The 49587-nt window shown below is 71.1% G+C and carries 45 protein-coding genes and 4 pseudogenes (1 of these 49 cut by a window edge); 27 read left to right on the top strand and 22 right to left on the bottom strand.

Features of this window, described 5'->3' with window-relative positions:
• Nucleotides 1-197: pseudogene (locus tag BMW85_RS46795) on the bottom strand (short-chain dehydrogenase); the annotation flags it as partial.
• Between the two features lie 59 nt (nt 198-256).
• Between BMW85_RS46795 and BMW85_RS46790 the strand changes: the two are divergent.
• Nucleotides 257-679: a MerR family transcriptional regulator gene (locus BMW85_RS46790; protein ID WP_091094230.1), complete on the top strand. Its 423-nt coding sequence runs from the start codon at nt 257-259 to the stop codon at nt 677-679.
• Between the two features lie 377 nt (nt 680-1056).
• Here BMW85_RS46790 and BMW85_RS46780 read toward each other — a convergent pair whose 3' ends face one another.
• Entirely contained in the window at nt 1057-1539 is a 483-nt protein-coding gene (locus BMW85_RS46780) for a winged helix-turn-helix transcriptional regulator (protein ID WP_091094221.1), read from the bottom strand.
• A 95-nt stretch (nt 1540-1634) separates the two neighbouring features.
• Here BMW85_RS46780 and BMW85_RS46775 point away from each other — a divergent pair.
• The 8 genes and pseudogenes from BMW85_RS46775 to BMW85_RS46740 all read left to right on the top strand — a co-directional run bounded on the left by BMW85_RS46775 (nt 1635) and on the right by BMW85_RS46740 (nt 6814).
• A pseudogene (locus BMW85_RS46775) lies at nt 1635-2287 on the top strand (DUF899 domain-containing protein).
• Nucleotides 2288-2325: 38 nt separating this feature from the next.
• Nucleotides 2326-2844, top strand: coding sequence for a pyridoxamine 5'-phosphate oxidase family protein (locus BMW85_RS46770; RefSeq protein WP_091094220.1), 519 nt, complete (start codon nt 2326-2328; stop codon nt 2842-2844).
• Between the two features lie 144 nt (nt 2845-2988).
• A complete protein-coding gene (locus BMW85_RS46765; RefSeq protein ID WP_245775479.1) occupies nt 2989-4008 on the top strand; it encodes an RNA polymerase subunit sigma-70 in 1020 nt (339 codons plus the stop codon).
• A gap of 45 nt (nt 4009-4053) precedes the next feature.
• Entirely contained in the window at nt 4054-4575 is a 522-nt protein-coding gene (locus tag BMW85_RS46760) for a pyridoxamine 5'-phosphate oxidase family protein (protein ID WP_091094219.1), read from the top strand.
• A 28-nt stretch (nt 4576-4603) separates the two neighbouring features.
• Nucleotides 4604-5281, top strand: coding sequence for an alpha/beta fold hydrolase (locus BMW85_RS46755; RefSeq protein ID WP_091094218.1), 678 nt, complete (start codon nt 4604-4606; stop codon nt 5279-5281).
• Between the two features lie 146 nt (nt 5282-5427).
• Nucleotides 5428-5664 (top strand): hypothetical protein, encoded by a 237-nt coding sequence (locus BMW85_RS46750; RefSeq protein WP_218156239.1) that lies wholly within the window; start codon nt 5428-5430, stop codon nt 5662-5664.
• A 146-nt stretch (nt 5665-5810) separates the two neighbouring features.
• Nucleotides 5811-6308 carry an SRPBCC family protein gene (locus tag BMW85_RS46745; protein ID WP_177241249.1) on the top strand — a complete coding sequence of 166 codons (498 nt, stop codon included), beginning with the start codon at nt 5811-5813 and terminating at the stop codon, nt 6306-6308.
• The gene (locus tag BMW85_RS46740; protein ID WP_177241248.1) at nt 6305-6814 is read left to right on the top strand and encodes a DinB family protein; all 510 of its coding nucleotides are present in this window, start codon (nt 6305-6307) and stop codon (nt 6812-6814) included. Before BMW85_RS46745 ends, BMW85_RS46740 begins: the two co-directional genes overlap by 4 nt.
• A 217-nt stretch (nt 6815-7031) precedes the next feature.
• Here BMW85_RS46740 and BMW85_RS46735 read toward each other — a convergent pair whose 3' ends face one another.
• The 6 genes from BMW85_RS46735 to BMW85_RS46710 form a co-directional block, all read right to left on the bottom strand.
• A complete protein-coding gene (locus BMW85_RS46735; RefSeq protein WP_091094215.1) occupies nt 7032-7415 on the bottom strand; it encodes a RidA family protein in 384 nt (127 codons plus the stop codon).
• Between the two features lie 8 nt (nt 7416-7423).
• Nucleotides 7424-8914, bottom strand: a complete 1491-nt coding sequence (locus tag BMW85_RS46730; protein ID WP_091094214.1) for a carboxylesterase/lipase family protein — start codon at nt 8912-8914, stop codon at nt 7424-7426.
• 21 nt (nt 8915-8935) lie between these two features.
• On the bottom strand, nt 8936-9895 hold the full coding sequence (locus BMW85_RS46725; RefSeq protein ID WP_218156238.1) for an MBL fold metallo-hydrolase: 960 nt from the start codon (nt 9893-9895) through the stop codon (nt 8936-8938).
• A 102-nt stretch (nt 9896-9997) separates the two neighbouring features.
• Complete coding sequence (locus tag BMW85_RS46720; RefSeq protein ID WP_091094213.1) at nt 9998-10525, bottom strand: hypothetical protein; 528 nt, start codon at nt 10523-10525, stop codon at nt 9998-10000.
• Nucleotides 10477-11091, bottom strand: a complete 615-nt coding sequence (locus BMW85_RS46715; protein ID WP_091094212.1) for a hypothetical protein — start codon at nt 11089-11091, stop codon at nt 10477-10479. Before BMW85_RS46715 ends, BMW85_RS46720 begins: the two co-directional genes overlap by 49 nt.
• Nucleotides 11092-11144: 53 nt before the next feature.
• Nucleotides 11145-12197, bottom strand: a complete 1053-nt coding sequence (locus tag BMW85_RS46710) for an MBL fold metallo-hydrolase (RefSeq protein ID WP_091094211.1) — start codon at nt 12195-12197, stop codon at nt 11145-11147.
• A 308-nt stretch (nt 12198-12505) separates the two neighbouring features.
• Here BMW85_RS46710 and BMW85_RS46705 point away from each other — a divergent pair, with 308 nt between their 5' ends.
• Both BMW85_RS46705 and BMW85_RS52745 read left to right on the top strand, forming a co-directional pair.
• A complete protein-coding gene (locus tag BMW85_RS46705) occupies nt 12506-15241 on the top strand; it encodes a helix-turn-helix transcriptional regulator (RefSeq protein ID WP_091094210.1) in 2736 nt (911 codons plus the stop codon).
• 151 nt (nt 15242-15392) lie between these two features.
• Nucleotides 15393-15500, top strand: a pseudogene (locus BMW85_RS52745) (IS5/IS1182 family transposase); the annotation flags it as partial.
• Here BMW85_RS52745 and BMW85_RS46700 read toward each other — a convergent pair.
• Complete coding sequence (locus BMW85_RS46700; RefSeq protein WP_091094209.1) at nt 15471-16565, bottom strand: GlxA family transcriptional regulator; 1095 nt, start codon at nt 16563-16565, stop codon at nt 15471-15473. The pseudogene BMW85_RS52745 and the gene BMW85_RS46700 sit on opposite strands and share 30 nt — an antisense overlap.
• Nucleotides 16566-16704: 139 nt before the next feature.
• On the opposite strand from BMW85_RS46700, the gene BMW85_RS46695 reads away from it, so the two are divergent.
• From BMW85_RS46695 to BMW85_RS46685, 3 genes are all read left to right on the top strand, one after another.
• The gene (locus BMW85_RS46695) at nt 16705-17634 is read left to right on the top strand and encodes an NADP-dependent oxidoreductase (RefSeq protein ID WP_218156244.1); all 930 of its coding nucleotides are present in this window, start codon (nt 16705-16707) and stop codon (nt 17632-17634) included.
• Between the two features lie 159 nt (nt 17635-17793).
• Nucleotides 17794-18465 (top strand): TetR/AcrR family transcriptional regulator, encoded by a 672-nt coding sequence (locus BMW85_RS46690; protein WP_091094207.1) that lies wholly within the window; start codon nt 17794-17796, stop codon nt 18463-18465.
• A gap of 72 nt (nt 18466-18537) precedes the next feature.
• Nucleotides 18538-19485, top strand: coding sequence for an MBL fold metallo-hydrolase (locus BMW85_RS46685; RefSeq protein WP_091094206.1), 948 nt, complete (start codon nt 18538-18540; stop codon nt 19483-19485).
• Nucleotides 19486-19520: 35 nt separating this feature from the next.
• On the opposite strand, the gene BMW85_RS46680 is transcribed toward BMW85_RS46685, so the two are convergent.
• On the bottom strand, nt 19521-19820 hold the full coding sequence (locus BMW85_RS46680; RefSeq protein ID WP_091094205.1) for a Rossmann-fold NAD(P)-binding domain-containing protein: 300 nt from the start codon (nt 19818-19820) through the stop codon (nt 19521-19523).
• 156 nt (nt 19821-19976) lie between these two features.
• Here BMW85_RS46680 and BMW85_RS46675 point away from each other — a divergent pair, with 156 nt between their 5' ends.
• Together BMW85_RS46675 and BMW85_RS46670 are read left to right on the top strand one after the other, a co-directional pair.
• Complete coding sequence (locus tag BMW85_RS46675; protein ID WP_143082655.1) at nt 19977-20195, top strand: hypothetical protein; 219 nt, start codon at nt 19977-19979, stop codon at nt 20193-20195.
• A 146-nt stretch (nt 20196-20341) separates the two neighbouring features.
• Nucleotides 20342-21169 (top strand): SDR family oxidoreductase, encoded by an 828-nt coding sequence (locus tag BMW85_RS46670; RefSeq protein WP_091094227.1) that lies wholly within the window; start codon nt 20342-20344, stop codon nt 21167-21169.
• Here the strand turns inward: BMW85_RS46670 and BMW85_RS46665 are convergent.
• On the bottom strand, nt 21157-22617 hold the full coding sequence (locus BMW85_RS46665; RefSeq protein ID WP_091094203.1) for an aldehyde dehydrogenase family protein: 1461 nt from the start codon (nt 22615-22617) through the stop codon (nt 21157-21159). The genes BMW85_RS46670 and BMW85_RS46665 overlap by 13 nt on opposite strands.
• A gap of 149 nt (nt 22618-22766) precedes the next feature.
• On the opposite strand from BMW85_RS46665, the pseudogene BMW85_RS46660 reads away from it, so the two are divergent.
• Nucleotides 22767-23974 (top strand): annotated as a pseudogene (locus tag BMW85_RS46660) (RNA-guided endonuclease InsQ/TnpB family protein); the annotation flags it as partial.
• 5 nt (nt 23975-23979) lie between these two features.
• On the opposite strand, the gene BMW85_RS46655 reads toward BMW85_RS46660, so the two are convergent.
• From BMW85_RS46655 to BMW85_RS46620, 8 genes are all read right to left on the bottom strand, one after another.
• A complete protein-coding gene (locus tag BMW85_RS46655) occupies nt 23980-25104 on the bottom strand; it encodes an NAD(P)-dependent alcohol dehydrogenase (RefSeq protein WP_091094201.1) in 1125 nt (374 codons plus the stop codon).
• Nucleotides 25101-26450 (bottom strand): amidase, encoded by a 1350-nt coding sequence (locus BMW85_RS46650; protein WP_091094200.1) that lies wholly within the window; start codon nt 26448-26450, stop codon nt 25101-25103. The genes BMW85_RS46655 and BMW85_RS46650 overlap by 4 nt, the downstream gene beginning before the upstream one ends.
• Nucleotides 26440-27471, bottom strand: coding sequence for a branched-chain amino acid ABC transporter permease (locus BMW85_RS46645; protein ID WP_091094199.1), 1032 nt, complete (start codon nt 27469-27471; stop codon nt 26440-26442). Before BMW85_RS46645 ends, BMW85_RS46650 begins: the two co-directional genes overlap by 11 nt.
• On the bottom strand, nt 27468-28334 hold the full coding sequence (locus BMW85_RS46640; RefSeq protein WP_091094198.1) for a branched-chain amino acid ABC transporter permease: 867 nt from the start codon (nt 28332-28334) through the stop codon (nt 27468-27470). The genes BMW85_RS46645 and BMW85_RS46640 overlap by 4 nt, the downstream gene beginning before the upstream one ends.
• 1 nt (nt 28335) lies before the next feature.
• Nucleotides 28336-29061: an ABC transporter ATP-binding protein gene (locus tag BMW85_RS46635; protein ID WP_091094197.1), complete on the bottom strand. Its 726-nt coding sequence runs from the start codon at nt 29059-29061 to the stop codon at nt 28336-28338.
• Complete coding sequence (locus tag BMW85_RS46630; RefSeq protein WP_245775477.1) at nt 29058-29819, bottom strand: ABC transporter ATP-binding protein; 762 nt, start codon at nt 29817-29819, stop codon at nt 29058-29060. Before BMW85_RS46630 ends, BMW85_RS46635 begins: the two co-directional genes overlap by 4 nt.
• Complete coding sequence (locus BMW85_RS46625; RefSeq protein ID WP_177241246.1) at nt 29816-31123, bottom strand: ABC transporter substrate-binding protein; 1308 nt, start codon at nt 31121-31123, stop codon at nt 29816-29818. Before BMW85_RS46625 ends, BMW85_RS46630 begins: the two co-directional genes overlap by 4 nt.
• A gap of 241 nt (nt 31124-31364) precedes the next feature.
• On the bottom strand, nt 31365-32183 hold the full coding sequence (locus BMW85_RS46620) for an IclR family transcriptional regulator (RefSeq protein ID WP_245775476.1): 819 nt from the start codon (nt 32181-32183) through the stop codon (nt 31365-31367).
• Between the two features lie 80 nt (nt 32184-32263).
• Here BMW85_RS46620 and BMW85_RS46615 point away from each other — a divergent pair, with 80 nt between their 5' ends.
• The gene (locus tag BMW85_RS46615; protein WP_091094193.1) at nt 32264-33745 is read left to right on the top strand and encodes an aldehyde dehydrogenase family protein; all 1482 of its coding nucleotides are present in this window, start codon (nt 32264-32266) and stop codon (nt 33743-33745) included.
• 8 nt (nt 33746-33753) lie between these two features.
• On the opposite strand, the gene BMW85_RS46610 is transcribed toward BMW85_RS46615, so the two are convergent.
• Nucleotides 33754-34245: a MarR family winged helix-turn-helix transcriptional regulator gene (locus BMW85_RS46610; protein ID WP_091094192.1), complete on the bottom strand. Its 492-nt coding sequence runs from the start codon at nt 34243-34245 to the stop codon at nt 33754-33756.
• A 121-nt stretch (nt 34246-34366) separates the two neighbouring features.
• On the opposite strand from BMW85_RS46610, the gene BMW85_RS46605 reads away from it, so the two are divergent.
• From BMW85_RS46605 to BMW85_RS50230, 9 genes are all read left to right on the top strand, one after another.
• Nucleotides 34367-35278: a dioxygenase family protein gene (locus BMW85_RS46605; protein WP_091094191.1), complete on the top strand. Its 912-nt coding sequence runs from the start codon at nt 34367-34369 to the stop codon at nt 35276-35278.
• A gap of 532 nt (nt 35279-35810) precedes the next feature.
• Nucleotides 35811-36842 carry a hypothetical protein gene (locus tag BMW85_RS46600; protein ID WP_143082654.1) on the top strand — a complete coding sequence of 344 codons (1032 nt, stop codon included), beginning with the start codon at nt 35811-35813 and terminating at the stop codon, nt 36840-36842.
• Nucleotides 36843-36924: 82 nt separating this feature from the next.
• Complete coding sequence (locus BMW85_RS49105) at nt 36925-37068, top strand: hypothetical protein (protein ID WP_218156237.1); 144 nt, start codon at nt 36925-36927, stop codon at nt 37066-37068.
• A gap of 123 nt (nt 37069-37191) precedes the next feature.
• Nucleotides 37192-38049 (top strand): SAM-dependent methyltransferase, encoded by an 858-nt coding sequence (locus BMW85_RS46590; protein ID WP_091094188.1) that lies wholly within the window; start codon nt 37192-37194, stop codon nt 38047-38049.
• A gap of 782 nt (nt 38050-38831) precedes the next feature.
• The gene (locus BMW85_RS46585) at nt 38832-40109 is read left to right on the top strand and encodes an ROK family transcriptional regulator (RefSeq protein WP_091094187.1); all 1278 of its coding nucleotides are present in this window, start codon (nt 38832-38834) and stop codon (nt 40107-40109) included.
• 209 nt (nt 40110-40318) lie between these two features.
• Nucleotides 40319-45241: a ThuA domain-containing protein gene (locus BMW85_RS46580; RefSeq protein WP_245775482.1), complete on the top strand. Its 4923-nt coding sequence runs from the start codon at nt 40319-40321 to the stop codon at nt 45239-45241.
• A 65-nt stretch (nt 45242-45306) separates the two neighbouring features.
• On the top strand, nt 45307-45942 hold the full coding sequence (locus BMW85_RS46575; RefSeq protein WP_091094185.1) for a hypothetical protein: 636 nt from the start codon (nt 45307-45309) through the stop codon (nt 45940-45942).
• Nucleotides 45943-46031: 89 nt separating this feature from the next.
• Nucleotides 46032-47048: a COG1470 family protein gene (locus BMW85_RS46570; protein ID WP_091094184.1), complete on the top strand. Its 1017-nt coding sequence runs from the start codon at nt 46032-46034 to the stop codon at nt 47046-47048.
• Nucleotides 47049-47127: 79 nt separating this feature from the next.
• A complete protein-coding gene (locus BMW85_RS50230; RefSeq protein ID WP_091094183.1) occupies nt 47128-47778 on the top strand; it encodes a hypothetical protein in 651 nt (216 codons plus the stop codon).
• A 44-nt stretch (nt 47779-47822) separates the two neighbouring features.
• Here BMW85_RS50230 and BMW85_RS46560 read toward each other — a convergent pair whose 3' ends face one another.
• Together BMW85_RS46560 and BMW85_RS46555 are read right to left on the bottom strand one after the other, a co-directional pair.
• Nucleotides 47823-48797, bottom strand: a complete 975-nt coding sequence (locus BMW85_RS46560; protein ID WP_091094182.1) for a helix-turn-helix transcriptional regulator — start codon at nt 48795-48797, stop codon at nt 47823-47825.
• Nucleotides 48794-49587: the 3' portion of a phytanoyl-CoA dioxygenase family protein gene (locus BMW85_RS46555; RefSeq protein WP_091094181.1), read on the bottom strand. 58 nt of this gene lie beyond the right edge of the window; 794 of the gene's 852 nt are visible here — the last part of the coding sequence; its start codon lies beyond the right edge, outside the window; its stop codon occupies nt 48794-48796. Before BMW85_RS46555 ends, BMW85_RS46560 begins: the two co-directional genes overlap by 4 nt.

The following is a 49587-nucleotide window of genomic DNA, read 5'->3' as shown; positions in this document are numbered from 1 at the left end:
GCCGCGGCGGCGGCGACCGATGCCGGATCGGTGATGTCGAGGCGCAGCGGGACGGCCCCCGGTACGTCGATGAGGTCCGGGCGGCGGGCGGTGGCGTACACCTTGCCGGCGCCGCGCTCCATGAGGGACAGGACGAACTGCCGTCCCAGGCCGCGGTTGGCGCCGGTGACCAGCACATGTGCTCCGTTGATCTGCATGCCGCCTACGCTAGAACCTGACGTTGACGTCAGAGGCAAGTGTTGTGATGGAGGTCACGGTGCGGATCGGCGATCTGGCGGCGCGGACGGGCGTCAGCGTGCGGGCCCTGCGCTACTACGAGGAGCAGGGGCTGCTGAAGGCGAACCGGAGCGGCTCCGGGCAGCGCCACTATCCCGAGTCGGTGGTCGACCGGGTCGACCTGATCCAGATGCTCTACGCGGCCGGCCTGTCCAGCCGGACCATCGCCGAGCTGCTGCCCTGCGTCGAGGCCAAGGTCAGCACTCCGGAGTCCCGGGCCCGGCTGTTCGCCGAACGCGACCGCATCGACGCCCAGATCGCCGGGTTGACCCGTACCCGTGACCGCCTCGACGCGGTCATCGCCTCGACGGGAAGCCCGGCCAGCGGCTGCACGTACATCGCGGACCGGGACGTCGCCACGCAAGCAGGCCGGCCCGCGGCGCCGCCCATGACTTTGCGGTGAGGGGTACCGACAGGGTTCCCCAGCCTGCGGGTCGGGTGCTTGACCTGGGCTTGTGTCGGACGCGTCGCGCACTCTGTGCCCTTGGGGAGTTTGGCGGGTTTGGGGGGTGCCGGAGGTCTGGTCGCGTCCGGCTGGGCCGATGAACCGGCCCGACCGCACGTGGGGGCTGATCGCCGCGTACGGCGAGGGCCAGGCCGTCCCTTCGGCCGTGCTGCTGGAGGTTGGTCATCGCCGCTCCGGGGTGGATGACCAGAGCCTGCAACGTGCTGTTTGCGGTACGGCTGGGGCAGGAACGGCGCGGCGTGGCGAACGAACTGGCAGCCGGTTGCTTGCCGGCCAAGGGCCATGCACCCGCGCGTCGGGCGGTTCCTGGCTCGCTAGTCCCCAGCGGCACCGGCACGCATGTTCTCCTCGGAACCGGGGCCGGGCAGGACGTCGACGTCCGTGGCGCGCATCGGCTGCCCGCAGACCGAGCAGTGCAGTTCCACATGGCCGATCTGGCCACAGGCGTGGTGCCGGTACAGGACGGGCGGCCCCGACGTCCCTGCCGTCCAGCGGTCGCCCCAGCGGGCCATCACCAGCAGCAGGTCGCACAGCTCCCGGCCTTTCTGGGTGAGGACGTACTCGTGGCGCGGCGGGCGTCGGGAGTACTCGCGGCGTTCCAGGACGTCGTGGCCGATGAGCCACTTCAGCCGTTCGCTGAGCACCTTGCTCGAGATGCCGAGGTCGCGCTGGAGCTCGTCGAAGCGGGCGATGCCGACGTAGACGTCCCGCAGGATCAGCGGGGACCAGGGCTCGCCGATGACGTCCAGGGTGCGGGCGATGGAGCAGGCCATGTCGTCGAACCGGGTGCGCTGCATGCGGTCAGCGTAGCCGACTGACTTCCCTCAAGGAAGTTAATCGGCTACGGTGCGAGCAGTCCCTTTCCTTAAGAAAGCCTCGCGAGGAGTGCCGGATGACCCGACCCCCGATCGTCTCCGACCAGGAGTGGCGCAGCGCACGGGATGCGCTGCTGGACAAGGAGAAGCGGCTCACGCGCGCCCAGGACGCCCTGGCCGCCGAACGCCGCCGCCTGCCGATGGTCCCCGTGGGCAGGACCTACCGCTTCGACGGCCCGGACGGCACCGCAAGCCTCCCGGGCCTCTTCGAAGGACGCAGCCAGCTCATCGTGTACTCCTTCATGTGGCACGGAGCCGGCGACTTCTGCTCAGGTTGCTCGATGTTCGTCGACAACCTCGGCCATCCGGCCCACCTGCACGCCCGCGACGTGTCGCTGGCGCTGGTCTCCACCGGCCCGCTGGCCGAGATCCTGCCGTACCGGCGGCGCATGGGCTGGGACATCCCTGGTACGCCGCCCCGGACGGCGCCTTCAACCACGACATGGGGGCGGGCGACGGCTTCGCCCTGAACGTCTTCCTGCGCGACGGCGAGGACGTCTACCGCACCTACACCACCACCGGCCGGGGCGTCGAACGGCTCGGCAGCAACTGGACCCTCCTCGACCTGACGCCGTACGGACGTCAGGAGCAGTGGGAGGACTCCCCTGAAGGCCGGCCGCAGAGCGCCCCCTACCAGTGGTGGCGCCTGCATGACGAGTACGGCTCCTGACCCCGGCCCACGACCGACCCGAAGGGGAGACCTCCGCCATGCCCGCACCGACACCCGTCGCCGAACTGCTGTTCAGCGACGCCGACGCGACACCGATGAGCACCGACGCGACGACCGTGAAACCCTGGGCGCAGGCCCGGGCCTGCCTGCAGCGGGCGCCGAAAGCCTGGCTGTCCACCGTACGCCCCGACGGACGCCCGCACGCCATGCCGCTGATGCCCGTCTGGGCCGATGAGAGCGTGTGCTTCACCACCCGGCCCGGCTCTCGCAAAGGCAGGAACCTCGCCCACAGCGGCCACTGCGTCCTCACCGTCGCCGGCCCGGATCTCGACCTCGTCCTCGAAGGCACGGCCGTCCCCGTCCTGGACCCGGCGCGGCAGCAGGAGGTGACCGACGCCTTCCTGACAAAGTACGGATGGTCCTTGTCGCTGCGCGGCGGCCGCATCCACGACGACGGCCTGCCCGGCTCCCCGGAGTACGGCTTCTACAGGATCACGCCGCTTCGGGCCTATGGCTACGGCTCGGACGGCCTGACCGCGACCCGCTGGCGCTTCTGAAGCCGGCCGGCCGGTCACGAGGCGAGTCGCCGGCGCAGCCAGGCCCATGAGTGCCGTACTACTCTGTCCCGACCGAACGATGTGCATGCGGCAGGCGACCTTCCTGCGCGAATGTCTGGGGAGATGTCAAGGGTGCCTCCGCTTGTGACGGCCGATGACGAGGACGCGTTCGACCGGCTCGTCGAGCGGCACCAGCGCGAGATACAGGTGCACTGTTATCGGATGCTGGGCTCGCTCGAGGAGGCGCAGGACCTGGCTCAGGAGACGTTCTTGCGGGCCTGGCGCGCCCGCGAGACGTTTCGAGGGCAGTCCACCGCACGGGCGTGGCTCTACAGGATCGCCACGAACGCCTGCCTGGACTTTCTCGATCGCCAACGGCGCCGGCCCCTGACGCGCGATCGTGTGGAAGGTCAGGAACCTCCGGCGGAGATTCCCTGGCTGCAGCCGTACCCGGACCACCTGCTGGCCTTCGGCGCGTCCGGTGCCGAGGAGCCGGACGCCGCCGTCATCGGCAGGGAGACCATCGAACTGGCGTTTCTGGCCGCCATCCAGCATCTGTCCCCCCGGCAGCGGGCGGTACTGATCCTGCGCGACGTACTCGGCTGGTCGGCCAAGGAGACCGCCGCACAACTCGACAGCAGCGTCGAATCCGTCAAGAGCGCCCTGAAGCGGGCACGGTCCATCCTGCGTGCCCAGCTTCCGCGGCAGCGGCTCGGGTGGTCGCCCCCAAGGGCTCCGACCGTGAGCGAGCGCGAACTGCTGCAACGCTTCATGGACGCCCATGACAGGACGGACGCCACCGCCTTCGCGAAGTTGCTGAGCGATGACGTGCGGATGACCATGCCGCCGCTGCCGTACTGGTTCACCGGCCGGGACGCGGTCGCGGCATTCGCCGCCCAGGCTTTCGGCCCCGGCTCGCCTTTGTCCGGAGGACATTGGCGCAGCGTGATCACGGGAGCGAACCTTCAGCCCGCGCTGGCCGGCTACCTCCGCAGGCCGGGCGAGCGCGAGTACCGCGCCCAGGCGCTCAACGTGCTGAGAATCGAGCACGGGCAGATCGCCGAGATCACCGTCTTCGAGCCGAGGCTGTTCGCCGCTTTCGGATTGCCCCCCGTATGGCCCGCGGACGGTGCCCCCTTCTCGAAGCCTTCTCCGTCTCAATAGGCGTCGGCCGCGATGGGCGCGGTCGACCATGAGAGGAGTCTTCGCATGATGACCGACGACCATCCGGATGTCATGAGCCTGCCGCAGGGCGATGTCCGCCTGCTGAACAGCCCGGTCGCGCAGCGCCTGCTCGCCTCGACCGAACTGGCGCGGGTGGCCTACGTCGCGGCCGACGGCACGCCACGGGTGTTCCCCATGCTGTTCCACTGGACCGGCGCCGAGATCGTCATGTCCACGTTCGCGGGGGCGCGGAAGATCGGGGCGCTTCGTGCCAGGCCTGACATCGCCATCACCATCGACAGGGCGTCCACGCCGCCCGAGACGCTCCTCGTCCGCGGGCGAGCGGAGGTCACCGACGTCGACGGGATCGTACCGGAGTACGTGCTGGCCCAGCACCGTTACGCCGGGCCCGAGCAAGGCGCCGCCAACGTGGCGGCGGTTGATCATCCTGGGACGCGGATGGCCCGCATCGCCGTGCGCCCCACGTGGGTCGGCGTCCTGGACTTCACCTCGCGCCTGCCGGGAGGCGTCAGCGTCGAGGAATTCGAACACCGCGGCCGTTCGTGAACGTGTCCGTCTCCTGTGGAGGTTTCGCATGACCACCTTCGTGCTGATTCCCGGTGCCGCGGCCGACTCCCGCTACTGGCGCCCGACGGCCGATGAGCTCGGTGCCCGTGGCCATGACGTCGTCACCCCCGATCTGCCCTGCGACGACGACTCGGCCACGCTGGACGACTACGCGGACACGGTGATCAAGGCCGTCGGCGTGCGTACCGATGTGATCGTCGTCGCGCACTCCTTCGGCGGCTTCACCGCGCCGCTCGTCTGTGAACGCGTTCCCGTCAGGCGACTCGTCCTGCTGGCCGGCATGGTGCCCGCTCCGGGCGAGCCCCCGGGTACGTGGTGGACGAGCACCGGCTGGGAGGCGGCCCGGCGCGAGCAGGACGAGCGTGACGGCCGCGCCCCGGACGACGAGACCGCGCTGTTCTTCCACGATGTCCCACCCCACCTCGCGGCCGAGGCACGGCGGAATGTCCGCGACCAGTCCGCCACGCCCTTCGCCGATCCGTGGCCGCTGGCCAAGTGGCCGTCCACACCGACCGCTTTCCTGCTGTGCCGCGACGATCGGTTCCTGCCGGCCACGTTCCTGCGCCGCGTCGTCCGTGAACGACTGGGCATCGTGCCGGACGAGATCGACGGAGGGCACAACGTCGCTCTCAGCCGCCCGCAAGCCCTTGCTGACCGGCTGACGGCCTACCTGACCGACTACTGACGCTTCTTCAGAGCCTGATGGATTCACCCCGATCGTGAGAAGACTTCTGACACTCGCGCTGGCAGCGCTCCTCGGCGGCCTGCTGTTACCCGGCAGGCCGCCCATGCGACCCCGGTACAGGGCTGTCTGTCCTGGTCAGTCCTTCTGTGCAAGTCGTCGAGGCCGCCGTCGAGCTCCTGGAGAGCAAGCGCGCACTGCTCGATCCCGAACCGAAGGACGCGGTGGAGGACCTGCGCCGCGCCTGGGACACGGTGGTGGAGTTCGGGGCTACCGGCCGCGGGGCGGACCTGGCACGCCGCGCGGGCCTGGAGATCCTCCACGGCCGGGTGCGCCGGCCGGCGGCCGGGGGATGGCTGCGGGCCGACGAGGAGCTGGTGCTGTGACCTCATAGGTTCGCCGCGTGGCTGGGTCAGGCCTTGATCGCCAACCGACGGCATGTGGAATGTCCTCGGCGAGGCGTTGTCGTACCCCCGGTGTAGCGTCCGGGCCGGAGTCGGGTTCATGCTCTGCGGTTGACGGAGGTATGCGGATGACGAGTACGACAGGCGAGCCCGTGGTGGTGGTGTCCCGGCGCATCGGGGCCCCGGCGGAGGAGATCTTCCGGATCCTGGCCGACCCCGGACGGCACCCGGACCTCGACGGCTCGGGGATGCTGCGCGGGGGCGTCTCCGACGCCGTGGTCTCGGGCGTCGGGGACGTCTTCGTGATGCGGATGCATTATGAGCGATACGGCGACTATGAGATGAACAACCACGTCGTCGAGTACGAGCCGGACCGTCGCCTCGGCTGGGAGCCGAGGCCCGGTCGCGGGCACCCGGACGCCACCGCGCCCGGGGCCGCGTGGGGCCACCGGTGGATCTTCGATCTGCTCCCGGACGGAGCCGGGGCGACGGTCGTGACCGAGACCTTCGACGGTTCGCGCATGCCGGAGGACAAACGCGCGGAAGTGGACAGCGGGCGCGCCTGGTGGCAGACGCAGATGGCGAGCACCCTGGAACGCCTCGCCGAACTGTGCGCCGCCCGGTGAACGCCGAACTCGACGCCCTCAAGGGAGCCCTGGACCGTCAGCGCGAGCATGTCCTCGGGGTCCTGGAAGGGCTCTCGGAGGAGGATCTGCGGCGGCCGGTGCTGCCCAGCGGCTGGAGCTGCCTGGCATTGCTGCGCCACCTCACCCTGGATGTCGAACGCTTCTGGTTCCCCGGGGTGATCGCGGGCGAACAGGATGTGGCCGGACAGCTCGCGGCAGGCGCGGAGGCGCACTGGTACGTACCCGAGGGGACGACCATCGACGAGGTCTTCGCCGACTACCGGGCGGCCATCGCGCGTGCAGACGCCGTGCTCGCCGCCGCCGCGCCCGAACAGGAGCCCGCCGCCTGGCCCGTGGAGATCTGGCCGACCTGGCAGCTGCCTGACGTGCGGCACATCCTGATCCACGTGCTCACCGAAGTCGCCTGCCACAGCGGCCACTTGGACGCGGTGCGCGAACTGATCGACGGCACCACTTGGCTCGGCGGCAACCCCTACGCCGGATAGTTCTGTGACCGGGTGAGGTGCGTCGGGTTCTTCAGGCCGCGGCGGCGAGGGGGCGCCGACCCCACCGCCTGAAGGACCCGCTCGTGGATACGGCGTACGGGATGGGGCCCAGGAGGAGGCGCCGGTCGTCCGGCCAGTACGCACAGAGCGTCGGGCAGGTGCGCCGGCGCGACCCTCAGGGCGGCGCACGCCCGTGTCAGATGACCGGCCATGGTGATCAGTCGTCCAGCACGGCCAGGGCGTCGATCTCGACGAGCAGTCCCGGCGGGAGCCGCATGTACACGGTGGTGCGGGCGGGGAAGGGCGCGCCGACAGCCGCCGCGTACGCCTGGTTCATCTCGGCCAGATGGGCGGGCCCTGTGAGGTGCACGCGCAGCATGACGACGTCCTCCCAGCCCGCGCCGGCCGCCTTGAGCACGGCATCGACGTTGCGCAGGGTCTGCGCGGTCTGGTCGGCGACCGTGGCGCCGGCGATCTCGCCGGTGTCCGGGTCGAAGGGGAGTTGCCCGGAGACCTGAAGGATGGGGCCCTTGCGGATGCCCTGGGACAGCGGGGCCCCCGGGATGGGGGCGTCCTCGGTGCTGATGACGGTTCTGGTCATGATGTTCCTCAACTCCAGACGTGGCGTTCGCGGGTGCGAGGGCCGTCGATCTGGGTCCACTCGGTGTCGATGCGCATGGTCGCTTCGCGTTCGGCGTCGTACGGATCCCAGCCGGGGTCGCCGGTCCTGGCGAACCGGATCCAGGTCTCGTGTACGCGGGCGGCGAGGCCCGCGGGAGCCGTGCCGGGACCGAGCAGGGCGTTGGGGCCGTGCAGGTCGGGCCGGTCCGCGAGGTCGAAGACGAAGGGCAGCTCGACCGCGTGGGTGGCGCCGAGCTCTCCGTCCAGGGCCTGGGAGCGCCAGGCGAACTCGTAGGCGTAGGTGACGGACCCGGGATGGGCGGCGTGTGCGCCGGCCAGAGCGCGGCTGCCCGCGCCGAACAGGGCGTCGCCCATGATGGCGGAGCGCAGTTCCGCGAAGGACGCCTCGGGGCGCGACTCGCGGTATGCCTCGACGAGCCGTGCTGGATCCGGGTGCGAGCGCGCCGCCGCCTCGTCGACGTCGGCGGCGGTCGAGGTGGCGTACTTGCCCACCGGGACCAGGTAGAGGTTCCCCTCTTCGGTGTTGGTGCCGACGAGCAGGTCGACGTCGGCGCTCAAGCCGACGGCGACGGACGCGGCGGGTTGTGTGTCGAGGACCAGGCTGAACGGGCTGAGTCCGATCAGCGGGTCGCGGTGGGTGTCGGTCCGCAGATCGATGCCCGCGAGCCGGGAGGCGGCCTCGACCAGGCGTTCGTCGGAGACGTCGGCGAACGCGCCGGCGTGGGGCTCAATGCCCAGGGCCTCGGCCGCCGCCTTGGTGACGCGGGCGGCCTGCTTGGTGCTGAACGCGCCCAGGCCGCTGCCGCTCTGCACGATCGCCCGGTGGAACAGGCCCGCGGCATCGGAGGTGGCCAGGACGCCGCCGACGATGGTCGCCCCGGCCGACTGGCCGAAGAGGGTGACGTTGTGCGGGTCGCCGCCGAAGGCTGCGATGTTCTCCTGGACCCAGCGCAGCGCGGCGACCACGTCGAGCAGGCCGCGGTTGGCGGGCGCGCCGGGGATGTCGAGGAACCCGGCGATGCCGAGCCGGTAGTTGAGAGTGACCAGGACGACGCCGTCGCGGGCGAACGCGGAGCCGTCGTACATTGTGGATCGTGTCGAGCCGGCGACGAATCCGCCGCCGTGGACGAACACCATGACCGGCAGTTCGTCACCGCCCGCGGCGGGCGCGAAGATGTTGACCGTGAGATAGTCCTCCCCGCGGCTCCAACCGGCGCCGAAATAGGGGGACATATCCACGCTGCCGAGCTTGCGTTCGGACTGCGGCGCATTGGGACCCGGCGCCGTGGCATCCCGCACGCCCTCCCACGGCTCGTGCGGCCGCGGCGGCGCGAAACGGCCGGCGCCGCGAGGTGGGGCGGCATAGGGGATGTTCAGGAAGGTGAGGGCCGCGCCTTGGCGCAGACCACGGACGGCTCCCTGGGCGGTGGCGACGACGGGGTCAGGGCGGAGGTTCACGGTTGTACCTTTCCCGGGGGCTCAGAACTGCTCGGTGTACGGGGCGAAGGGCGCCCAGCCCTTGATCGCGAACTTGCCCCCCTCGCGGATGACTTCAGCGGCACCATGGCCGCCCAGGTGCGCGGGAATGACGAGGGCGTTGTTGTCGACCGCCCAGCCCAGGAGCTTGTGGCGGGTGGCGCGGGCTTCGGCAGGGTCCTCGCAGAAGCAGCTGTTGGAATCAGGTTCGTGGATCTGGAGCGGGCTGTGCAGCAGGTCGCCGACGAACAGCGCCCGGTCCGGCCCGGACTCCAGCGACAGCACCGACGAGCCCGGCGTGTGGCCAGGGGCGAGGTCGAGGCGCAGATTGCCGTCGATGCGGTGGTCGCCCTCCCAGAGCTGGGTCTGGCCGGCCTCGTGTACCGGGGCGACGCTGTCCTCGAAGACATTCTGGTTACCGCGGCCCAGCATGGGCTTGTGCTCGTTGGCAGGGTTCCAGAAGTCGAAGTCCGTCCTGGACATGAGATAGGTGGCGTTGGGGAACGTCGGCACCCAGGTCCGGCCATCAAGGTAGGTGTTCCAGCCGACGTGGTCGATGTGCAGGTGCGTGTTGATCACGATGTCGACGTCTTCAGGACGGACCCCGGCGCGGGCGAGATTGTCCAGGAAGGCGGTGTCCAACCGGTTCCACACGGGTGCGTACGGGCGATCCTTGTGGTTGCCGACGCCGGTGTCGACCAGGATGGTTCTCCCCTCGCTGCGCAGCACCCAGGTCTGGATCGCCGAGTTGACGATCCGGGTCTCGGCGTTCAGGAAGTGCGGCGCCAGCCAGGAACGGTGGGCCTCCCACGCTTGCGCCGGGCTCTTCGGGAAGAACGCCTCAGGCGTCATGTCAACAGGGCCGAAGTACTCCCGGACACGGGTCAGCGTGACATCACCCAGGGTGATGGCGTCCACGATTGTCTCCAGTTCGATCGGTTCCGCGCGCTCGGCCGCGGGCATGGCTGAGCGGCCGCTCATGACGGGTTCAGGGGGTGCCGCGTTCCTGCGGGGCGGTGTGCCGGTGGTGCTGTGACCGGCGGAGGCGTCCCCGTCCTCAGGGGGTCACGCCTGCTCATCCATGGTGCGCCGGCCGTGGTGGACAGCGGTATGAGTCATCTGACTGCATCTGGGCACAACGCGGTGTGCCGACCCGCTCAGCAGGCGGCGCCGGCGGGTCAAAGGCTCGTGCGAGCGCCGGCGTCGCGCGAGGCGGATCAGGCGCGTCACCCTCCCCTGCGTGCGGTCGGCCGCCGCGGTGACCCGGGTGGCGTACTCGTCGTCCTGCGGGAGGCGCCCGGCCACGACGGCCTGGTTCCGGGCGTGGTAGGCACAGGCTTCCAGCCGTTCCAGCAGGTGGCGAGCTCGATCACGACGGCCGCGCTGGGGATTGAACGGGTGGGTGAGCGGCAGACAGGCTTTGCGGAAGGACTCCAGCGCCCGGTCGAGATCATGGGACGCGCGTAGCAGGCTCGTCGTGGTGCCGGTGCTCGGGCTCCGCGTCGCCGCGTCCAGCAGACGGCTGAGGGCCGGCAGGAAGCGGACTAGTTCCTCGTCGCCGGCCCGGCGGACCGTGAGGGGCGCCACGACCACGGTGGCGAGGATGCCGCAGGCGACTCCCAGCGCGCAGCCGCGTGGAGTCGGTCCAGACGGCGCTCCAGCGACAGGCTCAGCGTGCCGGTGTCCTGCGCGGTGCTGAGCAGGACGGCCGTGTCTCGCAGGACGTCGCGCAGTCGCGCGTTGAAGGTGCGCCGCAGGCGGGCGAGAACACAGGACGACGTCAAGAATCCCGTGCCGTAGGAAACGACCACGACGGCACAGAACGCGACGACTACAGCCCCACCCATCGCCGGCAGCTCGCTCGCTCGTGCCCCGGCGAACTGCGCCAGGAAGAAGCCCATGAAACCGAAGACGCCCACGCCCCGCCCTCTGGCGCCGTACCGGCGGGCGCGGACGGCGAGGCAGATGAGCAGCAGGAACACGATTGCGGCCGTGACCGGGTACGGCCTCAGCACGGCTCCTGCGGCCAGGGCCACGAGGGACACCGGAGCCCCTGGCCCCAGCGTGATGACGGCGCGCATCGCGGAGGCCAGCCGCATCAGCCCGGGGTCGACGGCGGCGAAGCGCTCCCACAGCAACGCCGTCTTTCTTGCCCGCATGACGGTCTCCGTACATCCTTCCGTGAGCGAACAGAGGTCCTCCGACGGCCGGGTCAGCTACGGCTGAACCCCGCCCACTCCTTGATCCGGAAATTGCCGCCGCTGCGCGCCACCTCTGCGGCGCCGTGGCCGGGAAGATGCGCGGGCAGGATGAGGGCCTTGTGATCGGCGGCCCACTCCAGTTCGCGGCGCCGGGTCGCGAGCGCCCGCTTCTCGTCCTCCTCGAAGCAACTGTTGAACTCGGGGTGTTCGAGCTGCAGCGGGGTGTGAAGCAGGTCGCCGATGAAGACCGCTCTGTCGTTTCCCGACTCCAGCCGGATCACGGATGAGCCGGGAGTATGTCCGGCGGCGAGGTCCAGCTTCAGGCCGGAGTCAAGGGTGTACGAGCCCTCCCACAGCTTCACCAGGCCCGCCTCATGCACCGGGAGCACACTGTCCTCCCAGACGTTCTGGTTACCAAGCCAGTACTTCGGCCGCACAGGGCCCGCGGGGTTCCAGAAGTCGAATTCGATCTTCGGGATCAGATAGGTGGCGTTGGGGAAGGTGGGCACCCAGTCACGGCCCTCGCGCCGGGTGTTCCAGCCGACGTGGTCGTTGTGCAGGTGGGTGTTGACAACGACGTCGACGTCCTCCGGCCTGACTCCCGCGCGGGACAGACGGCGCAGGAAGCCCGTGTCCATGTACTGCCACTGCTTGGCGTACGGACGGAACTTGTCGTTCCCGGCACCGGTGTCGATCAGGATCGTCCGGCCCCCGCTGCGCAGGACCCAGGTCTGCAGAGCGGAGTGGACCATGTCGGTGCCCGGCTCCCAGAAGTCCGGGCTCAGCCAGTCCTCGTTCTCCTCCCACAGTTCCTTCGGACTTCCGGGGAAGAACTGGCGTGAGGTCATGCCGACGGGTCCGCAGTACTCCATGACACGAGTGACGCTGACCTTGCCCAGCTCGATCGTCTCGACGCGGGTCCGGCTCTCGAAGGCGGCGGCGGAGGCGGAGGCGGTGGCCGGCCGGCCCGGCGCGCCTCCCAGCAGCCCGGCGGCGCCGATGCCCGCCGCGGCTCCGACGAAGCCGCGCCGGCTCAGGGAACGTGAAGTATTGTCGCTGTTCATTTCCGCACTCCGATGGAATCACTGGTCACGTCCTGCGTGTCCTCGCGAGCAAGGAACACCAGGACCGTGACAGGCCGCTTTCTGATGGTCGCGGCCGGATGCTCACCATCGTCCGCAATACGGGCGCGGGCCGGTATCAGTCACTCGACTGAAGAACCACCGCTGGCAGGGGCATCGGGCGGCGGAATATCCCGTACGCCGCACGCGTTGGCGACCCCGCGCGATCATTCGAGCACATCTCTGGAGCGTTCGTGGAAAACGGTAGAAGGGCCCGGAGGAAGAGCTCGGCAGACGATCTTGATCTGCCGATGGTGGGCCGGGAGACCGAGACCGCGGAAATCATGCGGTGGATCGCCGCGGACCGGTCCCGCGGCGGAGTCCTGATCCTCACGGGCGACCCCGGTGCCGGCAAGAGCATGCTGCTCGACTTCGCGGCCGGTCACGCGCGGCGCGAGGGCGGACGGGTGCTGCGAGCGGCCGGCAGCGAGTCTGAGGCCCATCTGGGATTCGCGGGTCTCCACCAACTGCTCCGCCCGGTGCTCGCCGAGCTCGACAGCCTGCCGCCGTGGCAGCGCTCCCCGCTCCGGACCGTCCTGGGCCTGGAGCAGGACACCGAGGCCCCAGACGGCGTGCTCACCGGATCGGCCGTTCTCACCTTGCTGTCGGACCTGGCGGAGCCGGCGCCGCTGCTCGTGGTGGTCGACGACGCCCAGTGGATCGACCGGGCATCGCTGGACGTTCTCTCCTTCGTGGCCAGGCGCATGGACGGCGAACCCGTCACGCTGCTGCTGGGTGCACGCGCCGAGGCTGCGGTGCCCGGGTTCGACAAGGGATTCGAGCGCCTGGAGATCGGCCCGCTGAGCGGAGGGGCGGCGAATCGCCTGCTCGACCGGCAGCCGGCGCCGCCCACCGGCCGAACCCGGGTACGGATCCTGCAGGAGTCGGCCGGCAACCCGCTGGCCCTGGTCGAACTCGCCCGCGCCGCCGCGACCCGGCCTTCAGGCGGCGGCAGCGTGGCGGGTCCGCTGCCCGTCACCGATCGACTGGAGCGGATCTTCGTTGAGCAGGCGCGATTCCTGCCGGAGGCGACCCGTCGCCCCCTTCTGCTGCTCGCGGCCGCTGACGCGACGGACGCGGCCACGGCCTCTCGCGGGCTCCCCGACGCCGGCGACAAGGCGTGGGAACCCGCGGAGCGAGCCGGTCTCGTACGCCAGGACGGCCCTTGGATCTCCTTCCGCCACCCGCTCATCCGCTCGGCCATCTACCATGCCGCCTCCTTCGAGGGACGCAGGCAAGCGCATCTCGCTCTCGCGGAGCTGAGCGAGGAGCCCGACCGCCGGGCCTGGCACCTCGCCGCCGCGACCACGCGTCCCGACGAGGAGGTGTCGGCCGCCCTGCGGCAGACGGCCGGCCGGGCGCGGCGCCGGGGCGGCTACGCGGCCGCCGCCGCAGCTCTGGAACGCGCGGCGGAGCTGAGCCCCCGCCTCGCGGACCAGGCGCGGCTGCTGACCGAGGCCGCCGACCTGGCCGTCCTCACCGGTCAGCTCGGCTGGGTGGAACGGCTGGCCGCCGAGGTCCGCGAGCACAGTGACGAGCCGTCACTGATCAGCAGTGCCGCTCTGGCCACCGGGCGGCTCAGGTCCCTGCGCCGGCCTCATGCGGCGGCCTTCGCCCTGCTGACCCGCGTCGCCGAGGAGGCGGCGGCCGTTCACTCGCCCCGCGTGCTGGACGCGCTCGCCGCGGCCGCGGTGGTCCGCTATTACTCGGGCGAGGAGCCACAGCGGCAACGGATCGAAAGCCTACTCTCCGCCGTGCCGGACCTCGCCGCCAGAGGTCCCTTGCGCGCCTGGGTGCAGGCCGTCTCCGACCCCAACGGCGCGGGAGCCTCCCTGGCTCCGGTGCTGCCCGGACTCATCGCCGAGGCCAGGGACGACGCCGGCAGTCTGACCGCGCTCGCCGTCGTGGCGTGGATCCTGGACCAGACCGGCCTGGCCGCCAGGACCTTCGACGAGGCGTACGACCGGTGGCAGGCCCGCGGCTCGCTGCCGGACGGCCTGGGCTCCGCCGTCGGCTGGACCTACCTGGATCAGGGCCGATGGACCGAGGCCCGTTCGGTAGCCGCCGACATCTCGGCGGTGGCCTCAGCGGCCGGGCTGGACCACGCCGAGGCATGCGCGTACGCGCTCGACGCGACGGCGCTCGCGCTGCTCGGCGAGACCGGCGACGCGCGACACGGTGCCGAGCGGGCGCTGGCCCTCGTCGACCCGCTGGAGAGCCGCTCCATCGTGGTCTTCGCACGCCGGGCCCTGGGCCTGGCGGCCGTGGCCGAGGGCGACTACGACACCGCGTACGCGCAGTTCCGCTCCACCTTCACCGGCGACGGCGATCCGGTTCACTATCACGTCTCCTACACCGTCCTGGCCGAACTCGCCGCGGCGGCCGTCCGCCTGGGGCGGCGGGAGGACGCCGCCAACCTGCTGGAGCGATCGGCGTGGCGCCTGGGTACCGGCATGTCGGTACGGATCACCGCACTGCTCGACCGAGGCCGCGCCCTGCTCGCCGAACGGGACCACGCGGAACCGTACTTCCAGGCGGCCCTGGCGGACGATGCGGGGGAGCAATGGCCGTTCGAGCGGGCACAGACACGGCTGGACTACGGTGAGTGGCTCAGGCGGCAGCGTCGCATCGCCGAGGCCCGCCCGCTGCTGACCATGGCACTCGACACCTTCCAGCGGCTCGGCGCTCGGCCATGGATGGAGCGGGCGAAGGCGGAACTGCGCGCCGCCGGCATCGAGGCCGCCGACAGTGTGGCGCCCGGCGCTCTCACTGAGCTCAGTCCCCAGCAGCAGCAGATCGTCCAGCTCGCGGCCCGTGGCCTGACGAACCGTGAGATCGGAGAGAGAATGTACCTCTCGCCGCGCACGGTCGGCTCCCACCTCTACCGGGTGTTCCCCAAACTGGGCATCACCGCCCGCGCACAACTCCGCGACGTGGTCGAAGGCGCCCTGTCGAGGGTCGGCGGCCAGGGCCGCAATCCGGTCTGACACATGCGTGGACCGGAATGCTGCTGCCTATGCTCAGCCGCAAGGGTCGCGTACCGTTGTCCTCCAGCAACTCCGACGCCCGGTTGGCCCTCATCGAGCCCGTGCTGACCACCTGGCGCCCCGGACGCCGCGCAGGCGCCCTCGCACCACCGTCATCGACGGCGCCGCCAGCCTCGGGATCGACGTCGAAGTCGTCACGCGCAACCCCGCCACCAGGGGATTCACCCCACTACCACGCCGCTGGCCGGCCGAGCGCACCGGCCGGATCCGAGACGCGGAAGGTGCGCCGGTACGCCGATGGGGCGACCCCCGTCTCGGCTGCCAGGTGCCGCCGCAGCGAGGTGGCGGTGGCGAAGCCGACCTCATGGGCGACCCGTTCCACCGGCAGGTCGCTGGACTCCAGCAGGTGTCGCGCCCGCCGTAGCCGCTGCTGGGTCAGCCAGCGGCCGGGGCTCAGACCGGTCTCCTGCCGGAAGCGTCGGGCGAAGGTGCGGGTGCTCATCGCCGCGTGCGCGGCCAACTCCTCCAGCGACAGCGGCACTTCCAGCCGCTGCAGCGCCCAGTCGCGGGTCGGTCCTGTGCCGGTTTCGCTCGCCGGCGGCAGCGGCCGCTCGATGTACTGCGCCTGCCCGCCGTCCCGGTACGGCGGCACGACGCAGCGGCGGGCGACCTGGTTGGCCACCTCGCTGCCGTGGTCCTGGCGCACCAGGTGCAGGCAGATGTCGACACCGCTGGCCGCCCCCGCGGAGGTCAGTACGTCACCGTGGTCGACGAAGAGCACGCCGGCATCCAGCTCGACCCTGGGGAACAGTTCCTGGAAGATGTCGGTGAGCTCCCAGTGGGTGGTGGCTCGGCGTCCGTCCAGGAGACCGGCGGCGGCCAGCAGGAAGGCGCCGGTGCAGATGGACACCAGGCGGGTGCCGGGGCGGATGCGGGACAGGGCGGCGAGGGCCTGCGGGTCCGGGGCGGCGGCCGAGGCAGGGGAGATCGCGTACGGAGGGATGATCACGGTGTCCGCCTCGGCCAGCACCTCGGGACCGTGCCCGGGGGTGACGGTCAGGTCCGCGTCGGTACGTACGGGTCGCCCGTCCACGCTCGCGCACAACACCTCGTAGCGGCCGTCGGCGGATCCCAGGACCCGGTGCGGGATGCCGAGTTCGAAGGGGTAGACACCGTCGAGGGCGAGGACGACGACCTTGTGTGCGCCGGGCCGCGGGGCCGGGTCGAGTTCGGCCGCGCGGTCAGCGAGGTCATGGGCCCGGGAGGGCGCGGCGGGCGCGGGGCGGGCGCGGGGAACGCGGTGGGTGGCAGGGTCGATGGACATGGCAGGAATGTATCGGAGGCTGACTTTCTGGCCATCGCCCCGGGCCAGACCTCAAGGCCAGGATCGAGGCATGACTCCTACGGACACTTCTGACGACCTCAGCTCCCCGGGCCCCGCTGCCCCGCACGGCGCCCCTGTGATGCTCGCCCTGCGCCAGGCGGCCCTTGGCGGCCCTGAGGTTCTGCGGTTGGCCGAGCTTCCGCGGCCCGCGCCCGGCCCCGGGGAGATCCTCGTCGCCGTGCACGCGGCCGGACTCAACCCCACGGACGTCAAGCACCGCGCCCTGAGTATTTTCCTGCCGCCCCCGCCGCTGATCCTCGGTTGGGACGTCTCCGGCACCGTGGTGGAGACCGGCCTGGGCGTCACCCTCTTCCAGCCTGGTGACGAGGTGTTCGGCATGCTGCCCTACCCGCATGGGGCCGGCTCCCACGCCGAGTACGTGACCGGTCCCACCCGCGCCTTCGTCGCCAAGCCCGCCGGGATCGACCACATCCAGGCTGCCGCTCTGCCGCTGGCCGCGCTCACCGCCTGGCAGGCCCTCGTGGAGACCGCAGGCCTGCGGGCCGGCCAGCGGGTGCTGATCCACGCCGCGGCCGGCGGTGTCGGTCACCTTGCCGTACAGATCGCCAAGGAACGCCGGGCTCATGTCACCGGGACGGCGAGCGCCCCCAAGCATGCCTTCCTGCGCGAGCTCGGCGCGGATGCCTGCATTGACCACCGCTCCGAGGACTTCACCGACGCCGAGGAGCGCTACGACGTTGTCCTCGACGCCCTCGGCGGGGAGATCGCCACCCGTTCCGTGGGTGTGCTCCGCCCCGGCGGCGTCCTCATCTCCCTGGTGCCGGGCGCCGAGGACACCCGAGCCGCGGCCGAGAAGGCACAGGTCCGCGCCGTCACCCTGATCGTCGAGCATGACCAGGCCGGGATGCGTGCCATCGCCGACCTCGTCGACCGGGGCAGGCTCCGCGCCCACGTCTCCGCCACCTTCCCCCTCGCCGAAGGCGCCCGGGCCCACGTTCTGGGGGAGACGGGCCGCACCACGGGCAAGCTGGTCATCACCGTGCGCTAAGGCGGGATGGCTCCGGCGCTGCGACGGCGTGGACGGCACCTTCATCCCACAATTGGACTGTACTGTAAAGTAAAGTGAAGAGGTGGAATCACACGGTGCCCGCCGTTCTGCGGCAGCGGACGAGCGGCACGACGACGCACGAGCAAGGAACGCAACGGCATGAAGGAACAGCCCAGCGCGAGCCGGCCGGAGGAGCAGTACAGGAAGCCCCAGCGCCGCAGGCTGGCGTCCGATGAGAGGATCCTCGCCGCGGCGAAGGAGCTTTTCCTGACCGACCACTACGACGGCGTCACCCTGGAACGGGTCGCCGAGCGTGCCGGCGTCTCACGGCAGACCGTCTACAACCGCTTCGGCTCGAAGGAGACGGTCTTCCTGGAAATGGTCCGCCACCACTGGGCGGCCTTCGACGGGCCGGACCGCCGGGGCATCGAGTGGGACGCCGACGCGAGCGTCGAGGACGTCCTGCGCGGGTTCGCCCGGTTGCTCCAGCGCTTCGCCACCGAGACCGACCAGATCCGTTTCGCCCGGCTCGTGGTCACTGAGTCAGGACGGCTGCCGTGGATCGCGGAGGAGTTCTACCGGCTGGGCAAGGGGCCAATCGCGGCGACGTTCGCCGCCTGCCTTGACGACCTGACCGGGCGCGGCCGGCTTCGATGTCCGGACAGCCACCTCGCGGCACGCCAGTTCATGGGCCTGGTGCAGGAGTTCCTCGTGTGGCCGAGGGTCATGGCCTTCGAGGAGGAGATCACCGTTCAGCCCTCCGCGGAGGTGGTGATCGAGGAGGCCGTACGCACGTTCCTGGCCCGCTACGGCCCGGAGCAGTCCGCCTGACCCGTCCGCGCGCCGCGGCCGGCATCGGTGCAGGTGTCCGACTCATCCCATAGTTCTAGGAGAACTCGTCAGATGTCCGCGCACAGCATCGTTCTCGGCGATGTCCAGATCACCCGCGTCATCGAGTGGTCCGGCCCCATTCGTACCGCCCGCTTCATCGTCCCTGACAGCGATGAGGAGGTCTGGCGGCGCAACCAGGACTGGCTCGCGCCGCACTTCTGGACCCCGGCCGATGACGCCTACCGCGGCCACATACAGACCTGGGTCCTGCGCAGCGAGGGCAGGACCATCCTGGTGGACACCGGGGTCGGCAACGACAGGGAGCGCCCGCAGGTCCCGCAGTTCGCGGGGCTGCGGAGCGGCTATCTCGCCCGCCTGCGCGAGGCCGGCGTCGCGCCCGAGGACGTCGACGTCGTTATCAATACGCACATCCACTACGACCACGTCGGCTGGAACACCGAGTCGCGCGACGGCGCATGGGTGCCCACGTTCCCCAACGCCACGTACCTGATCCCTCGGCTCGACAACGTCTACTTCGATCCGGACAGCGCCCATCGCCGGCGGGCGCCGCGCGACGAGCACGAGCGCGTCCGCTGGGAGGGTGGCAAGCTCGTGTTCAACGACAGCATCGCCCCCATCCACCAGGCCGGACAGGCGGTGCTATGGGAGGACACGTACCGCATCGACGGCAACTTGCTGCTGGAGGCCGCGCCGGGTCACACGCCCGGTTCGTCCGTTCTCACGCTGCGCTCGGGTGCCGACCGCGCCGTCTTCGTCGGGGACATGCTGCACAGCCCCGTCCAGGTCCTCGATCCCCGCTGGAACAGTTGCTTCTGCGACGACCTCCAGCTCGCCGCCGAGACGCGCCGCGCCCATCTCGCGCGCGCCGCCGAACTGCGCGAGCTCGTCATCCCGGCCCACTGGCCGGGACACGGGGCTGCCGAGGTCCGGAAGGATGGCGAAGGCTTCGCCATCGCCGCCTGGGCCGCCTTCCCCACGGCGGCCGCGGACAGGCAGTAGGTCTGTGGGAGCTCCAGGATCGAACCTTCGGCAGGTCAGGGTCGGAAGTGGCGGGCATGTTCCACGGCCCACCGCGCGAACGTGCGCGGCGGCCGGCCGGTGCCCTGCTCGACGGTGTCGGTCACCGTGGTGCCGTACTCGTTCGGCGTAAGGGTCGTCTTCAGGTACATGTCCACGACGTCGGCGTCGCCGGCTCCGGGGATCTGCTTGAAGGCCTGGAACAGGGACAGGTTCGGGCGGCTGCCGGGCGTGCCCCACTCCTGCCGCGTCTGGCCGGGGGTGAGTTCCTCGAAGCACAGGTCACGGCCGGTCGCCTCGGCGAGATGGCGGATCATCTGACGGGGGTCAGGACCTCCGGCCCGGTGAGGTGGTACGGGACGGGCGGGGATTCACGGTCTCCGTACGGCTCGCGTACGACGCCGGAGGGCGTGCGAGCCGTGATCGATTACGTCCCCTATGGGCAGGCCTGTCGTGAGCCGCGGGGGGAGATCGTGCCCCAGCCGCAGCGGATGCCGCTCAGGCGGCTGGAAGGCCCCGGCTTCTGGATCGACCCGAAGGACTTCGGGCCGGACGAGACGCTCGTCGTCGTCATGCACTCCGCCGACGGTGACCCGGCCAAGAGCAACGGAGGCGGCGTCGGGGTCATCCGCGGGCCGGTCGCACCCTGCGAACCCGTACCTGCTGAGTTCAGCGGGGCGGACCGCGAGTGATCCGGTCGACCAGCTTCCCGCTGCCGCTGCCCGGCTGCGAGACTGACTGAAGCACTCCGTCGAACCGCTCGTGCCCGGGATCGGCGCCAGGTTCGACACATCGAAGGAGGTCCACTGTGACCCGCTCCGGCCAGGCGACGATCGCCGTGACGGGGGCGACCGGCCGCGTCGGCGGCCGGGTGGCCCGCAGGCTCGCGGCGGCCGGGGTGCCGCAGCGCCTGGCGGTGCGCGACCCCGGCCGTGCCCCGGACCTGCCCGGTGCGACGGCGGTCCGCTGCGCCTACGGCGAGCCCGGCGCGGCCGCCGCACTGGAAGGCGTCGAGGTGCTGTTCATGGTCTCGGCCTCCGAGTCGCCCGATCGGCTGGACCGGCAGCGGGCGTTCGTGGACGCCGCCGCCCAGGCCGGGGTCCGGCACGTGGTCTACCTGTCGTTCTTCGGCGCGGCGCCGGACGCCGTCTTCACCCTGGCACGTGATCACTGGGCCACCGAGCAGCACCTGCGCGGCAGCGGGATGTCCTTCACCTTCCTGCGGGACAACCTGTACGCCGACTTCATGCCCGCCCTGGTGGGCGAGGACGGAGTCATCCGCGGCCCGGCAGCCGAGGGCCGGGCCGCGGTCGTGGCCCAGGACGACATCGCCGAGGCCGCCACCGCCGTGCTGCTGCGGCCGGACGAGCACGCGGGCCGCACCTACGACCTCACCGGCCCGCACGCGCTCACCCTGGCGGAGGTCGCCGAGATCCTCTCGCGAGTGAGTGGCCGTACGGTCACCTACCGGCCCGAGACGGTGGAGGAGGCCTATCGCTCCCGCGCCTCCTACGGCGCCCCGGGCTGGCAGGTCGACGCGTGGGTGTCCACCTACACCGCCATCGCGGCTGGGCAGCTCGACGGGGTGAGCGACGACATCACGCGCCTGACAGGCCACGCCGCCACCCCGCTCGCCGACGTCGTGGCCGCAGGTCAGAAGGGGTAGTGGGCGTGCTGGGTCGCCAGGGTGATCCAGCGGGTGTTGGTGAACGCCTCGATGCCCCACCGGCCGCCGAAGCGTCCGTAGCCGGAGGACTTGAAGCCGCCGAACGGGGCCTGCGGCTCGTCGGCCACCGACTGGTCGTTGACGTGGACGATGCCGGTCTGCAGCCGGCGGGCCACGCGCAGGCCGTGGGTGCCGTTCTCGGTGATGATGCCGGCGGTCAGGCCGTGGTCGGTGTCGTTGGCCTTGGTGACGGCCTCCTCGTCGGTGGCGAAGGTGTCGATGACGCAGATCGGGCCGAAGCCCTCGCCGTAGTACAGGTCGGCGTCGGCGGGCACGCCGGTCAGGACGGTCGCCGGGTGGACCGCCCCGGAAGGCTCGCCGCCGCCGGTCACGACGGTGGCGCCCTTGGCGACGGCGTCGCTGACCAGGGCGGCGACGCGCCGCGCGGCGGCGGCCGAGACCAGCGGCCCGATGACCGTGGTCGGCTCGGCCGGGTCGCCGGCGGGCAGCGCGGCGACCTTGGCGGCGAACCTGGCCGTGAACTCCTCGGCCAGCGACTCGTGCACCAGGACGCGGTCGCCGGACATGCAGATCTGCCCGGCGTTCATGAACACGCCGAACGTCGCCGCGTCCACCGCGTAGTCCAGGTCGGCGTCGTCGAGCACGATGATGGCGTTCTTGCCGCCGAGTTCCAGCATGGCGGGCTTGAGGTGCCGGGCGGCGTGGGTGCCGATGATGCGGCCGACCTCGGTGGAGCCGGTGAAGTTGACCGCGCGTACGCGCGGGTCGGCGATGAGCGTCTCGGCGATCTGCGCGGCGTCGGCCGGGTCGTTGGTGACGACGTTGAGCACGCCGTCGGGCAGCCCGGCCTCGGCCAGGACGTCGGCGACGAACAGGCCGCAGGCGATCGGCGCGTCCTCGCTGGGCTTCATGACGACGGTGTTGCCGGCGGCGAGCGCGGCCGCCACCGAGCGGACGCCGAGGATGAGGGGCGCGTTCCAGGGGGAGAAGGCGGCGACGACGCCGACGGGCTCGCGTACGGCGAGGCCGAGCGCGCCTTCCTCCTGCGCGGTGAGCACGTCGCCGCGCGGGGCGGTGATCGCGGCGGCGGCCTCGCGCAGCATGTTCGCGGCCAGGCCGACGTTGAACAGGGCCCATGGCCGGGTGCCGCCGACCTCGCCGGCCATGAGGGCGGCCGCCTGTTCGCCGCGTTCCTGGAGCAGGTCGGCGGCCTTGAGGAAGATGGCGCGGCGGGCGAAGGGGCTGAGCGCCGCCCAGTCGTCGAAGGCGGCCTGCGCCGCGTCCACGGCGAGGGTCACGTCCTCGGGGCCGGCGGCGGCCACGGTGGCGTACGGCTGTCCGGTGTAGGGGTTGAGGTCGGCGGTGGTGCGGCCGGACCGCGCGGGCACGCTCTTGCCGCCGATGAGCAGTTCGCGGGTGATGGTCATCAGATACCTCCGAGGGAACCCCCGCCTTCAGGCGAGGAAGGAATCGGGCTTCTGCGGAGCAGGGCCGGAGCAGGCAGTGCGCCGTCAGGCGGGCCGCCGTCTTTTTGAATCAGCTGATGCGCGAGTGATCTCGCACATATGATCGAGGGATGGCGCAGCTGGTGAAGCGGGCCTACAAGTACCGCTTCTATCCGACCCCGGAACAGGCCGAACAGCTTGTCCGGACGTTCGGCTGCGTGCGCCTGGTCTACAACAAGGCGTTGGAGGAGCGGACCCGCGCCTACAAGCTGGAAGGCCGTGGCGTCTCCTACGGCGAGTCGTCGGCCGCGCTGACCGCGTGGAAGAAGACGCCGGAGCTGGCGTTTCTGCGCGAGGTGTCGTCGGTGCCGTTGCAGCAGACGCTGCGGCATCTGCAGGCGGCGTTCGCGAACTTCTTCGCCCGCCGGGCCAAGCACCCGACGTTCAAGAGCAAGAAGCGGTCGCGGGCGTCGGCGGAGTACACCCGTTCGGGGTTCCGCTGGCGGGAGGGCCGGCTCACCCTGGCCAAGATGGGCGCGCCGCTGGACATCGTGTGGTCGCGTCCGCTGCCCGAGGGGACCGAGCCGTCCACGGTCACGGTTTCCAGGGATCCGTCTGGGCGATGGTTCGTGTCCCTGCTGGTGGAGGAGAAGATCGCGCCGTTGCCGCCGGTCGAGAAGTCGACAGGCGTGGACGCGGGCCTCACCGCGCTGCTCACGCTGTCGTGCGGTGAGCAGATCGCCAATCCGCGTCATGAGCGTCGTGAGCGGCGCAGGCTGGCCAAGGCTCAGCGGGCGCTGGCCCGTAAGGAGAAGGGGTCGAAGAACCGGGACAAGGCCCGGATGCGCGTGGCGCGGGTGTACGCCCGGATCGCCGACCGCAGGCGCGACTATCTGCACAAAGTCACCACACGGCTGGTTCGCGAAAATCAAGCGATTGCCGTGGAAGACCTTGCCGTCCGCAACATGGTCAAGAACAGCAGGCTGGCCCGCGCCATCTCCGACGCCGGCTGGCGGGAGCTGCGGCGCATGCTGGAGTACAAGACGGCCTGGTACGGCCGCACCCTGGTGGTGGCAGACCGCTGGTTTCCCTCCTCCAAGTTGTGCTCGGTCTGCGGTGCCCTGCAGAACGACATGCCGTTGAGCGTCCGTGAGTGGACCTGTGCGTGCGGCGCGGTCCATGACCGGGAGGTGAACGCGGCCCAGAACCTGCTCGCCGCCGGGCTGGCGGAGAGCTGAAACGCCTGTGGAGCTGATGTAAGACCTCAACGAGAGTCCTCCTCTCGGGCGGGCGACCGGCGATCAAGCAGGAAGACCGACCGGCGACGGTCAGGATCCCCCTCGTTCACGAGGGGGAGGATGTCAAACGAAGGACGGGTTTGAGCACCTCGCCCCGGTGGCTGTCTTGCAGTGCCGTCTCGATGTCGGCCAGGTCGTAGAAGCGGACCAGCCGGTCGAAGGGGAAGCGTCCCTGCCGGTGCAGCTCGATCAGGGTGGGGATGAGGGTCTCGCTGCGGCCGCTGCCGCCGAGGGTGCCGACGATGCGTTTGCCCCACAGCGTCGTCAGGTGGTCGAGGGCGAACTCGGCGCCGGCCGGGGCGCCGCCGATGAGGACGCAGGTGCCGAGCATGCCGACGCTGTCGGCGGCCTGGCGTACGACGGGGATGACGCCGGTGCACTCCAGGGCGTGGTCGGCGGGGCCGTCGCAGATGCGGTGCACTTCGGCGACGGGGTCGGCCTGCGAGGCGTCGATGGTGTGGGTGGCGCCGAACTCCATGGCCAGCTCCAGCCTGGAGGGGTGCCGGTCCACCGCGATGATCTTCGTGGCGGGGGAGAGCCTGGCCGCCATGACCGCGGCCAGGCCGACCGCGCCGGCTCCGTAGATCACGAGGCTGGAGCCGGGGGCGGGCTTGACGGTGTTCAGCACCGCGCCCGCTCCGGTGGCGATGCCGCAGGCGAGCGGGCCGAGCAGCTCCAGCGGCGCGTCCGACGGCACGACGACGAGGGCGTCCGCCCAGGTGAGCGCGTGGGTCGAGAACGACGACTGGCCGAAGAAGTGGCTGTGGACCTGGGATCCGTCCGGTCTGCGCAGCGCGCTCTGGCCGGCCCGTGGTCCCAGCAGGCGGCCGCCGCCGCACAGCGCCTCGCCGAGGCGGGCGCAGTAGCGGGGTTCGCCGTCGCGGCAGTTGCGGCAGGTGCCGCACGAGGGCCAGCCGATGACCACGTGGTCGCCCGGCCGTACGGAGGTGACGCCGTCGCCGACCGCCACGACCTCGCCGGCGCCTTCGTGGCCGAGTACGGCGGGGAACGGCATCGGCAGGTCGCCGTGCCGGGTGATGGTGTCGGTGTGGCAGATGCCGGAGGCGACGACGCGTACCAGGGCTTCGCCTGGTCCCGGCTCGTCGAGGTCGAGCTCCTCGACGTGGAAGGGCCCGCCGAGCTCGTCGACGACCGCGGCCGTCACTCTCATCGCTGTTCTCCTTCGCTTCGGATGGCGGGGGGCGGCAGGGGAGGGGTGAGCTGTTGGACGAGGCGTCCGGCCGCCAGCACCGCCGGGTCGCGCAGCGGGCCGCCGGCGAGTTGCAGCCCGATCGGCAGGCCGCCGGCCAGGGCCACCGGCACCGAGATCGCCGGCAGGCCGGCCGCGTTGAACGGCGCGGTCAGCCGGGTCAGCACGAACTCGACGGGCCATTCGCGGCCGTCGATGGTGACGGTGTCCGCGCCGATGGGCGGGGCGGTCACCGGCACGGTGGCGCAGGCCAGCACGTCGCAGCCGTCCTCCAGTGCGGAGCGCAGCGCGGCGACGATCCGGGCGAGCGCGGCCTCCTGCCGCTCCACCTGCTCGGCGGGCGGCGCGGGCAGCCGCATCAGCTCTGCGATGTCCGGCCCGAACAGCTCCGGCTGCTCGGTGAAGGCGGCCCGGTGGTAGGCGCCGGCCTCGCGGACGATCCTGGCCAGCGGCGCCTCCGGCATCAGCGGCTCGTCGGGGACGTCGATGTCCACGACGGCCACTCCGGCGTCCTCAAGCCGGGCGCGTACGGCGTCGAGCGCCGCGCGCACCTCGGGGGCGAGCACCGCGGCGAACCAGCCGCCGAGCCAGCCGACCCGGAGCCGTGCCGGCGGTTGGCCCGTGAGGGGGCCGGCGAGCGCGTCCATGAGCAGCGTCGCGTCGTCCACGGTGCGGGCCAGGACGCCGAGGTGGTCCAGGGACGGGGCCAGCGGCAGCACGCCGTCCAGCGGGATCCGGCCGTGGGTGGGCTTGAAGCCGACGCAGCCGCTGAGGGCGGCGGGGATGCGTACGCTGCCGGCCGTGTCGGAGCCGAGCCCGCCCAGTGAGCTGCCGGCGGTGACCGAGGCGGCCGACCCGCCGGACGAGCCGCCGGGGATGTGGCCGCGCCGGTACGGGTTGTGCGTGGGGCCGAAGTAGGCGCTGTCGGTGCGTCCGCCCCAGGCCAGCTCGTGCGTGGTGTGCTTGCCGAGGATCACCGTCCCGGCGTCCAGCAGCCGGGTGACCGCGGTCGCGTCCTTGTCGGGCACGTGTCCGGCGAAGCGGGGCGAGCCGTAGCCGGTGCGTACGCCGGCGGTGTCGATGAGGTCCTTGACGCCGATCGGGATGCCGTGCAGCGGACCGCGCGGCGGCTCGCCGGCGAGGGCGTGCGCGCGGGCGAGCGCGGCCTCGGCGGTGACGGTGGCGTAGGCGTGCAGCGCCGGTTCGGTCGCGGCGATCCTGGCCAGCAGGTGCTCGGTCAGCTCGACCGGCGACAGCTCGCCGCGGGCGATGGCCGCCGACGCGGCGGTGAGGGTGTCAACGCGCATGGCCGGGGTCCCGTACGTAGTAGCCGACGGGGAACAGGCTCAGCCCGGTCCGGTCGCGTACCAGTCCCCACAGCCCGCCCGGCAGCCACCGCGCCGCGGCGATGCCGACGGCGCCGAGGAGCACCAGGTACCACGAGCCGTAGTCGGCCAGCAGTTGCTGCAGCGCGAAGAACACCACCGCGCCGAGCAGCGGACCTTCGACGAAGCCGATGCCGCCGATCACCACGATGAAGATCATGTATGCCGACCACTGCACGTTGAAGATCGCGTCCGGGTTGACGCTGAGCGAGCTGATCGTGATCACCCCGCCGGCGGCGCCGGTGCCGGCGGCCGACACCAGGTAGACGATCCGCTTGGCCCGGGTCACGTCGATGCCGGCGGCGCTGGCGGCGGTCTCCTCGTCGCGCACCGCCATCAGCGACAGCCCCACCCGGCCGCGCAGCAGCAGGTAGCAGCCGCCGACGGTGGCGAGGGTGAGCGCCAGCGCCACCCAGTAGGTCAGCGCGCCGCGCAGCGCGGGGTCCAGGCCGGACAGCCCGGCCAGGCCCTTGCCGCTGGCGCCGCCCAGGGCGTCGACGCGCACCACCAGCAGCCGGTACACCTCGGCGATCACCCATGTGCCGACGGCGAAGTAGTCGCCGCGCAGCCGGAAGGCCAGCCAGGAGGTGGGCACCGCGAACACCACGCAGGTCAGCGCGGCCAGCGGCACCGCCAGGTACGGCTGCACCCCCAGGTCGGCCAGTGCGATCACGCTGTAGGCGCCGATCCCGACGAAGGCCTGCTGGCCGACCGAGACCAGGCCGCCGAACCCGGCCAGCAGGTTCCACATGCTGGCCAGGGCGACCAGCACGTAGAAGTTGACGAGCGTGTCGGTGATGTCGCTGAAGACCACGTACGGCAGCGCCGCGAGCAGCACCACGACGGCGAGCAGCGCCCCGCCCGACGCCTTGGAGGTGCGGGCGGCGCGGCGCACGTCCACGGCGGCCGCCGCCCGCTCGGTCAGCAGTTGGGAGAGGCTCATGTGGTCCGTCCGGCGAGCAGGCCCTGCGGCCGGAAGGCCAGCACGGCGAGGAAGACGAGGTGGCCGGCGAGCAGCGTCATCGCCGGGTCGATCTGGGAGCCGAGCGACTGGGTGACGCCCAGCACGATGCCGCCCAGCAGCGTCCCCCACAGCGAGCCGAGCCCGCCGATGACGACCGCCTCGAACGCGAAGATCAGCCGCGACGGGCCGGTGGCCGGGTCGAACGACGAGCGCACCGCGAACATCAGCCCGGCCAGCGCCACGGTGGCGAAGGCGATGGCGGTGGCGACGCCGTAGACGTGCCGGCTGTCGGCGCCCACCAGGTTCGCGGTCTCGCGGTCGTCGGAGGAGGCGCGCAGCATCCTGCCGAGCCCGGTGCGCGTCAGGAACACCTGGATGCCGGCCAGCACGGCGCAGGCCAGCAGGAACGTGACCAGCGGCAGCCAGCCGACGGTGACGGAGCCCGCGAGCTGGAAGGAGGAGGTGGCGAACGAGCCGCCGTCCAGGGTGCGCGTGTCGGCGGAGAAGATCTCCAGCAGCACGTTCTGCAGCACGATCGACAGCCCGAACGTGACCAGCAGGGTGGCCAGCGGCCCCGACGAGAGGCTGCCCTGCAGCAGCACCCGCTGGGTGAGGTAGCCGAGCACCGCGAACAGCGGCACGGTCACCACGATGACCACCCACAGCGGCAGCCCGGTGCCGCCGACCAGGGCGAGGGCCAGGAACGAGGCGACGACGGCCAGGTCCCCGTGGGCGAGGTTGACGATCCGCATCACGCCGAACATCAGCGACAGGCCGGTCGCGAACAGCGCGTACAGGCCGCCGAGCAGCAGTCCCTGGACCACCGCGTTGAACCATTGCATGTCAGTCTTTCCCGTCCTGCGTGAGGTCGCCGATGCCGAAGTACGCGTGCTCGACCTGCTCCGCGGTGAGGTCGGCGGGCCGGCCCGCCAGCACCGAGCGGCCCTCCAGCAGGCAGTGCACCCGGTCGGCGACGCGCAGGGCCTGCGAGACGTCCTGCTCGACGACGAGCGCGGTGGTGCCGGCGGCGACGATCTCCGGCAGCGTCTCGTAGATGCGGCGCACGATCACTGGCGCCAGGCCCAGCGACAGCTCGTCGACGAGCAGCAGGTCGGGGTTGGTCAGCAGGGCCCGGCCGATGGCCACGGCCTGCTGCTCGCCGCCGGACAGCTGCGCCGCGTTCTGGCGTCGCCGCTCGGTCATCCACGGGAACAGCTCGTAGACGCGCTGCAGCGTCCAGGGGCCGCTGCGTTTGCGGTAGGTGCCGGTGAGCAGGTTCTCCTCGACGGTGAGGGAGCGGAACAGCCGCCGGCCCTCCGGGACCAGCGCGATCCCGGCGGAGACCCGCTGGTGGGCGGGGGAGCGGGTGATGTCGCGCCCCGCGAGGTGGACGGTGCCCGACGTGGGGGCGTTGAGCCCGGCCAGGGCGCGCAGCAGCGTGGACTTGCCGGCGCCGTTGGCGCCGATGACGGCCAGGACCTCGCCGCGTTCCAGCTCCAGGCTGACGCCGTCCACGGCGCGCAGCAGGCCGTGGTGCACGGTGAGGTCGCGGATGGACAGCAGGCTCACGATCCCTCGCCCTCCTCCGCTGTGCTGCTCTCCGGTCCGCCGCCCAGGTACAGCTCGCGTACTTTGGCGTCGGCGAGCACCGCGACCGGCTCGCCGTCGGCGACGACGTCGCCGCCGGCCAGGCAGATCATCCGGGCGACGGTCTTGACCAGGGCGTGCACCACGTGCTCGATCCACACGATGCCGAGCCCGTCGGCGTGCAGCCGCCTGATGACCTCGACCAGCTCGGCCACCTCGGGCTCGGTGAGCCCGCCGGCGACCTCGTCGAGCAGCAGCAGCCGGGGGCCGGTGCCGAGCGCGCGGGCCACCTCCAGCCGCTTGCGCTGCAGCAGGGTGAGGCGCCCGGCGGCGGTGTTGGCCAGGTCGGCCAGGCCGGTGCGCTCCAGCACCTCCATGGCCTGCGACCAGGCCTGCTTGCCGTGCAGTCCGGCGCCCTGGTGCGCGCACACCAGGACGTTCTCGAACACGGTGAGGTGGGTGAACGGGCGCGGCACCTGGTAGGTGCGGCCGATGCCGGCGCGGGTGCGGGCGTGCGGCGGGACGCCCGTGACGTCGCGCCCGTCCAGCCAGACCGTGCCGGCGTCCGGGCGCAGGTCGCCGGAGATCATCGCGAACAGGCTGGACTTGCCGGCCCCGTTCGGCCCGACGATGCCCAGCGCCTCGCCCGGTCCCAGCGACAGGGCGAGGTCCCGGGCGACGGTCACCTGGCCGAAGCTCTTGGACAGGCTCTCCAGGCGCAGCAGCGGTGCGGTCATCATGAGCCGGTCGGCAGCAGGTCGCCCCCGATGGGGACGGCCTTGTTCGGCGTGTTGTCCACGATGGCCACGTCCCAGGGGAACTTGGTGCCCTTGCGCCACTGGCCGCCGACCGGGTGCTGCAGGGCGATGCCGGGCTTGGGGCCGGCGGTGAAGTCCAGGTCGCCGCTCATGCAGTTGATCTTCATGGTGCGCAGCTTGTCGGCGACGTCGTCGCGGTCCTTGGGGTCGCCGGCGTTCTTGAACGCCTGCACGGCGATCTCGAACAGTGAGTAGACCGAGCCGAGCGCCTGGGTCCACTGCTTGCCGGTGGCGGCGAAGTCCTCGGCGAGCTGCTGGGCGGTCTTGCCGTCCAGGGTGGACTTGTACGGGTGCGCCGGGCTCCACCAGAAGTCGGTGGCGATGTTGCTGGCGAGCGGGCCGAGGGCCTCGGCCTCGGAGGGGAAGAGCATGACCTTGGCGACGGTGGCCAGCTTCGGCTTGAAGCCCTGCTGGCGGGCCTGCTTCCAGAACGTCTGGAAGTCGGGCGGGATCGGGGTGCAGGTGAACAGCTCGGCCTCGGACGACTTGAACTTCGCGATCTGCGAGCTGAAGTCGGTGACGCCGTTCTGGTACGCGCCGCCGTCCACGAGCTCGTAGCCGGCCTTGGTGATCATCGGGCCGAGGCCCTGGCGGAAGGCGTTGGCGTCGGTGTCGTTGGGCCACAGGGCCGCGACGTTCTTGTTGCCCACCTCCATGCGCTCCCACATGGGGAAGAAGCAGTCGGCGAACTCCTGCATCCCGAAGAAGAACAGCGTCGTGTACTTGAAGCCCTCGCCGTCCTTGCCGCCCCGGCCGTTCCACCACGCCTCCCAGGGGGCGATCGTGGTGACGTTCGGGATGCCGTTGGCCTCGCACTGGTCGGCCACCGGGTTGGTGGTGTCCGGCGTCGAGGAGCCGACGATGAGGTCCACCTTGTCGCTGTTGATGAGCTGGCGGGTGACCTCGGTGGCCCGGTTGGGGTTGGACTGGGTGTCCTTGACGATGATCTCGACGGTGCGCTTCTTCCCGCCGGCGGTGAAGCCGTTGCGCAGCGCTTCGGTGACCTGCTTGACCACGAAGTTGTCGGCGGTGGCGAAGCCGGCCAGCGCGCCGGTCTGCGGGCTCACGTAGCCGATCTTGAGGACGTCGGAGGACGAGGCGCCGGTGCCCTTGAGGCCTCCGCTGCAGGCGCTCAGCAGCGGCGTCCCGCCGATCGCGGCGGCGCCGAGGCCGACCGCGCTGAGGAAGGATCGGCGGTTCATGCCGCCGGGGGAAGCGTCGCTCACGCGAGGACTCCTTATGCCGGACGATGTCCCTCGCACCTGGCGCCGCGCTGATGCGCGCGCCGCGGGGACATCTGGGGGTGCACTTCGGGAAAGGGGTCGGCGGCCCGCCCGGCTCGTGGCCATGACGTGGCTCCGACCTGGCGGGATGCCGTGAAGGTGACCCCGACCGTACGGCTCCGTTAACACCCGTGCAACAGGACGTCCGAAGGAGTGGAACGCTAATTCACTGGTTGGAACGCCGCTACGCCGGCGGCCGGTAGCCGAGCCTCCGGGAGATCTCCGCGGCCGTGCGCCGCAGCGGCGCCTCCAGCCGCCCGGCCAGCGCCTCGACGGTGGTCGGCGCCATCGTCAGGTAGACCGCGACGTTGATCGCGGCCACCACCTCGCCCGAGCGGTCGCGCACCGGCGCGGAGAACGAGCGCAGGCCCGGGGCCAGCTCCTCGTCGTTGACCGCGATCCCGGTCTGGCGCACCTTGGCCAGCGCGGCCAGCAGCTGCTCCCGGTTGGTGATGGTCTTGGGCCCCCGGCGGGCCATGTCGGTGCGGTCCAGGATCTGCCGCAGCGTCGCCGGGTCCCGGTAGGCCAGCAGCACCTTGCCCATCGAGGTGCAGTAGGCCGGCAGCCGCGAGCCGACGTGCAGGTTGAGGTCCATGGCCAGGGACGTGCGCCGGCTGCTGCGCCGCCGGTCCACGTAGACGACGTCGGGCCCGTCGGCGACGGCCACGCTGATGGTGAACCCGGTCTCGTCGGCCAGCGCCTGCAGCAGCGGCCCGGTGACGCGGGTCAGCTCCATCGAGTCGATCGCGGCGAAGCCCAGGTCGACGGCGCGCGGGCCGAGGAAGTACTTCTTCGTCTCCGGGTCCTGCTGGAGGTACTGCAGTGAGGTCAGCGTGGCCACGTAGCGGTGCGTGGTGCTCTTGTTCAGTCCCACGGCGCGGGCCAGGTCGGCGATCCCCAGCACCGAGCGGTCGCCGGTGAACGCGTCCAGGATGCTCAGCCCGCGCTCCAGCGACACCGAGTGGGACGCGGCGTGGGTCCGGGCGGACTCTTCATCGGTCACAGTGGTCAGCATATGATTCCAGCGTTCCAGTCATCCGAATACTTCTGATCCGCATACGTCGAACGAGAGGACCACGGCACATGGCCCGAGCGGGGAGCGACTGGCGCAAGTCGCGATTCGGGCACTTCATCGGCGGAGAGTGGGTGGCGGCCGGCTCCGGCCGTACCTATCACGACCACTCGCCGTGGTCCGGCGAGGTGCTCGCCGAGGTGGCCGCCGGCGACGCCGAGGACGCGCAGGCGGCCATCGCCGCCGCGCACGCGGCGTTCCCCGGCTGGTCGGCGCTGCCGCCAGGGCGGCGCCAGCACGTCTTCCTGCGCGCGGCCGACATCCTGCACGCCAGGCGCGGCGACATCCTCGACGCCCTCGCCGCCGAGACCGGGTGCGGCCGCTACTTCGGCGAGGTCCAGGTCGACTTCGCGCTCAAGCTGCTGCGCCAGGCCGCCCAGCTCGCCTACCAGCCCACCGGCAGCCTGCTGCCGTCCGACGTCGAGGGCATGCACGCGATGGCGATCCGCCGTCCGGTGGGCGTGGTCGGCGCCATAGCGCCGTGGAACGCCTCGCTCACCCTGTCAGGACGGGCCGTCGTCGGGCCGCTCGCCCTCGGCAACACCGTCGTGGTCAAGCCGTCGGAGGAGGCTCCGTACACCGGCGGCGCCCTGTGGGCGGAGGTGCTGCACGAGGCCGGGCTGCCGGCCGGCGCGCTCAACGTGGTCACGCACGCCCCGGGCGAGGCCGGCGGCGTGGCCGACGCGATGCTGACCAGCCCTCTGGTCAAGCGCATCAACTTCACCGGCTCCACCCCGACCGGCCGGCGCCTGGCCGAGAAGGCGGGCCGTCACCTCAAGCGGGTCGTGCTCCAGCTCAGCGGCCAGAACCCGCTCATCGTCACCCGCGACGCCGACCTCTCCTATGCGGTCGACGCGGCCACCTACGGCGCCTTCATCCATCAGGGCCAGGTGTGCATGTGCGCCCGCCGCATCTACGTGGAGCGGCCGCTGGCCGACGAGTTCACCGCGCGGTTCGCGGCCAAGGTGGCGGCGCTGCCCACCGGCGACCCGCGCGACCCGGCCACCGTGGTCGGCCCCGTGATCAACGAGTGGGCGCTGGCGCTGCTGGACCGCCGGGTCAAGGAGGCCGTCGAGCTCGGCTCCCGCGTCCTCGCGGGCGGCGTGCCCCAGCCCCCCTGCTACCCCGCGACCGTGCTGACCGACGTGCCGGACGAGGCCGAGATCGCGCAGGGCGAGACGTTCGGCCCGGTCGTGATCGTGGAGGCCGTCGGCTCGGCCGACGAGGCGGTGACCCGCGCCAACGCCTCCGACCTGGGCCTGGCCGCGTCGGTCATCACCGGCGACCCCCGTTACGGGCTGAAACTGGCCTCCCGGCTGGACGTCGGCATCGTGCACGTCAACGACCAGCCGGTCAACGACGAGCCGCAGATGCCGTTCGGCGGCGTCAAGGACAGCGGCTGGGGCCGGTTCGGGCTCGGGTTCGCCGCCGAGGAGTTCAGCGAGCTGCAGTGGGTCACCGTACGGGACCAGGACCGCGCCTTCCCCTTCTGACCGTCGTCTCATTCGTCGTAACGGGTGTAGATCGCCGCCGACGTCCCGGTGGGGTCCAGCCTGGCCAGGATGGCGTCGGCGATGGCGGCGAGCTGGTCGAGCTGCTCCGGGGTGAGGGTGTCGACGACGTGGTGGTGGACGGTGGCCACGTGGCCGGGGGCCGCCTGCCGTACCTTCTCCCATCCCTCGTCCGTGAGCCGGACGTGCGTGGTGCGGCGGTCGCGCGGGCAGGAGAAGCGCTCCACCAGGCCCCGCCCCTCCAGGCGGGTCACCACGTGGGAGAGCCGGGGGAGTGTGGCGTTGGTGCCCCAGGACAGCTCGGTCATGCGCGAGGTCCGTCCGGGCGTCTCCGACAGCGTCGCCAGCACGTAGTACTCGAACTCCGTCAGGCCGGCGTCGCGGCGCAGCTGGGCGTCGAGCACGCCGGGGAGCAGTTCGAGCACCGCGCGCAGCCGGACCCAGGCGCGTAGCTGCGGCCGGTCGAGCCAGGGAGTGTCCAAAGAATCCGTCCTCACCGGGAATGGTTGTAGCGACAAGTTTGCTGTCCATGATGATCCTGCCTCATGAACGGGCCCGTCACCGTCATGGCACACCGCAGCATCCCGGCACCAAGGAGCCCGCATGACCACGCCTGCCCAGTCCCCGACCGCCGCCGCCGACGCCCGTATCCCGGCAGCACACCCCTTCGCCGCGCACCTGCGGCGCGCCGCCGCCCTGGAGGCCGCCGACCCGCACCGGGCGTGGACGCCGCAGGACGGGCCGCTGCCCAGCCTCTACCTGTCCCACGGCGGCGGGCCCCTGCCCTTCCAGGCCCCCGAGTGGCTCACCCCGCTGCACGACTGGGCCCGCTCCCTGCCCAAGCCGAAGGCGATCCTGGTCGTCTCCGCGCACTGGGAGTCCGCGCCGCTGTCGGTGAGCGCCGACCGGCCCGACGAGCTGGTGTACGACTTCGGCGGCTTCGACGCCCTGTACTACACCTTCCGCTACGACACCCCGGACGCCGGCGAGCTGTCCAGGCAGGTCACCGGCCTCATGCCGGACAGCGAGCACGTGCACCGGCACGCCCGGCGCGGCCTCGACCACGGCGCCTGGGTGCCCCTGAAGATCATGTACCCGGCCGCCGACATCCCGGTGCTGCAGCTCAGCCTGCCCACCGAGGACCCCGACCGCCTGCTGGCCATCGGCGAGCGGCTGCGCCCGCTGCGCGACCAGGGCGTGCTGGTGATCGGCTCCGGGCACATGACCCACGGGCTGCCGTTCCTGACCAGGGAGATGTTCCAGGGGAACCTGGTGCCCGGCTGGTCGTCCGACTTCGACGCCTGGGCCGCCGACGCGCTGGCCCGCGGGGACGTCGCCGAACTCGCCCGCTTCCGCACCGCCGCCCCCGGCATGCCGTACGCCCACCCGACCGTGGAGCACTTCACCCCGCTGTTCGTCACCCTCGGCGCGGCCACCGACCCCACGGCGCCGGTGGTGACCAGGCTCGACGGCTACGGCGTGGGCCTGTCCCGCCGCTCCTTCGAGGCGGCCTGAGGGTAGCCGTCAGCCAGCAGCCCGCAGCCGGCCTCACCGGAGGCCGGCGTGGCGGGGCACCCGTTGCGTTCAGCGAGGCGAGCGGCCGCCTGACGAAATCGGCGCCTGCCGCAGCCTGGCCGCGCGCGCCATGCAGCCGTTTCAACGTGAACACATGAGCGACCAGTCATAAAACAAGAAGATGAGTAGGGCGGTGAGACTCGCACCCCCGACCTACAGATCATGAGAATCCTCGGTTGATGTCGCCCAGTATCACGGAGTGCTGTTTTATATTGTCGTCGCCGCCATCGCCTGGTCATTTGCGTCCGCAGACAGGATGGCTCGCAGCAGCCCTCGGACGCGACGCATGGTCCGCTTGGCGTGCATGGACACGAATTCCGGCCAGCTCTGTCTCGCCGCCGGCTCATCACCTTGGCACAGGGGTGAAGGCGCACGGTAACTCTATGTTCGGTTTCGAAGACGTTTCCGGTCCTGGCCGATATGGTGGCGCGTTGACGATCGGCCAAGTCCGTAAGCCTTCCGGAGCTTCTACGTGCGTACCGCAGCGGCAATTCTGTCCCTCATACTCGCCATCACCATCCTGCCCGCACAACCCGCCACGGCCGCGGTTTCCGCCGCGTCGTTGCCGGGCGGCAAGACCACCTTCGTCATCTCACAGGGTCACCTGAAGGCCGCCTCCCAGCAGAACTGGCTACGCCTGGGCAACTACCGCTTCGCCGCGAACGGCACGGTGAGCGCCTCCATGTACCTGTGGTGGCAGCGTCATCCCCAGGCAAGGCAGCGCACCGGCACCGTCCCCGACTCGAGCTGCACCACCAAGGCGGGTGGCAAGCAGTCGCGGCCTCGCACCTGCGAGGTGCTGACCGCCGGGGGCTTCACCGGGACCCCCGACGAGAGCCGCACCGGGACGTACACCATGTCAGGCGACGTGCTCACCATCCGGTGGAAGATCGCCCAGACGTGGACGGAGCAGTGGTACGTGCGGACCTCGCCTGACGGCAAGCTGGCCCGCCTGGACCTCAAGCAGAGCACCTTGGCCACGAATGGGTACGGCTACGGCAGCAACGCCGCGATCAGCACGCGCCGCGCGATGAGCTCGGTGAAGGCGTTCCCCGGCTCGCTCAGGCAGGACCTGAGGAGCTGGGCGAGCGGTAAGCTCGTCACCTCCGACAACCAGCCGTTCGGCCTGTCCTCCTTCCGCGCCTGCTCCGCCACCACCTCGTGCCTGACCTACCTGCAGCCCTCCTCGAACAGCGCCTGCAAGAAGGAGGGCGGCTGCCCCAAGTACGGTGGCGGAACGAGCGCCAACATCACCTCCATCCAGTACTACCTGACGATGATCTCCAAGTCCGACCGCCGCGACACGCTGTGGCACTGGTGCACCTGCCTGGCGATGGAGCGGGACGAGTTCTGCTACACCGGCAACTCCCATGTCAAACCGCTCATGCAGATCATCGACGACACCGGAGCCTTCCGCGGCTGGGTCGGTGCTGAGGCATCCTTCTCGACCGGCTCCCGAGCGACGGACATGTTGGCGGTCCTGCGCATCTCCGACTTCCGCTGACCGGCCTTGTCGGGACTGTAAAACCAGCGGCGGCCGAACGGGTGGGAGCGGTCGTACAGCCGCGTCGGCGCTTATCGAGATCATGGGCCACCCCCGGCCGGTCACCTCCTGCCCGGAGTCGTACGACGTGGCCGTCCAGCGGCGGTTGTGGGCCGTCTCCGAAGATCTCACCGGGGTGACGTTCCCCGTCGCCGCGCCCGCTTCAGGAGCGGCCGTCACGGCGTAGCGTGGATTGTCCGTAACGCCGGGCCCGGCAGTGAGGAAACATCTGAAAGCACATTCCTCGGCGAGGGCGGTCCGCGCCCCCCGTCAGGCCCGGCGATCGTCGCCGATCCATCAGGGAGAGATCTTGACGCACAGTGGCAAAGAGACGGACCCGCAGGATCCGGAGTACGCCGACGCCCCGGCTGCAAGGATCAATCCGCACATTCCTCACCCCGCCCGGATCTATGACTTCTTACTGGGCGGCAAGGACAACTTCGCCTCCGACCGTGAGGCCGCCAAGGGGCTCATCGAGCTGTCGCCGGGCACCCGTGAGGGCGTGCGCGCCCACCGCGCCTTCGTGAGCCGGGCCGTACGGTATCTGGCGGCCGAAGCCGGCATCACCCAGTTCCTCGACATCGGCACCGGGCTCCCCACCCAGGACCCCACCCACGTCATCGCCCAGCGGGCCGTGCCCGAGGCCCGGGTGGCCTACGTCGACAACGACCCCATCGTCCTCGTGCACGGGCGTGCCCTGCTGACCGGTGACCCGGCGGGCGCGACGGAGATGATCGAGGCGGACCTGCGGCAGCCACAGAAGATCCTGTCCGACCCCGCGGTCCGGGAGGTGCTCGACTTCACCCGTCCCGTGGCCGTCATCCTGGCCGGGATCCTGCACTTCGTCACCGATGACGAGGACCCGTACGGGGTGGTCGAGCAGCTCAAGGCGGTGGTGCCCAGCGGCAGCCACCTGCTGCTGTCGCACATCACCATGGACTTCGCCGACAACCTGAGCCGCGAGGAGTTCACCAAGCCGTACGACAACAGCTCCGCCCCCATGGTGCCGCGCAGCCACGACGAGACGCTGCGCTTCTTCGAGGGCTGGGACCTCCTGGACCCGGGCCTCGTCGAGGTCGTCACGTGGCGGCCGGACCCGGTCGAATACCAGGAACAGATCCCCGGCGGCCACGCCTGGGCCTACGGCGGCCTCGCCGTCAAACCCTGAGACACCCCCCGGCGTGCGCCGTCCCAGCACGACGATGAGGTCGGCCGCCTGGGCCGTGGTGAGCCGGTGCGTCACCAGGACGGTCACGCCGCCCCGCGGCCGGCCCATGCCGGCGTACTGCTGGAACAGCCGCTCCTCGGCCCGCGCGTCCAGGCCGGCGGTCGGCTCGTCCATGATCAGCAGCCGCAGGCCCTCGTCGGCCTTAAGGGGCGGCCTTCCGCGTGCCCGCCCGCCTGGCGTGCCGGTTGGCACCACCGCGGCGGCACCGAGGTCGGCGTCAACGGTGCCGGTGCGGCTTTGTACGGCCGTTCAGGCGGGCGGGAGTCATGGGTGAAAAAGGGGCGCGGGAGGGTAAGGACGCGGCGTTTTTCCGGCCGATCGAGGGCAGGCGTCATGGCCGCGGCGACGTAAAACCGGACGATCAGGCGGGCGGGGGCTCAGGGACGGGGTGCGGGTCTCGGGGACGGGTCCTGAGGGCTCAGGTGGACCCGCCATCACTCGCCGATTCGGTGGCGTGACCGTCGGTCCGGATGTGGTGCACGCTCCTCCTCGATCAAGTGGGGTGGCTAGCCGCATTAAAAGAGGGGACTTTCGCCGACACAAGGGTGAAATCGTTTTCAATTTAGGTAACGTTCCGGTAACTAACACCGAAACGGTCGCTGGCATGCGCAGACATCAGCGATGCCAACTCGTTACGCGACGAAGGGGTTCACGGTCGGACATTCGCGTGTTACAACCCGATTAATTGATCTCAGAGATAAACAAAGGGGCAGGTGGTGCGCATGTCGTACAAGCCACCCAACCGCGCCCCGGGCAGCGCTCCACCGGCGGGTCCTGCCGCGCTGCGCCGGGCGAACCTCTCGCTCGTGCTGCGCGAGCTGCGCGACCACAAGGTCCTGTCCCGCGCCGACATCGCCGAGACGACCGGGCTGCACCGCGCCACCGTCTCCAACCTGATGGCCGAGCTGCTGGAACGGCGTCTCGTACGCGAGGTCGGCGTCAGGCACGCCGGCGCCGTCGGCCGCCCCAGGCGCGCAGTGGCCTTGCACGGCGCGCACGTCGGCGCGCTCGGCATGGAGATCAACGTCGACTACATCGCGGTCCACGGCACCGACCTCAGCGGCCGGGTCCTGGTCGAGCGCCGGATCGTGCACGACGCCGTGGGCAGCGGCCCGGACGGCTCCGTGCGGCGGCTCGCAGCCGTGGCAGGGCAGGCCGTCGAGGCCATGCGGCGGGCCGGAGCGACCCCCGCCGGCATCGCGGTCGCCGTCCCCGGGCTCGTGGACGTCACCCGCGGCGTCGTGACGCTCGCCCCCAACCTGTCCTGGCACGAGCTGCCCCTGGCCGAGCGGCTGACCTCCGTGCTCGGCCCGTTGCGCCTGCCGGTACGGGTGGACAACGACGCGAACCTCGCCGCCCTGGCCGAGTACACCTCCGGCGTCGCCGCCGGCACGCCCTACCTGGTGTACCTCACCGGCGAGGTCGGGGTCGGCGGCGGCATCATCCTGGACGGCCGGCTGCTGCGCGGCGCGGACGGCTTCTCCGGCGAGGTCGGGCACCTCCAGGTGGACCCCGACGGCGCCCAGTGCGGGTGCGGCCGCGCCGGATGCTGGGAGACCAAGGTCGGCCTGGCCGCGCTCGTCCGCGCGGCGATGCCCGAGCAGGCGTACGGGCTGCCCGGCAGGCCGGTGCCCGACCCCGGCGAACGGGTGAGCGACATCGCCGACGGCCTGGCCGCGGGCGACCCGCGGATGACGGCGGCGGTGGCGCAGGTCGGCGAGTGGCTCGGGCTCGGCGGCTCGATCCTGGCCAACCTGTTCAACCCGCGCGTGATCGTCATCGGCGGCTACTTCGCCTCGCTGGCCCGGTGGCTGCTGCCGCACGCGCAGGACCAGCTGGACCGGCTCGTGGTGGCGGCCCCCGCCGCCCGGTGCCGCCTGGTCGCCTCCACACTCGGCTTCGGCGCCGCCTCCCGGGGCGCCGCCAGCATGGTGGTCAGCGACGTCATCGACGACCCGACGGCGATCATCGGCACATCACCCCGGCCGGCACCCGTCTGACGGCCCCGCAGACCTGGAGACGGCACCCTCCAGCACCCCGCAAGATCCGCTCCACGAAGTGGCAACAGCGCGGCGGCGCGCGCCTCGCCTGACGTCCCCCCGGTCAGGAAGGGTTTTCCATGTCACCACGTCATCGCACGTGGGCCAGGCTGCTCCGTGCGGCCCTGCCGTTACGCGGACGGCGCCTCAGGCGCCGAGCCGTGACGACGATGGCCTTATCCGCCCTCGTCGCCCCCCTCGCCGTCCCTCTCGTCCCGATCCTCGCGGCGCCCGCGAGCGCCGAGGCCGCCACGGCGGCCGAGCCCGCCTACAAGGTCCTCGTCTTCTCCAAGACGACCGGTTTCCGGCACGACTCCATCCCCGAAGGCATCGCGGCCGTGCGGCAACTCGGCCAGGACAACGACTTCGCGGTCGACACGACCGAGGACAGCGCCCTGTTCACGGACCAGAACCTGGCCCAGTACAAGGCCGTGATCTTCATGTCCACGACCGGTGACCCGCTGAGCACGCAGGACCAGAAGGACGCCTTCCAGCGCTACATCCAGAACGGCGGCGGCTTCGTAGGCGTCCACGCGGCCGCCGACAGCGGCTACACCTGGGAGTGGTACGGCAAGCTGGTCGGCGCGTACTTCAAGAGCCACCCGGCGATCCAGCAGGCCACGGTCAAGGTCGAGGACCCGGCGCACCCGTCCACCAAGGACCTGCCGACGACCTGGACCCGTAGCGACGAGTGGTACGACTACCAGGCGAACCCGCGCCAGACGGTCCACGTGCTGACGTCGATGGACGAGACCTCCTACACCGGCGCCACGATGGGCGCCGACCACCCGAACACGTGGTGCCAGGACTTCGACGGCGGCCGTTCGTGGTACACCGGGCTCGGCCACATGAAGGAGAACTACAGCGAGCCGAACTTCCTGAAGCTGCTGCTCGGCGGCATCCAGACCGCCGCGGGCGTCGTCAAGGCCGACTGCTCGGCCTCGCAGAGCTCCAGCTTCGAGAAGGTCACCCTCGACGACAACACCTCCAACCCGATGATGGTGGACGTCGCGAAGGACGGCCGGGTCTTCTACATCGACCGCCTCGGCGAGGTCAAGATCATCAAGCCGGCCGGCGGCACCGTGACGGCGGCCGATCTGGACGTCTTCACCGCCAACGAGAGCGGTCTGCTCGGCCTCGCGCTCGACCCCGGCTTCGACACCAACCACTGGGTGTATCTGTACTACTCGCCCACCGGGACGAACGTCGACCGGCTGAGCCGCTTCACCGTCACCGGCGACACCCTGGACCTGGCGAGCGAGAAGAGGATCCTCGACGTCCCGGTCCAGCGGGCCGAGTGCTGCCACCACGGCGGCGGCATGGTGATCGACCCGAAGACCGGCGACCTCTGGCTGGGCACCGGCGACAACACCAACCCGTTCGCCTCCGACGGCTACACGCCGATCGACGAGCAGTCGGGCCGGTCGAGCTGGGACGCCCAGCGCAGCGCGGGCAACACCAACAGCCTGAGCGGCAAGCTGCTGCGCATCCACCCCGAGGACGACGGCACCTACACGATCCCATCGGGCAACCTGTTCGCACCGGGCACGGCGAAGACCAAGCCGGAGATCTACGGCATGGGCTTCCGCAACCCGTTCCGCATGGGCCTGGACCCCAAGACGGGTCACATCATGCTCGGCGAGTACGGCCCCGACGCCAACTCCGCCAGCGCCACCCGCGGCCCGCAGAACACCGTCGAGTGGAACATCGTGTCCGAGCCGGGCAACTACGGCTGGCCGTACTGCGTCGGCGACAACACCCCGTACGTCGACTTCAACTTCGCCACCAGGCAGTCGGGGTCGGCGTTCAACTGCGCGGCGCCGGTCAACGACTCGCCGAACAACGACGGCCTGACCAGCCTGCCGCCGGTCATCCCCGCGACGGTCTGGTACCACTACGCGGCCGACCCGCAGCACTTCCCGGAGCTGAGGGGCGGCGCCCCCATGGGCGGCCCGGTCTACCGTGACGACCCCGACCTGCAGTCGGACGTCAAGTGGCCGGCGTACTGGGACGGCAAGGCGCTGTTCGGCGAGTGGAACAACGACAAGATCTGGTCGTTCCAGCTCGACGAGGACGGCACCGAACTCGTCGAGATGAACCCGATCCTCGGCACGTTGTCGTTCAAGAAGCCGATGGACATGAAGTTCGGCCCCGACGGCGCGCTCTACCTGATCGAATGGGGCTCCGGCTTCGGCGGCGACAACGCCGACTCCGGCATCTACCGCATCGAGTACACCAAGGGCACCCGCCCGCTGATCGCCCGCGCCACCGCGGACAGGACGGACGGGCCGCTGCCGCTGGCCGTCACGTTCTCCAGCGAGGGCAGCAGGGACCCGGACGACAAGCCGATCACCTACGCCTGGGACCTCGACGGCGACGGCGAGACCGACTCCACCGACCCGAACCCGTCCTTCACCTACGAGGAGGGCGGCGACTACAACGCCGTCCTGACCATCACCAACCCCGACGGCAGGACCGCCACCGCGAGCGTGGCGATCAGCGCGGGCAACACCCGCCCCACCGTCTCGGTGGACCTGCCGCCGAACGGCTCCTTCTTCGAGTTCGGCGACCAGGTGAAGTTCGAGGTCACCGTCACCGACCCCGAGGACGGTACGATCGACTGCGACCGGGTGCAGATCCAGGCGATCCTCGGCCACGACAGCCACGGCCACCCGCTGGACCAGCACAAGGGCTGTGAAGGCGTGCTGCAGACCCAGCAGGCCGGCCACGGCGAGTACGACAACCTCTTCTACGTCATCGAGGCCAGCTACGCCGACGACGGCGCCAACGGCGCCAAGTCGCTGACCGGGCGGGGCGAGGTCCTGCTGGAGCCCAAGCGCAAGCAGGCCGAGCACTTCTCGCAGACCGGCCGGGTGAGCGGCGGCACCGGCACCGACGCCGCGGGCGTCGCGGCGGAGACGACCAGCGACACCCAGGGCGGCAACAAGCACATCGCGTTCATCCAGGACGGCGACTGGTGGTCCTTCGACCCGGCGAACCTGTCGAACCTGACCGCGATCCGGCTGCGCGCCTCCTCCGGCGGCCCCGGCGGGACCGTGCAGATCCGGGCGGGCGACCCCGAGACCGGCACGCTGGTCGGCTCGGTCGAGGTGCCGCCCACCGGCGGCTGGCAGACGTTCACCGACGTCACTCTCGACCTGACGGAACCACCGTCGGCGAGCGGGCCGCTGTACTTCGTCGTACGCAAGCCCGCGGACGCGGCCGACGACGCCTACCTGATCAACGTCAACTGGGTCGACTTCGTCGGCAAGGGCGCGACCGACAACCAGCACCCGGTGGTGACCGCGACGGCCACACCAGCGACGGGCGTCGCCCCGCTGCAGGTGGCCTTCACGGCGACGGCCACCGACCCCGAGGACGACCCGCTCACCTACAAGTGGAACTTCGGCGTGGCCGGCGCACCCGAGCCCACCACCGCCGAGGCGAGCCACACCTACACCGCGCCGGGCACCTACACCGCCGTGGTGACCGTCACCGACGACAAGGGCGCGTCGGCCACCGCGCGGGTCCAGGTCAAGGTGGACGCCCAAGCCACCGTGTGCTTCACCGGCCGGTCCGACGACTTCCTCGGCGACCAGCTCGACCGTGACCGCTGGTCCGTCGTCCGCGAGAATCAGGACCTCAAGGTCGAGGACGGCAAGCTGGTGATCCCGACCTCGACCACCGACATCTACAGCACGGGCGGCAACACGCCGAACATCGTGCTGCAGCCGGCTCCCTCGGGCGCCTGGACGGCCACGGCCAAGCTCACGCTGGACGCGCGGGACGCGTACCAGCAGGCGGGCCTGGTCATCTACGGCGACGACGACAACTACGCCAAGATGGTGCTGCAGGCGCGCTCGACCTCGGGTCCCGACCACGCCAGCCGCATCTTCCAGTTCATCAGGGAGGAGAACGCCGCCCCCAACGAGGTGTCGGAGAGCAACACGGCCTCCCTCGGCGACGCCTACCCCGACACCGTGTACGTGCGGTTCGTCAGCGACGGCAGCACCATCAGCGCCCACTACTCCTCCGACGGCAGCACGTTCACCGCGATGCCGCAGACCAAGTCGCTCGCCGGGATCACCAGCCCGAAGATCGGCCTGATCTCGCTCGCCGGGGCCAACCACCCGGTGGTGGACGCGGCCTTCGACTGGTTCCACATCACGCCGGACGACACGGCGACCGCGCCCGCCCCGGACGACGAGTTCGACGGCACCGCGCTCGACACGTGCCGCTGGAGCGCGGTCGTGCGCCCCGACGCCACCGCCGCGCGGGTGAGCGGCGGGAAGCTGGAGCTGGACACCACGACGGGTGACATCTACGGGACCACCAACACCGGCCCGAAGAACCTCATCCTGCAACCGGCCCCGGACGGCGACTGGACGCTGGAGACCAAGCTGGACGCCTCGGCGCTCAACGAGCAGTACCAGCAGGGCGGCCTGATGGTCTACACCGGCGACGACGACTACGTGAAGCTCGACTTCCTCACCACCAACTCGCCGGGAGCCACGGTGGCGCGGGCCATCGAGCTGCGCAGCGAGGTCGGCGGCACCGTGCAGAGCCCGCAACCGCAGGCGAACAACCTCACCGGCGGCGAGTGGCACCTGCGGCTGAAGAAGGAGGGCGACACCTTCACCGGCTCCTACTCCTCCGACGGCCAGACCTGGACGGACCTGTCCGCTCCGGTGAAGAACAGCGCCGTGGCCGAAGACGCGAAGGTCGGCGTCTACACCATCGGCACCAACCAGACGGCCTCGAAGACGGTCACGTTCGACTTCTTCCGCCTGACCGGGGCGGCGCAGGTCGAGCTGGCGGTCTCCGCCGCGTCCCGCTGCATCGGCACCTCGGCGTACGTGGCGGTCACCGCCGTCAACACCTCCGAGACGGCGGCGACGGTGACGCTGACCACGCCGTACGGCACGAAGACCGTGGCCGGCGTGGCCCCGGGCAAGCAGGCGTACCAGTCCTTCAACAGCCGGGCCGGGCAGATCGACGCCGGCACGGTGACCGTGAAGGGGACGGCGACGATCGGCGGCCAGGAGGTCACCTCGTCGTACGACGCCGCGTACCCGGCGCTCGACTGCAGCTGAGACAGAACCCCCGGGGCCGGCCGCTGGGCCGGCCGGCCCCGCCCACTCATAGATGGAGCGATCACATGAGAATCAACAAGGCCGCGCGGCTGCTCGCCGCCGCGGTGGTCGGTGTCGCGCTCGCCGGCGCCGGCCTGGCCGGTCCCGCCGTGGCCGAGGACGATCCCGAGGACGGCATCGACGTGTCGGTGACCATCGAGCCGGGCACCACTACCGGCCAGGTGTCCATGACCGTCGCCGACAACGGCGGGGTGGCCCTGCAGGAGAACGGCTCCGACGCGGCCGCCCGCCAGTTCGTCGGCACCCTGCCGACGGTCACGGTGACCGACACCCGCGATCCCGGGGAGATCCCCGACGGTGACTTCTGGGCGGTCGTGGGCCAGGCCGGCGAGTTCACCGCGACGGACGGCTCCGCGCCGCCCATCGGCCCGCAGTACCTGGGCTGGCGGCCGCGGCTGCTGAGCGACTCCTCGACCGGCGCGGTCGCGGCCGGCGAGCCCGTCTCCAGCGTCATCTCCGACGGCTCGGGAGCGCCCACAGTCGGCCTGCGGGGCCAGGAGCTGCTGGTGTCCACGGCGAACTCCGCCGACGAGATCGGCACCTGGGAGGTGAACGCCGACCTGGCGCTGCGCACGCCCACCGACGTCGCCGCCGGCGAGTACCACTCGACCCTGACGCTCTCCCTGTTCAACCAGTCCTGAGCCATTTTCCGGGGCGCGGGACGCCATCGCCGCCCGGGACCCTGCGGGGTTCCGGGCGGCCACGACGACGAGACTGGAGACATCCTCTGTTGACCATCAACCGTGCGCGAGGCGTCCTCGCCCGCCTCGCCGTCCTCGCCGCCCTGCCGGCCGCCGTCCTGGTGGGGCCGGCGGCCCCGTCGCACGCCGACACCACCTGGTCGGTCGTGCCGGCCAACGCGGGCGGGCCCGACGGCCGCAGCGTCATCGACCTCGAACTCCCCGGCGGCGGGCAGGTGGTCGAGCACGTCGCGGTCATCAACCGCTCCACCGAGCCGGTCGAGTTCGGGATCGACGCCAACGACGGCTACCTGACCTCCAAAGGCTACTTCGACATGCGGCCGTCGGACGTCGCGCCGGTGGACGGCGGCTCGTGGATCACGGTGCCCGAGAAGGTGACCATCGCCGCCGGCGCCACCTCCGTCGTGCCGGTGACGGTGTCGATCCCCGGCAACGCGACGCCGGGCGACCATCCCGCCGGAGTGACCGCGTCCCTGGAGACGGTCTCCGGGCAGGTACGGGTCCAGAACCGGGTGGGCGTCCGCCTGAACATCCGGGTCACCGGCGACTACGTCGCCAAGGTGGCCGTCAGCGGGGTGCGGGCGGAGTACACGGGCTCGTGGAATCCCTTCGTCCCTGGGACGGTCGAGGTGACGTACACGGTGGCCAATGCCGGAAATATCCGGCTCGTCAGTGACAACCGGGTGCTGTCGTCCACGCTGTTCACCGAGAACTCCTGGAGCGACCCGTCCGCGGCCAGGGCCAGGGAGCTCATGCCGGGCGGCAGCCGTACGTACGTCGCGCGGGTGGTGGGGGCCTGGCCGCTGGGGCCGGTCCGTACGACGGTCGTGGCGGCCCCCTCCCTCGCCGGTGCGGCGGTGCCGGACGTCGCCGTGCGGCAGGCGGCGGTCGCCACCACGGTCTGGGCGCTGCCGTGGCCGCAGCTCGGCCTCGTCGTCCTGCTCGTCCTCGCCTTCTTCGCCCTCCGGCTGAACGCCGCGCGGCGCCGCAGGCGCATCGAAGAACTGATCAGGCTCGCCCGTGAGGGCAGGTCGCAGGAGGCGTGAGTCCCGTCACCCGCCCTCAGAGGTGGCGGCCGTCAACCGGCCCGGGCGCCGGCATCGAATCGCAAGGGAGCCATGTTCCGTGAAGAAGGCATCGGCCTACGTCCTGACCCTCCTGCTGTCCTGGGCCGGGCTGGTGCTCTGCGCACCGGCCGCCCACGCGCACGGCGGGCCGATCAAGCTGGAGGTGACGGGTGACGGGGCCGACAACGTCAACGTGCTCGTGACGTACGAGAAGGACGGCCATCCCGTCACCGAGATCGTCGCGGCGACGCTGACCGCCACCTCGTCCGACGGCCGTGCCTTCGGCCCGGTCCCGCTCCGGTCGGCCGGCGAGGGCCAGAACCTCTACCGCTCCGCCGAGCCGCTGCCCAGCGGCGAGTGGCGGGTGACGGTGAGGGCGACCGAGCCGGCCAAGGCGAAGAAGACGGTGAAGGTGAAGGCCGGCGTGGTCGCCGCGCCGGTGGCGGAGACGTCGGCACCGGGCCCGACCGCCGCGCCCGCGCCGGGCTCGACGACCGCTCCCGCACCGGGTACGACGGCCGCCCCCGCTCCTGGCCAGGCGTCCGCACCCGCCCACCTGCACGAGGCCGCGGCGGACGCGGCGGGTAAGGCGGACGGGGACGGCGCGGTGGGGAGCGTGCTGCGGATCGGCGTCATCGTCCTCGCGGCGCTCGCCGCCCTCGCGGCCTGGCTCGTCCTGGCCCACCGGCACCGGCAGACCCGCCCCTGAGCACACGCCCCCGCCGCTCGTATCAGCGGCCGCGACCGTGGAGATCATGGACGCTGAGCACAGGCCCCGTCGTTCGTGTCAGCGAACACTCTCCGGCGGTTCGCGCGCGAAGAAGATTGATGTCGGCTCGTGCTCGGCGCTCCGGCATCGGCCAGGTGGCCGTGGGTGCTGGGGAGGAGCGACTGCAGCGCCGCGAGACCGCCGGACTCGACCGGTGAGGGCGGTGCGTTCTCCGGTGCGGTGACGCGGAAAGTGGTCGGCGCCATCCTGTAGATCGCGCGGAATCGGCGGGAGAAGTGGTACGCGTCCGCGAACCCGCACTGAACGGCGATCGCCTGCATGGACAGGTTGCTCTGCCACAACAGTGGTTCTGCCCTGGTCAGGCGCAGGAGTTCGATGGCGGCGACGGGGCCGATGCCGAATCTCCGGCGAAACATGCGGCACAGCGTGCTCGCCGAGACCTGGGCGGCTGCCGCGAGTTGCCGCATCGGGATCGGCCGCGCCACCCCGTCGGCCCAGTGCTCGCGCACGGCGTGCATCATCTCGACAACGGGCTCCGGCAGGGCCGCCGGTGTGAGTTCCACCGGCGAAGGGCCGGCCAGGAAGGTCAGCACCAGCAGGCGGAGCGTTTCGCCGGCTTGAGCCCGCCAGCCCGGCGGGCACTCGCTGCCCAGCCAGAGCAGATATCGGCACAGGGCGCCCATGGGGTCGTGCCGGCCGGTCAGATCCCGCACCAGCGGCCAGTCCGGCCGACCATGACCGTCGAGCGTGAAGTGCACGTACGCGTGCCGAGTCATCGTACGGGGATCCCAGCGGAACGAGTCGCGCATTCCCGGCCGGATGAGCAGCAGCTTTCCCGGCACCAGCGGGAGCAGGACGTCGTCCCACACCCAGGTGGCACTGCCCCGCAGGAGCCAGACGAACTGGTAGGACCTGGCCTCCCGCGGGCCGAAGGCCGAGCCCGGCGGGTAGTCCGCGACGGTGGGTCCGAGGCGGGGCAGCACCTCGATGGAGATCACCTGTCGCAGCCGCCGTCCCGGTTCGGGCGAATTCGCGGTTGGCGCACCTCCCGGAGACCTTTGTACGCGTACGGGTCGCTGCCCGCGACGAGGACGATGTCCCGGTGGTCGGCCTGTGCCATGGGTGTTCCCGCCGGCGGGGCGTCCCACGGCAGGAGGGACTCCGCGCTCATGTAGTGGTTGACCAGCGCTCTCCGGTATCCGTGCCGGCCGGTGTTGGGCAGCGACCTGTGCAGCAGGTAGCCGTTGAACACGACCACGGAACCGGCGGCGACCTCGACGGGCACCGCGTCGGATTCGTCGAACGGGAAGCCGTAGGACTCCACCGTGCAGTCGTAGCGGGGGTCGTCGTGCTCGCGGTTCGGGTAGAGCACGCCGGATCGGTGCGATCCCGGTAGCACCCAGAGGCAGCCGTTCTCGATGGTGGCGTCGTCGAGCGCGAGCCAGGCCGCCGTGAGCGAGCGGTCCCGGGTCGGGATGAACATCTCATCCTGGTGCCAGGCCTGCCCCGGCTCTCCCTCGGACTTGATGAACAGCATTGACTGCATGGCTTTTACGTTCGGACCGATAACCGACGTGAGCGCCGTGACGATCGCCGGGTGGCTCATCGTGGCGAGCATCAGGCCGGAGAGCTTGTGCGGGTAGTGCACGCACAGGAACCTGCGCAGCACGTCCTCGTCGGTGTCGGCGGGGTCGGCGGGGAGCGCGCCGCGGATGGCGCCCAGCTCGCCGCGGCAGATGCGTACGGCCTCTTCGACCAGCTTGTCGACCTCGCCCGGGCCGAAGGCGC

Origin of the sequence: Nonomuraea wenchangensis (assembly GCF_900111685.1) — a bacterium.
In the GTDB taxonomy this organism is placed as follows: Bacteria; Actinomycetota; Actinomycetes; order Streptosporangiales; family Streptosporangiaceae; genus Nonomuraea; species Nonomuraea wenchangensis.
Note: the sequence above shows the minus strand (reverse complement) of the source record. Positions and strands in the feature narration are given on the sequence as shown.

What these genes read in the sequence shown, in the direction of transcription:
- BMW85_RS46630 (WP_245775477.1), bottom strand. Translation starts at nt 29,819, where the DNA reads ATGATGACCGCACCGCTGCTGCGCCTGGAGAGCCTGTCCAAGAGCTTC.
- BMW85_RS46755 (WP_091094218.1), top strand. Translation starts at nt 4,604, where the DNA reads ATGACCACCTTCGTGCTGATTCCCGGTGCCGCGGCCGACTCCCGCTAC.
- BMW85_RS46715 (WP_091094212.1), bottom strand. Translation starts at nt 11,091, where the DNA reads ATGCGGGCAAGAAAGACGGCGTTGCTGTGGGAGCGCTTCGCCGCCGTC.
- BMW85_RS46655 (WP_091094201.1), bottom strand. Translation starts at nt 25,104, where the DNA reads ATGAGAGTGACGGCCGCGGTCGTCGACGAGCTCGGCGGGCCCTTCCAC.
- BMW85_RS46705 (WP_091094210.1), top strand. Translation starts at nt 12,506, where the DNA reads ATGGTGGGCCGGGAGACCGAGACCGCGGAAATCATGCGGTGGATCGCC.
- BMW85_RS46760 (WP_091094219.1), top strand. Translation starts at nt 4,054, where the DNA reads ATGATGACCGACGACCATCCGGATGTCATGAGCCTGCCGCAGGGCGAT.
- BMW85_RS46645 (WP_091094199.1), bottom strand. Translation starts at nt 27,471, where the DNA reads ATGAGCCTCTCCCAACTGCTGACCGAGCGGGCGGCGGCCGCCGTGGAC.
- BMW85_RS46580 (WP_245775482.1), top strand. Translation starts at nt 40,319, where the DNA reads ATGGCCTTATCCGCCCTCGTCGCCCCCCTCGCCGTCCCTCTCGTCCCG.
- BMW85_RS46650 (WP_091094200.1), bottom strand. Translation starts at nt 26,450, where the DNA reads ATGCGCGTTGACACCCTCACCGCCGCGTCGGCGGCCATCGCCCGCGGC.
- BMW85_RS46685 (WP_091094206.1), top strand. Translation starts at nt 18,538, where the DNA reads ATGTCCGCGCACAGCATCGTTCTCGGCGATGTCCAGATCACCCGCGTC.
- BMW85_RS46585 (WP_091094187.1), top strand. Translation starts at nt 38,832, where the DNA reads ATGTCGTACAAGCCACCCAACCGCGCCCCGGGCAGCGCTCCACCGGCG.
- BMW85_RS49105 (WP_218156237.1), top strand. Translation starts at nt 36,925, where the DNA reads ATGGGCCACCCCCGGCCGGTCACCTCCTGCCCGGAGTCGTACGACGTG.
- BMW85_RS46745 (WP_177241249.1), top strand. Translation starts at nt 5,811, where the DNA reads ATGACGAGTACGACAGGCGAGCCCGTGGTGGTGGTGTCCCGGCGCATC.
- BMW85_RS46735 (WP_091094215.1), bottom strand. Translation starts at nt 7,415, where the DNA reads ATGACCAGAACCGTCATCAGCACCGAGGACGCCCCCATCCCGGGGGCC.
- BMW85_RS46690 (WP_091094207.1), top strand. Translation starts at nt 17,794, where the DNA reads ATGAAGGAACAGCCCAGCGCGAGCCGGCCGGAGGAGCAGTACAGGAAG.
- BMW85_RS46725 (WP_218156238.1), bottom strand. Translation starts at nt 9,895, where the DNA reads ATGCCCGCGGCCGAGCGCGCGGAACCGATCGAACTGGAGACAATCGTG.
- BMW85_RS46770 (WP_091094220.1), top strand. Translation starts at nt 2,326, where the DNA reads ATGCCCGCACCGACACCCGTCGCCGAACTGCTGTTCAGCGACGCCGAC.
- BMW85_RS46575 (WP_091094185.1), top strand. Translation starts at nt 45,307, where the DNA reads ATGAGAATCAACAAGGCCGCGCGGCTGCTCGCCGCCGCGGTGGTCGGT.
- BMW85_RS46615 (WP_091094193.1), top strand. Translation starts at nt 32,264, where the DNA reads ATGGCCCGAGCGGGGAGCGACTGGCGCAAGTCGCGATTCGGGCACTTC.
- BMW85_RS46710 (WP_091094211.1), bottom strand. Translation starts at nt 12,197, where the DNA reads ATGAACAGCGACAATACTTCACGTTCCCTGAGCCGGCGCGGCTTCGTC.
- BMW85_RS46605 (WP_091094191.1), top strand. Translation starts at nt 34,367, where the DNA reads ATGACCACGCCTGCCCAGTCCCCGACCGCCGCCGCCGACGCCCGTATC.
- BMW85_RS46680 (WP_091094205.1), bottom strand. Translation starts at nt 19,820, where the DNA reads ATGATCCGCCATCTCGCCGAGGCGACCGGCCGTGACCTGTGCTTCGAG.
- BMW85_RS46780 (WP_091094221.1), bottom strand. Translation starts at nt 1,539, where the DNA reads ATGCAGCGCACCCGGTTCGACGACATGGCCTGCTCCATCGCCCGCACC.
- BMW85_RS46695 (WP_218156244.1), top strand. Translation starts at nt 16,705, where the DNA reads ATGCTCGCCCTGCGCCAGGCGGCCCTTGGCGGCCCTGAGGTTCTGCGG.
- BMW85_RS46700 (WP_091094209.1), bottom strand. Translation starts at nt 16,565, where the DNA reads ATGTCCATCGACCCTGCCACCCACCGCGTTCCCCGCGCCCGCCCCGCG.
- BMW85_RS46665 (WP_091094203.1), bottom strand. Translation starts at nt 22,617, where the DNA reads ATGACCATCACCCGCGAACTGCTCATCGGCGGCAAGAGCGTGCCCGCG.
- BMW85_RS46640 (WP_091094198.1), bottom strand. Translation starts at nt 28,334, where the DNA reads ATGCAATGGTTCAACGCGGTGGTCCAGGGACTGCTGCTCGGCGGCCTG.